56 protein-coding genes (2 of these 56 running past the window's edge) are annotated in these 55825 nt (G+C 61.3%); 31 read left to right on the plus strand and 25 right to left on the minus strand.

What is annotated here, in order from left to right; all coding sequences use genetic code 11:
• Positions 1-494, minus strand: the 5' portion of a protein-coding gene (locus ACXAG8_RS09795) for an SDR family NAD(P)-dependent oxidoreductase (RefSeq protein ID WP_475223681.1). It extends 262 nt beyond the left edge of the window; the window shows 494 of its 756 coding nt (coding positions 1-494); it begins with the start codon at positions 492-494; the stop codon falls past the left edge of the window.
• 106 nt (positions 495-600) lie between these two features.
• Here ACXAG8_RS09795 and ACXAG8_RS09800 point away from each other — a divergent pair, with 106 nt between their 5' ends.
• From ACXAG8_RS09800 to ACXAG8_RS09820, 5 genes are all read left to right on the plus strand, one after another.
• The gene (locus ACXAG8_RS09800; RefSeq protein ID WP_475223682.1) at positions 601-1173 is read left to right on the plus strand and encodes a TetR/AcrR family transcriptional regulator; all 573 of its coding nucleotides are present in this window, start codon (positions 601-603) and stop codon (positions 1171-1173) included.
• A gap of 75 nt (positions 1174-1248) precedes the next feature.
• Positions 1249-1971: a competence/damage-inducible protein A gene (locus tag ACXAG8_RS09805; RefSeq protein ID WP_475223683.1), complete on the plus strand. Its 723-nt coding sequence runs from the start codon at positions 1249-1251 to the stop codon at positions 1969-1971.
• Complete coding sequence (locus tag ACXAG8_RS09810) at positions 1968-2678, plus strand: GNAT family N-acetyltransferase (protein ID WP_475223684.1); 711 nt, start codon at positions 1968-1970, stop codon at positions 2676-2678. Before ACXAG8_RS09805 ends, ACXAG8_RS09810 begins: the two co-directional genes overlap by 4 nt.
• A gap of 16 nt (positions 2679-2694) precedes the next feature.
• On the plus strand, positions 2695-3267 hold the full coding sequence (locus ACXAG8_RS09815; protein ID WP_475223685.1) for a peroxidase-related enzyme: 573 nt from the start codon (positions 2695-2697) through the stop codon (positions 3265-3267).
• Positions 3264-4166, plus strand: a complete 903-nt coding sequence (locus tag ACXAG8_RS09820; protein ID WP_475223686.1) for an OmpA family protein — start codon at positions 3264-3266, stop codon at positions 4164-4166. The genes ACXAG8_RS09815 and ACXAG8_RS09820 overlap by 4 nt, the downstream gene beginning before the upstream one ends.
• Positions 4167-4234: 68 nt before the next feature.
• Here the strand turns inward: ACXAG8_RS09820 and ACXAG8_RS09825 are convergent, their stop codons facing one another.
• Positions 4235-5140, minus strand: coding sequence for a LysR family transcriptional regulator (locus tag ACXAG8_RS09825; protein ID WP_475223687.1), 906 nt, complete (start codon positions 5138-5140; stop codon positions 4235-4237).
• A gap of 226 nt (positions 5141-5366) precedes the next feature.
• On the opposite strand from ACXAG8_RS09825, the gene ACXAG8_RS09830 reads away from it, so the two are divergent.
• The gene (locus ACXAG8_RS09830; protein WP_475223688.1) at positions 5367-5807 is read left to right on the plus strand and encodes a DUF4399 domain-containing protein; all 441 of its coding nucleotides are present in this window, start codon (positions 5367-5369) and stop codon (positions 5805-5807) included.
• A gap of 3 nt (positions 5808-5810) precedes the next feature.
• Here ACXAG8_RS09830 and ACXAG8_RS09835 read toward each other — a convergent pair whose 3' ends face one another.
• Positions 5811-6491 carry an ArsR/SmtB family transcription factor gene (locus ACXAG8_RS09835; RefSeq protein WP_475223689.1) on the minus strand — a complete coding sequence of 227 codons (681 nt, stop codon included), beginning with the start codon at positions 6489-6491 and terminating at the stop codon, positions 5811-5813.
• 73 nt (positions 6492-6564) lie between these two features.
• Between ACXAG8_RS09835 and ACXAG8_RS09840 the strand changes: the two genes are divergently transcribed.
• From ACXAG8_RS09840 to ACXAG8_RS09850, 3 genes are all read left to right on the plus strand, one after another.
• Positions 6565-6888, plus strand: a complete 324-nt coding sequence (locus tag ACXAG8_RS09840; RefSeq protein ID WP_475223690.1) for an NIPSNAP family protein — start codon at positions 6565-6567, stop codon at positions 6886-6888.
• The gene (locus ACXAG8_RS09845) at positions 6885-7229 is read left to right on the plus strand and encodes an antibiotic biosynthesis monooxygenase family protein (RefSeq protein WP_475223691.1); all 345 of its coding nucleotides are present in this window, start codon (positions 6885-6887) and stop codon (positions 7227-7229) included. Before ACXAG8_RS09840 ends, ACXAG8_RS09845 begins: the two co-directional genes overlap by 4 nt.
• Positions 7230-7292: 63 nt before the next feature.
• Positions 7293-7901 carry a LysE family translocator gene (locus ACXAG8_RS09850; RefSeq protein WP_475223692.1) on the plus strand — a complete coding sequence of 203 codons (609 nt, stop codon included), beginning with the start codon at positions 7293-7295 and terminating at the stop codon, positions 7899-7901.
• A gap of 18 nt (positions 7902-7919) precedes the next feature.
• On the opposite strand, the gene ACXAG8_RS09855 is transcribed toward ACXAG8_RS09850, so the two are convergent.
• A complete protein-coding gene (locus ACXAG8_RS09855; protein ID WP_475223693.1) occupies positions 7920-9947 on the minus strand; it encodes an FAD-dependent oxidoreductase in 2028 nt (675 codons plus the stop codon).
• Between the two features lie 136 nt (positions 9948-10083).
• On the opposite strand from ACXAG8_RS09855, the gene ACXAG8_RS09860 reads away from it, so the two are divergent.
• On the plus strand, positions 10084-10569 hold the full coding sequence (locus ACXAG8_RS09860) for an RNA pyrophosphohydrolase (protein ID WP_475223694.1): 486 nt from the start codon (positions 10084-10086) through the stop codon (positions 10567-10569).
• Between the two features lie 52 nt (positions 10570-10621).
• Here the strand turns inward: ACXAG8_RS09860 and ACXAG8_RS09865 are convergent, their stop codons facing one another.
• The 3 genes from ACXAG8_RS09865 to nth form a co-directional block, all read right to left on the minus strand.
• Entirely contained in the window at positions 10622-11164 is a 543-nt protein-coding gene (locus tag ACXAG8_RS09865; RefSeq protein ID WP_475223695.1) for a hypothetical protein, read from the minus strand.
• Positions 11165-11273: 109 nt separating this feature from the next.
• Positions 11274-12263, minus strand: coding sequence for an adenosine kinase (locus ACXAG8_RS09870; protein WP_475223696.1), 990 nt, complete (start codon positions 12261-12263; stop codon positions 11274-11276).
• Complete coding sequence (gene nth, locus ACXAG8_RS09875; protein WP_475223697.1) at positions 12260-12904, minus strand: endonuclease III; 645 nt, start codon at positions 12902-12904, stop codon at positions 12260-12262. The genes ACXAG8_RS09870 and nth overlap by 4 nt, the downstream gene beginning before the upstream one ends.
• A 121-nt stretch (positions 12905-13025) precedes the next feature.
• Between nth and ACXAG8_RS09880 the strand changes: the two genes are divergently transcribed.
• On the plus strand, positions 13026-13877 hold the full coding sequence (locus tag ACXAG8_RS09880; protein ID WP_475223698.1) for a methylated-DNA--[protein]-cysteine S-methyltransferase: 852 nt from the start codon (positions 13026-13028) through the stop codon (positions 13875-13877).
• Positions 13878-14057: 180 nt separating this feature from the next.
• Positions 14058-14492 carry a glyoxalase superfamily protein gene (locus ACXAG8_RS09885; RefSeq protein WP_475223699.1) on the plus strand — a complete coding sequence of 145 codons (435 nt, stop codon included), beginning with the start codon at positions 14058-14060 and terminating at the stop codon, positions 14490-14492.
• Positions 14493-14549: 57 nt separating this feature from the next.
• Here the strand turns inward: ACXAG8_RS09885 and ACXAG8_RS09890 are convergent, their stop codons facing one another.
• A complete protein-coding gene (locus ACXAG8_RS09890) occupies positions 14550-15989 on the minus strand; it encodes an aldehyde dehydrogenase family protein (protein WP_475223700.1) in 1440 nt (479 codons plus the stop codon).
• 234 nt (positions 15990-16223) lie between these two features.
• Between ACXAG8_RS09890 and ACXAG8_RS09895 the strand changes: the two genes are divergently transcribed.
• Positions 16224-16874: a peroxiredoxin gene (locus tag ACXAG8_RS09895; protein WP_475223701.1), complete on the plus strand. Its 651-nt coding sequence runs from the start codon at positions 16224-16226 to the stop codon at positions 16872-16874.
• A 75-nt stretch (positions 16875-16949) separates the two neighbouring features.
• On the opposite strand, the gene ACXAG8_RS09900 is transcribed toward ACXAG8_RS09895, so the two are convergent.
• From ACXAG8_RS09900 to ACXAG8_RS09915, 4 genes are all read right to left on the minus strand, one after another.
• On the minus strand, positions 16950-17681 hold the full coding sequence (locus ACXAG8_RS09900) for a glycosyltransferase family 25 protein (protein ID WP_475223702.1): 732 nt from the start codon (positions 17679-17681) through the stop codon (positions 16950-16952).
• A gap of 129 nt (positions 17682-17810) precedes the next feature.
• Positions 17811-18812: a Hint domain-containing protein gene (locus tag ACXAG8_RS09905; RefSeq protein WP_475223703.1), complete on the minus strand. Its 1002-nt coding sequence runs from the start codon at positions 18810-18812 to the stop codon at positions 17811-17813.
• A gap of 178 nt (positions 18813-18990) precedes the next feature.
• Complete coding sequence (gene pnp, locus ACXAG8_RS09910) at positions 18991-21141, minus strand: polyribonucleotide nucleotidyltransferase (protein WP_475223704.1); 2151 nt, start codon at positions 21139-21141, stop codon at positions 18991-18993.
• 177 nt (positions 21142-21318) lie between these two features.
• A complete protein-coding gene (locus tag ACXAG8_RS09915; RefSeq protein WP_475223705.1) occupies positions 21319-22221 on the minus strand; it encodes a LysR family transcriptional regulator in 903 nt (300 codons plus the stop codon).
• A 123-nt stretch (positions 22222-22344) separates the two neighbouring features.
• Here ACXAG8_RS09915 and ACXAG8_RS09920 point away from each other — a divergent pair, with 123 nt between their 5' ends.
• Entirely contained in the window at positions 22345-23910 is a 1566-nt protein-coding gene (locus tag ACXAG8_RS09920; RefSeq protein WP_475223706.1) for an arylsulfatase, read from the plus strand.
• A 252-nt stretch (positions 23911-24162) separates the two neighbouring features.
• Positions 24163-25764: a BCCT family transporter gene (locus tag ACXAG8_RS09925; RefSeq protein WP_475223707.1), complete on the plus strand. Its 1602-nt coding sequence runs from the start codon at positions 24163-24165 to the stop codon at positions 25762-25764.
• Between the two features lie 168 nt (positions 25765-25932).
• On the opposite strand, the gene ACXAG8_RS09930 is transcribed toward ACXAG8_RS09925, so the two are convergent.
• Positions 25933-26514: a helix-turn-helix domain-containing protein gene (locus tag ACXAG8_RS09930; protein ID WP_475223708.1), complete on the minus strand. Its 582-nt coding sequence runs from the start codon at positions 26512-26514 to the stop codon at positions 25933-25935.
• 168 nt (positions 26515-26682) lie between these two features.
• Here ACXAG8_RS09930 and ACXAG8_RS09935 point away from each other — a divergent pair, with 168 nt between their 5' ends.
• Complete coding sequence (locus ACXAG8_RS09935; protein ID WP_475223709.1) at positions 26683-27207, plus strand: fasciclin domain-containing protein; 525 nt, start codon at positions 26683-26685, stop codon at positions 27205-27207.
• 124 nt (positions 27208-27331) lie between these two features.
• On the opposite strand, the gene ACXAG8_RS09940 is transcribed toward ACXAG8_RS09935, so the two are convergent.
• From ACXAG8_RS09940 to rbfA, 7 genes are all read right to left on the minus strand, one after another.
• Positions 27332-28798, minus strand: coding sequence for a uracil-xanthine permease family protein (locus tag ACXAG8_RS09940; protein ID WP_475223710.1), 1467 nt, complete (start codon positions 28796-28798; stop codon positions 27332-27334).
• 373 nt (positions 28799-29171) lie between these two features.
• Positions 29172-29441, minus strand: coding sequence for a 30S ribosomal protein S15 (gene rpsO, locus ACXAG8_RS09945; RefSeq protein ID WP_475224149.1), 270 nt, complete (start codon positions 29439-29441; stop codon positions 29172-29174).
• Between the two features lie 146 nt (positions 29442-29587).
• Positions 29588-30637 (minus strand): calcium-binding protein, encoded by a 1050-nt coding sequence (locus ACXAG8_RS09950; RefSeq protein WP_475223711.1) that lies wholly within the window; start codon positions 30635-30637, stop codon positions 29588-29590.
• A 94-nt stretch (positions 30638-30731) separates the two neighbouring features.
• The gene (locus tag ACXAG8_RS09955) at positions 30732-31235 is read right to left on the minus strand and encodes a DUF1643 domain-containing protein (RefSeq protein WP_475223712.1); all 504 of its coding nucleotides are present in this window, start codon (positions 31233-31235) and stop codon (positions 30732-30734) included.
• A 21-nt stretch (positions 31236-31256) separates the two neighbouring features.
• A complete protein-coding gene (gene truB / locus ACXAG8_RS09960; protein ID WP_475223713.1) occupies positions 31257-32162 on the minus strand; it encodes a tRNA pseudouridine(55) synthase TruB in 906 nt (301 codons plus the stop codon).
• A gap of 54 nt (positions 32163-32216) precedes the next feature.
• Positions 32217-32960, minus strand: a complete 744-nt coding sequence (locus ACXAG8_RS09965) for a phosphodiester glycosidase family protein (protein ID WP_475223714.1) — start codon at positions 32958-32960, stop codon at positions 32217-32219.
• Positions 32957-33352, minus strand: a complete 396-nt coding sequence (gene rbfA / locus ACXAG8_RS09970; protein ID WP_475223715.1) for a 30S ribosome-binding factor RbfA — start codon at positions 33350-33352, stop codon at positions 32957-32959. The genes ACXAG8_RS09965 and rbfA overlap by 4 nt, the downstream gene beginning before the upstream one ends.
• A gap of 102 nt (positions 33353-33454) precedes the next feature.
• On the opposite strand from rbfA, the gene dapB reads away from it, so the two are divergent.
• A complete protein-coding gene (gene dapB, locus ACXAG8_RS09975; RefSeq protein ID WP_475223716.1) occupies positions 33455-34264 on the plus strand; it encodes a 4-hydroxy-tetrahydrodipicolinate reductase in 810 nt (269 codons plus the stop codon).
• 35 nt (positions 34265-34299) lie between these two features.
• On the opposite strand, the gene ACXAG8_RS09980 is transcribed toward dapB, so the two are convergent.
• Positions 34300-34482: a DUF1674 domain-containing protein gene (locus tag ACXAG8_RS09980; protein ID WP_475223717.1), complete on the minus strand. Its 183-nt coding sequence runs from the start codon at positions 34480-34482 to the stop codon at positions 34300-34302.
• Positions 34483-34571: 89 nt separating this feature from the next.
• Here ACXAG8_RS09980 and ACXAG8_RS09985 point away from each other — a divergent pair, with 89 nt between their 5' ends.
• From ACXAG8_RS09985 to ACXAG8_RS10015, 7 genes are all read left to right on the plus strand, one after another.
• Positions 34572-35831 carry an RsmB/NOP family class I SAM-dependent RNA methyltransferase gene (locus ACXAG8_RS09985; RefSeq protein WP_475223718.1) on the plus strand — a complete coding sequence of 420 codons (1260 nt, stop codon included), beginning with the start codon at positions 34572-34574 and terminating at the stop codon, positions 35829-35831.
• Between the two features lie 88 nt (positions 35832-35919).
• On the plus strand, positions 35920-37659 hold the full coding sequence (locus ACXAG8_RS09990; RefSeq protein ID WP_475223719.1) for a heparinase II/III family protein: 1740 nt from the start codon (positions 35920-35922) through the stop codon (positions 37657-37659).
• Between the two features lie 22 nt (positions 37660-37681).
• Positions 37682-39271, plus strand: a complete 1590-nt coding sequence (purH, locus tag ACXAG8_RS09995; RefSeq protein WP_475223720.1) for a bifunctional phosphoribosylaminoimidazolecarboxamide formyltransferase/IMP cyclohydrolase — start codon at positions 37682-37684, stop codon at positions 39269-39271.
• Entirely contained in the window at positions 39271-39747 is a 477-nt protein-coding gene (lspA, locus tag ACXAG8_RS10000; RefSeq protein WP_475223721.1) for a signal peptidase II, read from the plus strand. The genes purH and lspA overlap by 1 nt, the downstream gene beginning before the upstream one ends.
• Positions 39748-39797: 50 nt before the next feature.
• Complete coding sequence (locus ACXAG8_RS10005) at positions 39798-40313, plus strand: DUF3035 domain-containing protein (RefSeq protein WP_475223722.1); 516 nt, start codon at positions 39798-39800, stop codon at positions 40311-40313.
• Positions 40314-40393: 80 nt separating this feature from the next.
• A complete protein-coding gene (locus ACXAG8_RS10010) occupies positions 40394-41734 on the plus strand; it encodes a M16 family metallopeptidase (protein ID WP_475223723.1) in 1341 nt (446 codons plus the stop codon).
• Positions 41731-43035: a M16 family metallopeptidase gene (locus ACXAG8_RS10015; RefSeq protein ID WP_475223724.1), complete on the plus strand. Its 1305-nt coding sequence runs from the start codon at positions 41731-41733 to the stop codon at positions 43033-43035. The genes ACXAG8_RS10010 and ACXAG8_RS10015 overlap by 4 nt, the downstream gene beginning before the upstream one ends.
• Positions 43036-43038: 3 nt before the next feature.
• Here the strand turns inward: ACXAG8_RS10015 and ACXAG8_RS10020 are convergent, their stop codons facing one another.
• From ACXAG8_RS10020 to deoC, 4 genes are all read right to left on the minus strand, one after another.
• The gene (locus ACXAG8_RS10020; protein WP_475223725.1) at positions 43039-43773 is read right to left on the minus strand and encodes a cyclic nucleotide-binding domain-containing protein; all 735 of its coding nucleotides are present in this window, start codon (positions 43771-43773) and stop codon (positions 43039-43041) included.
• 87 nt (positions 43774-43860) lie between these two features.
• Positions 43861-44676, minus strand: coding sequence for an SDR family oxidoreductase (locus tag ACXAG8_RS10025; protein ID WP_475223726.1), 816 nt, complete (start codon positions 44674-44676; stop codon positions 43861-43863).
• Between the two features lie 24 nt (positions 44677-44700).
• Positions 44701-47034 carry an aldehyde dehydrogenase family protein gene (locus ACXAG8_RS10030; RefSeq protein ID WP_475223727.1) on the minus strand — a complete coding sequence of 778 codons (2334 nt, stop codon included), beginning with the start codon at positions 47032-47034 and terminating at the stop codon, positions 44701-44703.
• 48 nt (positions 47035-47082) lie between these two features.
• Positions 47083-48081 (minus strand): deoxyribose-phosphate aldolase, encoded by a 999-nt coding sequence (gene deoC, locus ACXAG8_RS10035; protein WP_475223728.1) that lies wholly within the window; start codon positions 48079-48081, stop codon positions 47083-47085.
• A 199-nt stretch (positions 48082-48280) separates the two neighbouring features.
• Between deoC and ACXAG8_RS10040 the strand changes: the two genes are divergently transcribed.
• The 7 genes from ACXAG8_RS10040 to ACXAG8_RS10070 form a co-directional block, all read left to right on the plus strand.
• Positions 48281-49234 carry a metal ABC transporter solute-binding protein, Zn/Mn family gene (locus ACXAG8_RS10040; RefSeq protein WP_475223729.1) on the plus strand — a complete coding sequence of 318 codons (954 nt, stop codon included), beginning with the start codon at positions 48281-48283 and terminating at the stop codon, positions 49232-49234.
• Positions 49235-49238: 4 nt separating this feature from the next.
• The gene (locus ACXAG8_RS10045; protein WP_475223730.1) at positions 49239-50042 is read left to right on the plus strand and encodes a metal ABC transporter ATP-binding protein; all 804 of its coding nucleotides are present in this window, start codon (positions 49239-49241) and stop codon (positions 50040-50042) included.
• Between the two features lie 2 nt (positions 50043-50044).
• Positions 50045-51250 carry a metal ABC transporter permease gene (locus ACXAG8_RS10050; RefSeq protein WP_475223731.1) on the plus strand — a complete coding sequence of 402 codons (1206 nt, stop codon included), beginning with the start codon at positions 50045-50047 and terminating at the stop codon, positions 51248-51250.
• Entirely contained in the window at positions 51247-52176 is a 930-nt protein-coding gene (locus tag ACXAG8_RS10055; RefSeq protein WP_475223732.1) for a metal ABC transporter permease, read from the plus strand. Before ACXAG8_RS10050 ends, ACXAG8_RS10055 begins: the two co-directional genes overlap by 4 nt.
• A gap of 283 nt (positions 52177-52459) precedes the next feature.
• Entirely contained in the window at positions 52460-54325 is a 1866-nt protein-coding gene (gene mutL / locus ACXAG8_RS10060; RefSeq protein WP_475223733.1) for a DNA mismatch repair endonuclease MutL, read from the plus strand.
• A gap of 52 nt (positions 54326-54377) precedes the next feature.
• Entirely contained in the window at positions 54378-55607 is a 1230-nt protein-coding gene (locus tag ACXAG8_RS10065) for a DNA recombination protein RmuC (RefSeq protein WP_475223734.1), read from the plus strand.
• A gap of 50 nt (positions 55608-55657) precedes the next feature.
• Positions 55658-55825, plus strand: the 5' end (the start) of a protein-coding gene (locus tag ACXAG8_RS10070; RefSeq protein ID WP_475223735.1) for an adenylate/guanylate cyclase domain-containing protein. 1164 nt of this gene lie beyond the right edge of the window; only the first 168 of its 1332 coding nucleotides appear in the window; the start codon lies at positions 55658-55660; its stop codon lies off the right edge, out of view.

Below are 55825 nucleotides of genomic sequence, written 5' to 3' on the forward strand. Positions count from 1 at the left end.
GCCAGGTGTTGCGTCAGGCTGTGAATGCCCGCCTTGGCCATGGAATAGGCCGAGGACGGCGTCGCCCGAACGGCCTGTTTGGCCCACATAGAGCCTATGTTGACAATATTTCCGCCCCCGTTTGCCTTCATGTTTTCGGCCACGGCCTGGGTGATGAAGAACGTCGCACGGTTCAGCCCCATGTACCGGTCATAGTCTTCGGCCCCATGTTCCAAAAAGGGTTTGGGCGCAAAGATGCCGGCCGCATTGACCAGCCCCTGAATATGCCCGCTGTCTGCGCGTATCCAATCGGTCAGCGCGGCGACTTGCGCGCTGTCCTGAAGGTCGGTTTGCCGGGTTTCGGCAGCCTGGCCCAGTTCAGCCCTGGCTGCATCCAGCTTGTCGCCCGTTGATCCGACCAGGGTAACATGCCCGCCCTGAGCCACGATCTTGCGGGCGGTGGCCAGCCCCATGCCGCTGGATCCGCCGATGATGAGTGTTGTTTGGTTTGTCATGTCTTTTTCCTTACCTACTGATAGATAGGCATATTGGACTGGGAAATTCCAAATCAAGCCCCTATCTGAAGGTAGATAGAAATTCTTGTTCACGGATGCGTGACCCATGACGACGAACCACGAACCCACGGCACAGAAAGAATATTCGGAAACCGCCAGCCGAATTCTGGATGTGGCGGAACGCATGGCCCGGCAAGGCGGCTATAACGCGTTCAGCTTTCGCGATATCGCCAACGAAATCGGCATTAAATCGGCCAGCATCCATTACCACTTTCCCACCAAAGAGACCCTGGCCGCAGCCCTTGTCGAGCGTTATACGGACCGGTTTCTTCGCGCGCTGGGACAGCCGGACGACGCCGAGCCGGATCAGATGCTGAACCGGTATATAGACGCGTGCCGATCCGCGATCGTCGCGCAGGACCTGATGTGCCTATGTGGTATGTTCGGGGCTGAAATTGCGCGGTTGCCCTTGCCCGTCGCGGACCGGACCGGTGTGTTCTTTGACCGCAACATTGCCTGGCTGAGGGCCGTCTTCGAAAAGGCCGGGGCCGCTGACCCCCATGCGCGGGCTGCCCAGACCCTTGCCGCGCTCGAAGGTGCGATGATCCTGGCCCGGACCCTGGGGAATGTCGATCTGTTTGACACGGTCGCGGCGGGCGTAACCCGCGAATTCCGCTGACAGTCTCTAATCAGGCCTTGCAGGCACAAGTGGCGCGGGTATCTTGCCGGTGCTCCCACGATGAAAGGACGGATCATGTCTAATCCAACCGCTGCGATGCTTGTGATCGGGGACGAAATCCTGTCGGGGCGTACACGCGACGCCAATATGCATTTTCTCGCGCAAGAGCTGACAAAGTTTGGGGTCGACCTGAAAGAAGTGCGCGTCGTCAGCGACGAGGCCCCTGCCATCGAAAGCGCGGTCAGGGCGTTGTCGGACGATTTCGACCATGTCTTTACCAGCGGTGGAATAGGCCCGACCCATGACGATATCACCGCAGATTGCATTGCTCGTGCGTTCGGGGCGCATATCGATGTCCGGGCAGACGCGCGGGCGCTGCTTGAGGCGCATTACGAAAAGTCCGGAAAGGAACTGAACGAGGCCCGGTTGCGGATGGCGCGCATCCCGGACCCGGCAACTCTGATCGACAACCCGGTATCGACCGCGCCGGGGTTCACCATCGAAAACGTCCATGTGATGGCCGGCGTGCCTTCGGTGTTTCAGGCGATGGTCGCCAGTGTCCTGCCAACGCTCACCGGCGGACGCCCCTTGTTGTCGCAAACGCTGCGCGTCGACCGGGGCGAAGGGGATATCGCCGCGACGCTGTCGGCGCTGGCCGAAGAATTCGCCGATCTGTCCATCGGTTGCTATCCATTCCAGATCAACGGCGTGTTCGGCGCAAACGTGGTCGTGCGCGGCACCGAAGGGGCCCGCATCGACGCGGCCATGACCAGATTGGCGCGGGCGCTTGAGGAATGAATGTTCATTGGCCCGACGTGGTAGACGGCACTTGGCCAGCTGCCAGCTATGAAACAATTGGGCCGTTTATGGTGCGCCAGGGCCTGGGCGGCGGGTCGCGTGTCTCGGCGGCAACTCGCGTCGGTGATGTGACCGCAACCGATATCGAGGTCGCCGAAGCGGCCATGCTGGCCATGGGCCAAAAACGCATATTTTGCCTGCGACCGGGCGATGAGGCGCTGGATGCCGCGTTGGAGCAGCGAGAGTATGACATTCTGGACCCGGTCAATATCTTTGCCTGCCCGGCGGCGGTGCTGACAGATAAGCCGGTTCCGCCGGTCACCGCCTTTGCCATTTGGGAGCCGCTGGCGATCATGCGCGAAATCTGGGCGAAAGGCGGTATCGGGCCTGAGCGTCTGGCGGTGATGGATCGGGCTGCCGGGCCAAAGACCGGGTTGCTGATCCGGCGTTCCGATCAACCTGCCGGCGTGGCCTTTGTGGCAATCCACCAGGGTATCGCGATGGTGCATGCGCTGGAAATCCTCCCGGATCACCGCCGCAAGGGGCTGGGCCAATGGGCCATGCGCGCCGCGGCCTTTTGGGCGCTGGACAATGGCGCGCAGACCCTTAGCGTTATTTGCACCAAGGCCAATCAGGGCGCCAACGGCCTGTACAACGCGTTGGGGATGCAAAATGTCGGCGGGTATCACTACCGCCATCGCGTCTGAAGGGAGAGAGACAATCGTGACCGATCAGGACAAGCCCACCGCGCTGGATCTGCCCATGGTGGACCCGCTGCCCCCCGAGACCCAGAAATATTTCGACATCTGCGTTGAAAAGCTGGGCATGATCCCGAACGTGCTGAAGGCCAACGCGTTCGACATCGACAAGCTGAACACCTTTACAGCGATGTATAACGACCTGATGCTGGCCGATAGCGGCCTGACCAAGCTGGAACGCGAAATGATTGCCGTGGTCGTTTCGTCGATCAACAAATGCTTTTACTGCCTTGTCGCCCATGGCGCGGCTGTCCGGCAGCTGTCGGGTGATCCGCAATTGGGCGAAATGCTGGTGATGAACTACCGCGTCGCGCCGCTGGATACGCGACAACGAGCAATGTTGGATTTCGCGGCAAAGATGACCACCGCCAGCGCCGAAATCGAAGAACCGGACCGCCAGGCCCTGCGCGATGCGGGGTTTTCGGACCGCGATATCTGGGACATCGCCAACGTGGCCGGGTTTTTCAACATGTCCAACCGCGTTGCCAGCGCGACGGCCATGGTCCCGAACCCGGAATATCACGCGCAACACCGATGATCCGTACGCTTGCCCTGCTGATCATGACCCTTTGCGGTCCTGCGGTCGCGCAGGACCTGACCCTGCCCGCCGGGTCGCGCCTGGTAAGCGAGCGGACCAGTGCATTGGACAGCTATGATCTTCCGGTTGGTGTCTTTGCTGACGGCACAATACCGGTGCGCCAGGTCGAAGGGCGCGTCGAACGGTTCACCTGGCGCATGCAGGTCGGGGCAAGCACGACCTTGCAGATCATGGCGCCGATGCGCGAACAGATCGAGGCGCAGGGCTACGAAATCCTGTTTCAGTGCGAAGCGCGCGCCTGTGGCGGCTTTGACTTCCGGTACGGGACCGAGGTCGTGCCAACGCCGGATATGTATGTCGCCATCAATGACTATCGGTTCCTGTCTGCCCAACGCGGCACGGATGTGCTGAGCCTGCTGGTCAGCCGCAATGCGCCGGACGGGTGGGTTCAACTGATCCGGGTGACATCGGACCTGTCCGCGCCTGCGCTGACACCGACGGCCCGACCCCCCGAGCCCGGCAGCGATGCGCTGATTTCGACCCTGGTGCAGGACGGGCACGTCACCCTGAGGGATCTCAGCTTTCAGACCGGCGAGGTGGCGCTTGGCCCCGGACCTTTCCCGTCATTGACCCGGCTGGCAGCCTATCTGGCCGCCAATCCGGGAACCCGGCTGGCTTTAGTTGGCCATACCGATGATACCGGTGATCTGCAGACCAATATTGCCGTCAGCACCCGGCGCGCCGAGGCCGTTCGCACCCGGCTGATCGACGCCCATGGCGTCGCGCCGGACCGGATCGAGGCGAAAGGCGTGGGTTACCTGGCGCCGATTACGTCAAATGCGACAGCGCAGGGCCGCGACCTGAACCGCCGGGTCGCGGCGGTATTGCTGGTCAATTAAACTCCGGTGCCCGGGAAAAAAAGACCCGCATCAGGTGATGCGGGCCGTCCAGTTTCCACGGGGAGAATTCACCAGTCCATCGGACCTTTTTCAGCAAAGGAATCGACGAGAAAATCAATGAAGGCCCGGACCTTGGGCTGGGTAAACCGGCCCGGCGGGTAAACCGCGTATACGCCCTGAACCTCGTCAGGCAGTGAGGGCATGGCGTCGACCACCTCGCCCGATTTCAACGCATCCGCATACAGATAGCTGGGCAGATAGGCGATCCCCAGCCCTGAGATGGCGGCGTTCAGCAGCGACTGCCCGTCATTCACGCTGAGCCATCCGGCGGTGCGGACCTGCCGTTTTTCGCCCGAAGGCGCGGTCAGTTTCCAGACATTGCCCGAAGATTGGCTGGAATAGTGCAGCAGCTTGTGTTCATTCAGGTCGTCGATCTTCAGGGGGCGGCCGAATTTTTCGACATAGCTGGGCGCGGCCACCATGCGCTTGACCGTTTCGGTCAGCTTGCGGGCGCGCAATGTGCTGTCTTCAAGTTCGCCGATGCGAACGGCGACGTCGAACCCTTCCGAGATCAGCTCAACATATCGGTTGTTCAGCACCATGTTCACGGTGATGTCGGGGAAGGCCGACAGGAAATCCGACAGGACCGGCGACAAGTGGTTCACGCCAAAATCGGTCGCCACGCTGATACGCAACAGCCCCGACGGTGCTGATTGCATCGACGTGACCAGCGCATCGGCCTCACCTGCATCGTTCAGGACGCGGCGCGCGCGGTCATAATAGGCCAGACCGATCTCGGTCGGTGAAACGCGACGGGTCGTGCGGTTCAGCAGGCGCGCACCCAATCGTGCCTCAAGGCTCGACACGTGTTTTGACACGGCCGATTTGGAAATGCCCATCTTCTTGGCCGCATCGGTAAAGCCGCCCTGGTCCACCACATTGGCGAAGGCCTCCATTTCGGTCAGTCGGTCCATACTTCTACCCCAGGTCTTGGTTCTTTGCCTGACATTGGCCGCCAATCTGGGCGGAAACGGGGCATACATGGGATAATATCAGGGATTTGAATCGGATCGTTTGCTGTACGGAAACGCGGAAACAGTGGTTTCCAAATGGCCACGGGCCTGTTTCTGCCGGGTTTTTCCCGTGATTGGCCGACCATGTTATGCTCAGAATGGCAAGATTGTGACCAAGGAGGAAATTATGAAAACGTTTTTTGCCGCCGCCGCCCTTAGCCTGATTGCGTCTGTCGCAATGGCCGGGGGTGAAACGCCTGCCAGCCCCGATGCAAAAGTGTATTTCGTGAATCTGGCGGATGGCGATACGGTTCAATCGCCCGTTACTGTCGTGTTTGGCCTCAGCGGTATGGGCGTTGCCCCGGCTGGAACGGAAAAGGAAAATACGGGCCACCATCACCTTTTGATCGACCGCCCGCCGCTGGGGCAGGGCGCTGATGGCGCGGATGAGCTGGCCTATGGCATCCCGGCGGATGACAATCACCTGCATTTCGGTGGCGGCCAGACCGAGGTAACGCTGGACCTTGCGCCGGGGGCGCACACGCTGCAACTGGTATTGGGGGATGCAGGCCACGTTCCGCATGCCACGCCGGTTGTTTCCGACGTCATAACAATCACGGTCGAATGACGGTCAGACTCTGAACTGCTCGGCAAACTGCGCGGCGCCAATACGGGTGAACCTGATAACGCGGCTGTCGGGTTTGCGCGCCAGCCAGCCGATCTGTTCCATCCGCGCCAGCATCGCGCGGCCCAGCTTGCCGGCCAGGTGCGTTTCCCGCTCGCTCCAGTCCAGGCAGGGTCGGCACAGCGGGGCGCGGCTTTTGTTCAGGGCGGCAAGATCAATGCCAAATCCGGTGCAGAACCGGGCCCCGGATTCGGTCAAGGCGACCGTGTCATCAGTCACGGTCACGAACCCCTTGGCGCGCATGGCGGTGAACAACTGCACGCCCTTGCTGCCGGCCAGGTGGTTATAGCAGACCCGCGCATCCCGCATTTCGGCGTCATTTGGGCCAGTGCGTGTGCGCAGGTGCCCACGCCTTGCGGCCAGACCCATCAGGTTTTCCAACGCAAGTGCCACGTCTTCGCCAGACAGCCCGTAATATTTGTGGCGCCCCTGTCCGCGGACACGGACCAATCCGCCATCCAGCAGTTTTCTCAGATGGGAACTGGCGGTTTGCGGGCTGATGCCAGCCTCGCGCGCAAGTTCTCCGGCGGTCAGCGCCTTGCCCGACATCAGCGCCGACAGCATGTTCGCGCGCGCAGGGTCACCGATCAGTGCTGCGATCTGTGCGATATCCGGTCCGTCTTTCATAGTTCGATCATAGTCGAAACATGAGCGTCATCCAAGAGGGTATTCTGAACCCCGTACCCAACCGGAGGCCACCATGCTGACCTGTATCATCCGCTACCAGATCGACCCGACAAGGAAAGACCAGTTTCAAACCTATGCGCGCAATTGGGGGCAGGCGATCCCGCGCTGCGGCGCCGACCTGATCGGTTACTACGCCCCGCACGAAGGGTCTTCGACGCTGGCCTATGGCATCTACGACATTCCCAATCTGGCCGAATACGAAGCCTATCGTGCTCGTCTGGCAGTCGACCCGCTGGGTCAGCAGAACTATGCCTTTGCCCAAAAGGAACGCTTTATCCTGCGCGAGGACCGGACCTGGCTCAAACGCGTGTCCACACCGAAGGGAGAGACCGCATGATCGCAGTCATTTTTGAGGTCGAACCAGCCGAAGGCGAAACCCAGACCTATCTGGACATCGCGGCCGACCTGAGGCCGCTGCTGGACCAGATCGACGGCTTTATCTCGGTCGAGCGGTTTCAAAGCCTGGCCTCGCCCGGCAAATACTTGTCGCTGTCCTTTTGGCGGGGCGAGGCGGCGGTGGCGGAATGGCGTGGCATGACCCAACATCGCGGGGCGCAATCGCGCGGACGAGCGGGATTGTTTCAGGGTTACCGCCTGCGGGTGGCTACCGTGTCTCGCGATTATGGTCTGACCGACCGGGATCAGGTGCCGGAAGACCTGCGCAAACCGAGGCGTTGAAACCCGCGCCTTTACTTGCCGTCAAATCTGGGAAAGCATGTGACGGAATTGAAAGGGTTGCCGATGTCTTTGGAATTCATTCTGACCTCGCTGATCGTGGTCTTGTTGCCCGGCACCGGCGTTATCTATACGCTGGCCGTCGGGCTTGGCCGCGGCTTTCGCGCCAGCACGGCGGCGGCGATCGGCTGCACGCTGGGAATTGTCCCGGCGGCCGTGGCCAGCATCATCGGGCTTGCGGCCCTGCTGCACACAAGTGCACTGGCGTTTCAGGTGCTCAAATACCTTGGCGTCCTGTACCTGTTTTATATGGCATGGGGCATCGTGCGGGACGGTGGCGCGATGGAGCTCAGCACCGATAAATCCGCGGCAGGCTACCGCAAAACCGTGGTCACCGGCATCCTGATCAATGTGCTCAATCCAAAGCTGTCGCTGTTCTTTCTGGCCTTCCTGCCGCAATTTCTGCCCGCCGGTACGGCAAATGCCAGTGCCCAGTTGATCATGCTTGCGCTTGTCTTCATGGCGATGACGCTGGTTGTCTTTGTCGCCTATGGGGCCTGTGCAGCCCTGGCGCGCGACTATGTCATCCGGCGCCCCTCTGTCATGGCGTGGATCAGGCGCTGCTTTGCGACAGCTTTTGGTGCGTTGGGCGTCAAGCTGGCCCTGGCGGATTAGACCGACAGGGCCTTTGGCTCACAGCTCTGCCGCCAACCGGGTGCCCTGGTTGATGGCGCGCTTGGCGTCCAGCTCGGCGGCCACATCCGCACCGCCGATCACATGACACCCGATCCCACGTTCGATCAGCGTGTCGGCCAGTGACCGTTCCGAGACCTGACCGGAACACAGAACAATCGTATCGGCGGCGATGACGGTTGGGTCCGCGCGGTCCTCGCCAAAGCTGACATGCAGGCCGTCATCGTCGATGCGTTCGTAATTCACGCCGCCCACGAAATTGACATCCTTCATCTTCAGCGTGGCGCGGTGAATCCAGCCGGTTGTCTTGCCCAGCCCCTTGCCATGCGCCTGTTTCTTGCGTTGCAGCAACGTGACCTGCCGCTTTGGCGCCGCAGGCTGAGGCCCTTCGGGGGCAAGGCCCGATCGATGCTCTGCGGGGTCGGTCACGCCCCATTCCTTCATCCATAGGGGCAGATCGATGGTCGGGCTGTGGCCGTCTTCCAGCAGGAATTCCGACACGTCAAAGCCAATACCGCCCGCGCCGATTACCGCGGCGGATTTCCCGACCTCGGCCTTGTCGCGCAGCACGTCGATATAGCTGATCACATTGTCGCGGTCCTGCCCCGGAATCTGCGGGTCGCGCGGGGTGACGCCGGTGGCGATGACAACCTCGTCAAAGCCGACAAGATCATCCGCTGATACGTCGCAGTTCAACTCGACCCGAACACCCAGGTCCGCAATCATCGTGCGGTACCAGTCGACCAGCCCCCAGAACTCCTCTTTCCCCGGAACCTGCTTTGCCATGTTCAACTGCCCGCCAATCTCGGCGGCGCGGTCGAACAGGGTCACGTCATGGCCGCGCTGGGCGGCGGTCATGGCGGTGGACAGACCCGCCGGGCCCGCGCCCACGATGGCAACCTTTTTCGCCGCATCCGCCTTGGTGATGACCAATTCGGTCTCGTGGCAGGCGCGCGGATTGACCAGGCACGAGGTCAGCTTGCCGCTGAACGTGTGGTCCAGGCAGGCCTGGTTGCAGGCGATGCAGGGCGCGATCTGCGCGGATTGACCGGCGATGGCCTTGTTCACGAAATCCGCATCGGCCAGCATGGGCCGGGCCAGCGACACCATGTCGGCGCAACCGGTCGACAGGACCTCTTCGGCGACCTCGGGCGAGTTGATCCGGTTCGAGGTGATCACCGGGATGCCCACCTTGCCCATCAATTTCTTGGTTACCCATGCAAAGGCCGCGCGCGGAACGCTGGTGGCAATCGTCGGAATCCGCGCCTCATGCCAGCCGATGCCGGTGTTGATGATCGTGGCTCCGGCCTGTTCGATGCGCTGCGCCAGTTCGACAACCTCGTCATGGGTGGAACCGTTGGGGATCAGGTCAATCATCGACAGGCGATAGATGATGATGAAATCGGTGCCCACGGCCTCACGCGTGCGGCGCACCACTTCGATTGGCAGGCGCATCCGGTTTTCATAAGACCCGCCCCAGCGGTCAGTGCGCTTGTTGGTGTGGGTGACCAGGAACTGGTTCAGGAAATACCCCTCGGACCCCATGATCTCGACCCCGTCATAGCCCGCTTTTTGGGCCAGAACTGCCGCGTTGACGATATCGCTGATCTGCTTCTTGATCCCGTCTTCATCCAGCTCATTCGGCGGAAAGGGCGAGATCGGAGATTTCACCGGGCTGGGTGCCACGCATTTCGGCCCATAAGCATAGCGCCCCGCATGCAGGATCTGCATGGCGATCTTGCCGCCCGCCTCATGCACGCGCCGGGTGACGATTGCGTGGTTCGTGACCTCTTTGTCGTTGGTCATCATCGACGCGCCGGGCAGAACCGAGCCTTCGAGGTTTGGACCAATCCCGCCCGTCACCATCAGCGCCACACCGCCGCGGGCACGATCGGCATAGAACTCGGCCACCCGGTTCCAGTCGCCGGTTTCCTCAAGCCCTGTGTGCATCGAACCCATAAGCACGCGGTTTTTCAGCGTGGTAAAGCCCAGGTCCAGCGGGGCCAGCATGTTTGGGTACGCAGTCATGGCGAACTCTCCCTCCCGAAATACGAGGGTTAGATTGACGTGAACGTAAAGCTTGTCACGCGAAACCTAACGTCACCCCCTTTGCGGACCTGACGGTGCTTGTTACAGGTGGACCGAACAACCCATGAGGCCGCGCATGACCCCCGAAGAAATCGCCAAACTGCCCTATCGCCCCTGTGTCGGGCTGATGCTGATGAATGCGCAGGGCCAGATTTTCGTCGGCCAGCGCAACGACCGCCACAAGGATGCCTGGCAGATGCCGCAGGGCGGCGTGGACAAGGGCGAAGACCCCCGCGATGCGGCGCTGCGCGAACTGTGGGAAGAAACCGGCGTCACCGCCGATCTGGTTGAGATCATCGCCGAGACCGAAGGCTGGCTGCCCTATGACCTGCCTCACGACATCGTGCCGAAGATCTGGAAAGGCCGTTATCGCGGGCAGGAGCAGAAATGGTACCTGATGCGGTTTCTGGGGAAGGACGAGCAGATCAACATCGAAACCGATCATCCCGAGTTCACCCGGTGGAAATGGCAGGAGCCAGCCCGGCTGATCGAAGAGATCGTGCCGTTCAAGCGGGATGTTTACATGAAAGTGGTGGAGGCGTTTGGGGCGTATTTGGGGTGAGGGCTGTTTGTCTGCTTCGAGCCCAAACTTACAAGCTACGCAAACTGTTCCTTCACCAGAACACCGTAAGTTTTGCCATATGCGCTCGAAACATTTCTAAGGCATCAATTGGTAAGATTGCTCCATCTTCGAGCAATATCTTGGTTCGGATTAATTCAGGGCCAAACTCTCTTTCATGGTAAAAGAACACGATTTCGATCTCCCGCCGACTTGCAATGTCTTGCTCAGAGACAAATCCTGATAAAGCGTCTCCGCGCATACGTGTTGAACTTGTCTTCAGGCATCGACCGGTGCCGCTTACCACTAATTCTGCACAAAATATCTTACGTTCTGAAAGATACCTTTCGCTCAAACTTCCATAGTGTTCAAACCTATAAGGCGTGATGGCTTCCAAGATAGCTGTGACCGGAGAAGCGCATTCTAAGCAGGTGTACTTGATAAATGCTTCATTGAACTCGGCAGACCAGATTCCCTCTTTTTCAAGGTTGGCGATGAGGTATGACCCGTCAAGGCGACCAAAGCGAGTGCCTTCTGCAAAGCTTGTCTGTGCAAACAAAATTGTGGCGATAGCCATCAAGTGAGTAAGAAGTTTCAATGGCCATCCTGCATTCAAAGTTACTTTTGCTTACTGGGTTTATGGCGTAAATAAAAAAGTCTGGCTCGAAGCTATTCAACGGCAACTTTGTCCCGCAAAACGGCCCCCTTCAAACCAGCCCCTCTTCCCGCAGCAACTCGACCATATTCGCCTCGGGGCGGGGTCCGATATGGCTGATCACCTCGCGGGCGCAGACATTGCCCATGCGGGCGCAGGTCTCGTAATCGCGACCCGTGGCCATGCCGAACAGGAAACCGGCGGCGAACTGGTCGCCGGCGCCGGTGGCATCCACAGGCACGACCTTTTGCACGGGTACGTCGATGCGGGCCTCGCCGTTCAGCACCGTCACCCCGTCGCCGGACCGGGTGCAGACGACCAGAGGGCAGATCTCAGCCGTTTTCGCCAGCGCTTCCTCAAGATCGTCGGTTTCGAACAGCGATTTGATCTCGGCTTCGTTGCCGATGACGAAATCCAGCTCATGCTCGATCAGCAGCAGGAAGTCGGACCGGTGCCGTTCGACGCAGAACGGGTCGGAGATGGCGATGCCGGTCTTGCCGCCGCCCTTGTGGCAGTCGCGCGCGGCCTCAAGAAACGCGGCCTTGCCCTTTTCCTTGTCGAACAAATAGCCTTCAAGGAACATGATCTGGCTGTTGCCCGCCACGTCGCTGGATACGTCTTTCGAGGACAGCTCGGACGAGATGCCCAGATAGGTGTTCATCGACCGCTCGCCATCGGGCGACACAAAGATCATCGAGCGCGAGGTCGGCAGTTCGCCGCCCGCGACCGGAGGGTTGACGAAATCGACCCCGTCTTCGTTCATTGCATCGGCATAGAAGCGTCCCAGCGCGTCGTCATGGACGCGCCCGATGAAAGCGGCCTCAAGCCCCAGCGCGCCAGCCCCCGCGATGGTGTTGGCGACCGAACCGCCCGGCGTCTGCACGCGGCTTTCCATCGCGCCATACAGCACCTCGCCCCGGTCGCGTTCGATCAGTTGCATGATGCCCTTTTCGATCCCCATCAGTTCAAGGAAATTGTCATCGGCCTGGGAAATCACGTCCACAACGGCATTTCCGATGCCGACAAGCTGGTAGGTTTTCATTGGGTTTTGTCCTCGAATTGACAGAGATCGCGGATGATGCAGGTGGGGCATTGCGGCTTGCGCGCCTTGCAATGATAGCGGCCGTGCAGAATCAGCCAGTGATGCGCATGCAGCTGAAAATCGACCGGAATGTTGTCTTCGATGGCGCGTTCAACTGCGTCCACATGTTTGCCCGGGCAGATGCCGGTGCGGTTGCCGACGCGAAAGATATGCGTGTCCACCGCCTGCGCCGGATACCGCCACCACATGTTCAGAACAACATTGGCGGTCTTGCGCCCGACACCGGGCAGCGATTGCAGCGCGGCGCGGGAATTGGGCACTTCGCCGCCATAGTCGTCAACCAGAATGCGGCTGAGTTTGATGACGTTCTTGGCCTTCTGGCGAAACAGGCCGATGGTCTTGATATGTTCGATCAGACCCTCTTCGCCCAGATCCAGCATCTTTTGCGGCGTATCGGCGATCTGGAACAGCGCGCGCGTGGCCTTGTTGACCCCCGCATCGGTGGCTTGCGCCGACAGCGCCACCGCGACGACCAGGGTGTAGACGTTCACATGATCCAGCTCACCCTTGGGATCGGGGTCGGCGTCCTGGAAACGCGTAAAGATCTCGCGGATCGTGTGGTAATCAAGTTGCTTTGCCATCCGCGCCTTAATGCCGCCCGTTGGTCAGTGACACAAGCCCAAAGCCAATGCGCAAGTTTCGGGTCGCCCTGGCCGCGGCCGAGCGGCTAAGATCGGAGCAGTTGAGCAAGAGGTGCACGCCATGAATGTCCAGACCCGTGAAGGCGGCTATCACTATAACGTCATGCGCCGGGCGATCGAGTTGATCGACCAGGGCGGTGAAACCCTCAGCCTTGAGGAACTGGCCCGCCAGATGGATATGAGCCCCGCGCATTTTCAGCGCCTGTTCTCACGCTGGACCGGCGTGTCGCCCAAGCGGTATCAGCAATACCTGACATTGGGCCACGCCAAGGCGTTGCTGCGCGAACGGTTCACGACGCTTGAGACCGCGCATAATGTCGGCCTCTCGGGCAGCGGGCGCCTGCACGATCTGTTCCTGAAATGGGAATCCATGAGCCCCGGTGAATACGCCCGCAGGGGCGCGGGCCTGACGATTTTTTGGGGCTGGTTCGAAAGCCCCTTTGGCCCGGCACTGGTCATGGGTACGGACAAGGGCATCTGTGGCATCGCCTTCGGCGCCGAAACCGGCGAGGAAGAGGCGATGGAGGACATGCTGTCGCGATGGCCGCAGGCCGCGTTCGTAGAAGACCCGATGCGCCTGCATCCTTGGGTTTTGAGCGCTTTTGGCGCAGCGGGTGGCCGTTTGGAGCCGACGCCATTGTATCTGATCGGCTCGCCCCTGCAGATCAAGGTCTGGGAGGCGCTGATGCATATCCCCTCGGGGCAGGTCACCACCTATTCCGAGATTGCACAGCGCGTGGGGTCACCGCAGGCGGTGCGGGCGGTGGGCACGGCGGTGGGCCGAAACCCGGTCAGCTGGCTGATCCCCTGTCACCGGGCGCTGCGCAAATCGGGGGGCTTGGGTGGTTATCACTGGGGGCTGCCCGTCAAGCGCGCCATGCTGGCCTTTGAGGCGGCACAGGCCGATGCCTGATTGACAGCGGGGTTTTGGCCTGCCAAAAGGCGCCGCAGGTTCGGGTCCCCTGCCGCTCGCGGTCATTTGGCCAAGGTGAAACCCGGTTCAGAAGAAACATCTGTTGCCCTTTCCCGGCGCGCGGATGGCAATGCGAGCCCCGTCCTGATCATGCGCCCGTTTTTGGAAACGAGGCAAGAAATGGAAAATTCGGAAACGATCCCTTCGATCGACGAACTGAAGGCGCAGGCGAAACGTCTGCGCGAGAAACTGCGCGGCAGCGGTGTTTCGCTGTCCCACGGCGAAGCGTTGGAAATGATTGCGCATCAATTCGGCGCCCGAGACTGGAATACGCTGTATGCCAGTGTCGGCAACCGGATGCGTCTGCGGGTTGGCGACAGGGTTGCCGGACACTATCTGGGTCAGCCGTTTACGGCGGAAATTCGCGGTATGACCGTTCTGGGGGATGGCGCGCGGCGTCGCGTCACGCTTCAGTTCGATCAGCCCGTTGATGTGGTCCGGTTCGACAGCTTTTCGTCCTTTCGCCAGCGCGTCAGCGGCGAAATCGGATGGGACGGGCGGTCGCCCCGGAAAACATCGGATGGCGAACCGCAGCTTGTGGTCCGGCCGGCCTAGGAAAAAGGGCGAGGCACGCGATGTGCCTCGCCCTAAACACTTGAAAAGGTCGTCTTGTTATTCGGCAGCCCAGCCGCCGACGGCCTTGACCTCAAGGAAATCCTCAAGCCCCCAGACGCCGCCTTCGCGCCCGTTGCCCGATTGCTTCATGCCGCCAAAGGGCGAACCGGCGCTGCGCGATTGCCCGTTCATCTCGACCATGCCCGACCGCAACACGCGCGCCATGCGGTTGGCGCGGGCACCGTCCTGTGTCTGGACATAATTGGTCAGCCCATAGGGCGTGTCATTGGCGATTTCGACGGCCTCTTCCTCGGTATCAAAGGGGATCATGGTCAGGACCGGGCCAAAGATTTCCTCGCGCGCGATGGTCATCTGGTTGTTGGCATCGGCAAACACAGTGGGGCGGACATAGAAACCCTTGTTCAGCCCCTCGGGACGCCCGGTGCCACCGGCCACGAGGCGCGCGCCTTCGTCGATGCCTTTCTGGATCAGGTCCTGAATCTTGGTCCACTGCACCTCGTTCACGACCGGGCCGATATGGCGGCCTTCTTGCGACGCGGGCCCGACCGAGACCTTGTTCGCCACCTCGGCCGCCGTCGCCACCGCCTGATCGTAGATCGGGCGTTGCACCAGCATACGGCTGGGCGCGTTGCAGCTTTGGCCGGTGTTGTTCATCATGTGCAGCACACCGCGTTTGACGGCCTTTTCATCGGCATCGGCAAAGACAACATTCGCGCCCTTGCCGCCCAGTTCCAGATGCACTTTCTTGAGCGTCTCGGCGGCGTTCTTGGAAATTGCCGTGCCCGCGCGGGTTGAGCCGGTGAAGCTGACCATGTCGACATCCGGATGCGCCGAAAGCTGCGAGCCGACGCCCGCGCCGTCGCCGTTGACAAGGTTGAACACGCCGGGGGGGAATCCTGCCTCGTCCATCAATTCGGCAAAGATCATTGCGTTCAGCGGGCTTTGTTCCGACGGTTTCAGCACCATTGTGCAGCCCGCGATTGCCGCAGCGCCCACTTTCAGCGTGATCTGGTTCATCGGCCAGTTCCACGGCGTGATCAGCGCCGCCACGCCGACCGCTTCATAGATGATCCGGTCGTTGGGCGCGTGATCGCCCAGCGGGCGGTCGAACTGAAACGCCCGGGCAGCACGGATGAAGTTTTTCAGGTGCCATGTGCCGGCGCCGGATTGCTGGGTCCGTGCCATGTCGATCGGCGCGCCCATCTCTGTCGACATGGCCTGCGCCAGGTCTTCGGAACGTGCGGCATAGGCGTCGACCAGCTTTTCGACCAGCGCGATGCGGTCTTCGACCGGGGTCGCCATCCAGCCGGGCAGGGCGGCCTTGGCTGCGGCAACGGCGGCGTTCGTGTCCGCCTCGGAGCCCAGCGAAATGACCGCGCAGGGGTCTTCGGTCGAGGGGTCGATGACCTTGAAATCATGCGCTGATGACGGGGCGACCCATTTTCCGTTGATGTAGAAATCGCGTTTTTCGATCATGGTTCGTACTCTCCCGAACAGGAATCAATCGACCGGGCGGTCGGTTATCGGGGCCACTGTGTCACCGGTGTGCAGGTCGGGCAAGGGGCAGAATTTCGGGACAATATCCGCGGGACCGGTTGCCGGTCCTGGGTTTTGGGCACGGCAATCGGACGCAGGTGGTTTAACCTGAGCGCAAAGTGTTTAGGTTTACGGCAACCGAGTCGGTTTTCATGCAATGAGAGGAGATGCCCCATGGGTTTGCGCATCAACGATACCGTACCGAATTTCACCGCGGAAACGGACCAGGGGACGATCCAGTTCCACGATTGGATCGGCGACAGCTGGGCGATCCTGTTCTCGCACCCCAAGGATTTCACGCCGGTCTGCACCACCGAGTTTTCCGCCGTGGCGCAGTTGAATGACGAATGGGCGGCGCGCAACACCAAGGTGATCGGCGTGTCGGTCGACGGGGTCGAGGATCACAAGAAGTGGAAAAAGGACATCGAGGCCTATGGCAAGGCCAATCCCGGCTTTCCGATCATTGCCGATGACGGGCTGGCGGTTTCCAAGGCGTTCGACATGCTGCCCGCCGAAGCCTATCTGCCAGACGGCCGTACCCCGGCCGACAGCGCGACCGTGCGTTCGGTCTTTGTCATCGGGCCGGACAAGCAGTTGAAGCTGTCGATGACTTATCCGATGACCGTTGGCCGGAACTTTGCCGAGATCTTGCGGGCGCTGGATGGTTTGCAGATGTCGTCCAAGGGGGTTGCGACACCGGCGAACTGGGTGCCGGGTGAGGATGTGATCATCCCGCCGACCGTTTCGAACGAAGACGCCAAGGCGAAGTTTGGTGAGTTTGAAACGATTTTTCCGTATCTGCGCAAGACCAAGGCGCCGAGCTGAGACTGATCGGGTCACGGGGGGGGCTGTCTGCCCCCCAACCCCGCCGGGTGGCGGGGTTTCCCCCCGAGGATACTTTTAGCCAGATGAAGCAGGCGGGTGCTGTGGTTTCAGGTGCAGTTTCGCCCGATATGACGCGCGTTTGAATTCGCGGGTCAGCTTGTCTGTCAGCGGTGGTTTGGCCTGAATGGTCGAGCCGCCGATTTCCTGTGCGACTTCCTGGTTTCCGCTGCCCTGCAGTGCGTGAATTGGCTGATCCGTGAGCCAGTGCATTTGCAGGAAAGTGTCGACGGGCCGGTCGATCTGATCCGTTGCGGCCAGCAGGCGTGCGGCGGCGTTGCGACCGACGATTTGGCACACGCATTGCAGCCCGATGACCTTTGGCAGGATCAGGCGCAGCCCGTCCTGTTGGGCCAGTATTTGGGCGGGGGTTTCGCGCTGTTTGACCGGGATGCGGATATAGTGGTCTGCCGTTGCAATCGTTTCCAACATTTCCAGCGCCGCTGTCATCCGCCGGGTGTCGATCCTCAGGTCGTCTTCGGCGATGATGGCCAGGTCGATCTTTTCGTCGACGAGTTTGCGCCAGATACGCCGGTGGCTTTGAAAGACACCGATTTCGGCGGGGCGCAGGGCAAATGGGTAATGGGGGCGATGCAGGTTACCGGGGTGCAGTACCACGTCCGAGACCTGATCGGGGTCGCGGCCGTTTACCGCCTCGAACAGTTCTGCCTGCGGCAGGTCGCGGCAAAGCTGTTCGGCATTGGCGCGCCGCGCGGTACTGGCCGGCATATGAATGACAAAGGATCGCATGACATCCTTGCATAAAGCAGGCAGTCGGGCTGGGAAAGCGAAACCGGTCCGTTTCAGGCCGGGATTGGCCATCGGGGCAAGGTGGCCCCTTGCCAGGGAAATTCTGTTTTGTGGTCCGCCTTGCCGGGGTCAGTGACCGGCGGGCAGGGGGGTGTTGCCGTCGGGTGTGGACAGGTTGGCGCGCAGCATGTCCACCTCGTAGGGTTTCAGAACCGGCAGCGCGGTCTCACCATAGGCCCCGTTTCCCTGGAAAATCTCGGGAAACAGGGTGCGGAGTTCGCGTTGAACCGCAGGCGCCATTGCGCCAAGGGTGAAATCGCCGGGATAGAAGGATTCAGACCAGACGCCTTCGACATTCACCAATTCATGCTGGTCAAACAGGATGTGGATGTATTCGACATCCTGGTCAGGCGGCAGTTGTTCGATATCTGCCCCGTTCACCAGACCCTTGGCGGGGGCCAGCATCATGGGTGCAAAGTGGTGCAGTTCGATTTCGGCCGAGGCGACGGCAATCCGGTGTTGCGGGGATACCAGCAGGTCGCGGCTGGGGCGTTCGGGGCCCAGACCGCCTGCCTTGACGCGGACCGGACAGAACCGCGGGTCCTGTTTCAGTTCTGCGGCGGACAGGTTCCGGCGGCCGATCCAGCGGACCGGTTTGCTGCTGCCATCGCCGACAACAACCAGGTCGCCCGGATTCAATGTTTCGATCAGGCGGGGGCCGGTGGGGGTCAGGATCAACGACCCAGAGGTGAAACAGACAAAGGACGGCAGCGATTCGTATAGCGAAGGTTGTGCGCCGATGATCGAGTTATTTGTGTTTGCGATCGTGTCACCGACCGAAACATCGCCGGAGGTGACGATGATGTATTGCGGGTTGGAAAACTGAACGAGCGTAAAAGTGACGGGTTGGCCGCCGATATCGCCGGCATAGGTTTCGAAAGTCTGGAAATTGGTTGAATCCCCTTGGAAACCTGGCACACCGCTTACATCCAGCTGTTGGCCGCCATCAGCGTCCGGGTCTTCCAGCAAATTGTCATTGTCGATGACTTCGACCTGATAGCTGTTCAGGACCGTGACATTCGTGTTGCTAAGCGGGTCGCCGTTGATTTCGAGGATTGTAATGAATGACATGAGCGGGAACTGCCTGGTTGATACGAAACTGCTTGCCCCATCATACCCGCAGAAAGGGTGAATTTACAGGGGTTTCAGAAGGCGCCGGGTTTCAAAAGGGGTGACCGGTTCCTGCCACCTCACAAAAAAGGCCCCGGTCATTGACCGGGGCCTTTCATTTCCGAAAGCGGTGGCCGAATTAGTCGGCGCTTTCCTCTTTCTTTTCTTTTTTCTCGGGCACGATTTCTTCGCCGGTTTCCTGATCGACGACTTTCATCGACAGGCGGACCTTGCCACGATCGTCAAAGCCCAAGAGCTTGACCTTAACTTCCTGACCTTCCTTCAGAACGTCCGAGGGGTGGTTCAGGCGGCGGTTTTCGATCTGGGACACGTGGACCAGACCGTCGCGCTTGCCAAAGAAGTTCACGAAGGCGCCAAAGTCGACGATCTTGACCACTTTACCGGTATAGACCTGGCCCTCTTCCGGCTCGGCGACGATCGAGTGGATCATCTCATAGGCCTTCTTGATCGATTCACCATCGGGCGAGGCGATCTTGATCACGCCGTCGTCGTTGATGTCGACCTTGGCACCCGAAACCTCGACGATCTCGCGGATGACCTTACCGCCCGAGCCGATCACTTCGCGGATCTTGTCGGTCGGGATGTTCATGGTTTCGATGCGCGGGGCGTGGACCGAGAATTCGTTGGTCTCGGACAGGGCTTTGCCCATCTCAGCCAGGATGTGCATCCGGCCGTCCTTGGCCTGGGCCAGGGCTTTTTCCATGATCTCGGGCGTGATGCCCGCAACCTTGATGTCCATCTGCAGCGAGGTGATGCCGTTTTCGGTACCCGCAACCTTGAAGTCCATGTCGCCGAGGTGGTCTTCGTCACCCAGAATATCCGACAGGATGGCGTAATCGCCGTCATCTTCCAGGATCAGGCCCATGGCCACACCGGCAACCGGTGCTTTCAGCGGAACACCCGCATCCATCATCGACAGCGAACCGCCGCAGACCGACGCCATCGAGCTGGAGCCGTTGGATTCGGTGATCTCGGACACGATACGGATCGTGTAAGGGAAATCGGTCGCCGCAGGCAGAACCGCCTGCAGGGCGCGCCATGCCAGCTTGCCGTGGCCGATCTCACGACGGCCGGGGCCACCCACGCGGCCAACTTCACCAACCGAATAGGGAGGGAAGTTGTAATGCAGCAGGAAGTTCGATTTGAAGTTGCCATGCAGCGCGTCGATGAACTGTTCGTCGTCACCGGTGCCCAGCGTGGTCACGGCCAGCGCCTGTGTTTCACCACGGGTGAACAGGGCGGAACCGTGGGTCCGCGGCAGCATCGAGGTTTCTGCAACGATCGAACGGATATCGGTGGTCGACCGACCGTCGATCCGCTTGCCGCCCTTGACGACGTCGCCGCGCAGAATACCGGCTTCCAGCTTTTTCATTGCGGAACCGAGGTTGCCGTCTTCCAGCTGTTCTTCGGTCAGCGCTTCCTTGATCGCTTCGCGGGCCGCGGCAACAGCGGCGGTGCGCTCTTGCTTGTCGGTGATTGCGAAGGCGGCGCGCATTTGCTCTTCACCGGCGGCTTTGACGGCGGCGTACAGCTCGGAATAATCCGGCGCCTGGAAATCAAACGGCTCTTTTGCCGCTTCTTCGGCCAGGCTGATGATCAGGTCGATCACCGGCTGAATCTGCGCGTGCGCGAAGTTTACCGCGCCCAGCATTTCGGCCTCGGACAGTTCATAAGCCTCGGATTCCACCATCATCACGGCGTCTTTGGTACCGGCAACAACCAGATCCAGACGCTGTTCGGGGTTCAGGCGCAGGTCCTGCATGTCATCCACGGTCGGGTTCAGGACGTATTCACCGTCTTCGAAACCAACGCGGGCACCGGCGATCGGGCCCATGAACGGCGCGCCGGAAATGGTCAGCGCAGCGGATGCCGCGATCATTGCAACGATATCGGGATCATTGACCAGATCGTGGGACAGCACGGTGCACATGACCAGAACTTCGTTCTTGAAGCCGTCAACGAAAAGCGGGCGGATCGGACGGTCGATCAGACGCGCGGTCAGCGTTTCCTTTTCAGTCGGGCGCGCCTCGCGCTTGAAAAAGCCACCCGGAACCTTACCGGCGGCATAGTATTTTTCTTGGTAGTGTACGGTCAGCGGGAAAAAGTCCTGACCTGGTTTTTGCGCCCGTGCAAAGGTCACGTTTGCCATGACGCTGGTTTCGCCCAGCGTGGCAATCACGCTGCCGTCAGCCTGACGGGCAACCTTGCCGGATTCCAGTGTCAGCGTTTCTTCGCCCCACTGCATTGATTTCTTTGTTACATCAAACATATGCGTATCCTAGATGAGAGCACTCCCGCCCCTGCGGGTCTCCCGTTTTGCATGGCGGCCCCATTGCCGCCGACCCCATTTATCTTCCGTTCGAGTGCCGGGGTCAGGGCACAACGTCTCAGATACCGCGCGCATACATGAGAATGCGTGCAAAGGAAAGGGGAAGCGATTTCGGTTTCATTCCGACAGGTCCCGTAGCTTTTCCCAGAAAACCTGTGCCGCCGCGTGATGTTCGCCGGTGCTCCGCGCGGCACAGATGTTCCAGCGGATCTGGGGCGTCGCCTGGACAAAACCGATTTCACCGTCTGCGACGATATCGGCAAAGGTTTCCGGCATGCCGCCGACAACGAAAGTGCCGTCGTGCAGCAGGGTCGTCAGCAAGGCGTAATCATCGCTTTCAACCGTTGGCATGGCATCGACCTTTGCCGACGCTTCGGCGGTGCCGCCCAGGGCCTGTGCAATGGCGGCCCGCCAATGCTTGTGCAAATGCGGCGAAGCAAAGGGGTACGAAAACACGTCGTTCAGGCTGGGGCTTTCAAGGTTGTGCAGCGGGTGCGAAACATGGGCGGCAAATACAACGGCGCGTTTCTCGAACATCATCAGCTCGATATTCTCGGCCTCGGCAGTGTGGGTCAGGTCGCCGACATAAATGTCGATTGCGCCTTGTTCGAGCATGGCAATCGGGGCCTGGCGGGCGCTGACATCAATGCGGGCGCGCAAACCCGGATATTCGGCCTGTGCGGCGCGCAGCGCTGGGTAGATCAAGGTCCGGGGCGTCAGGGGACCGCACCCGACATGCACAACCTGATCGGTCTCAAGCCGAATTCGCGTGGCCAGATCGGCGCAGGCTGTCAGGTCAGATTGCAGCTTTTTCGCAACGGGCAGAAAAGCCTGGCCCTTGCGTGTCAGTGTGCTGTTGCCGCGCTGACGATTGAACAGCGTGAAACCAACCTGTTCTTCGGCCAGGGATATATAGCGCGACAGCGATGCGTTCGACACACCCATCCGCTTGGCAGCTTGCTGAAAGTTGGAGGTTTCCGCCAAAAGCATAAATGCAGACAGTGATTTTTCAGACAGCATCGGCGCCCCTTTGGTTTCAGGTTTTCGAGTTTTAATTCCAAAACCTGAAATGGTGAAGGCGCAAGTTGCGACAAGAACAAAACAAGGTCTAGGACCGGGTATCACAATCAGGAGTTTCAGCACGTGTTTCAGATCAGAGCGATTACAAGCGCCGTTGCCGTCTTGTGTGCGTCGGCATCGATTGGTTTGGCCGATACGGAAAAGCCCAATATTCTGGTCATCATGGCCGACGATGTCGGCTGGGCCAGCCTTGGCAGCTATCATCAGGGGGTCAAAAGCATCCAGACGCCGAATCTGGACCAGCTGGCCGCCCAGGGCGCGCGACTGACGGATTACTATGCGCAGCCCAGCTGTACGGCCGGGCGGTCGGCCTTTATCACCGGCCAGTTTCCGGTGCGTACCGGCATGCACACCGTTGGCTTGCCCGGCGACCCGGTCGGGCTCAGCGACGAAGACCCGACCATGGCCAATATGCTCAAATCCCTGGGTTATACCACGGGGCAATTCGGCAAGAACCATCTGGGCGACCTGAACAAGTTTCTGCCCACGGTCAAAGGCTTCGACGAATATTGGGGCTGGCTCTATCATCTCAACGCGATGGAATACACCTCTGACCCGGACTGGCCGGATGATCCCGAATTCACCGCCCAGTTCGGCCCGCGCAACATCATTCATTCCTTTGCCACTGATACGGTCGATGAAACCGTCGATCCGCGCTGGGGACCGGTGGGCAAGCAGCGGATCACCGATGACGGCCCCGCACCGCCAGAGCGCCAGAAAACCCTGGACGATGAGGTGACCGCCCACACGATCGACTTTATCGATCGGGCCGTGGACAGCGATACCCCGTTCTTTGTCTGGATGGCCCCGGCCCGCGCGCATGTCTGGACCCATCTCAGCCCGGAATACGAGGCGATGCTGGGTGACGGGCGCGGCCTGCAGGATGTGGTCATGAAGGAACTGGACGACAATGTCGGAAAGGTCGTGGCGCATCTGGACGAACTGGGGATCAGCGACAATACGATTGTTATCTTCACCTCGGATAACGGGCCCGAAACCATGACATGGCCGGACGGGGGCACCACGCCGTTCCACGGCGAAAAGGGCACCACCTGGGAGGGCGGGTTCCGCGTACCTGCCATCATCCGCTGGCCGGGCAAGATCGCCGAAGGCCAGGTTCTGAACGGCATCTTCGCCGGTATGGACTGGATGCCAACCCTTGTCGCCGCCGCAGGCGGATCGAATGACCTGCCGGCCGATCTGCTGGAGGGGTACGAAGGGTATCAGGTGCATCTGGATGGCTATAACCAGCTGTCCTACCTGACCGGCGAAACCCCAAGCAACCGCAAGGAAATCGTCTATTACGAAGGCACCGACCTGCAGGCCGTTCGCTATAACGACTGGAAGGCGCATTTTACCATTCAGGAAAAAGGCTGGGCTGGCCCCAAAGAGGAACTGAACGCGCCCTTGCTGTTCAACCTGCGCCGTGATCCCTATGAGAAGGCGGCCGAGGAATCCGGCATGTACACCCGCTGGATGGGCAACAAGATGTGGGCCTTTGGTCCTGCTGCCCGACTGGTCCAGGCGCATCTGACGACGTTCGCCGATTTCCCGCCCCGCGGGGCTGCGGTCAGCAACGAGGCCCATGTTCAGGAACAGGTCAGCACCGAAGGCGGCATGTCCCAATAGCCTGATACCTTGCAAAAAGACGCGGATTCCCCCTCGTCCGGAACGCCCGCCTTTTGGCAGGCGTTTCGCGATGAAGACCTCGGTAAACATTCCGACATGCGAATGCATTTGCGAAATTTTGCTGTCGGTGTAGCCTGTTACCATAAATCCTGCGGTCGAAATGACGGAAACGCGCCAAGGGGGTTCAACACTCTTTCCCGTCCTTCGGTCGAATACCTTGGCGTTTGTACCTGGCGAGCAGAGGGCAGTCGCATGACACAATCAAAGAAAATGCTGGATCCCGATCCGCGGATCTATGATTTCGAAACGGAATATGAGCTTGGGCAGGATAACGTCCGGCCCTTCGGTCTGGACATCCACAACCCGGTCTTTTTGATCTCGAGCATCCTGATCTTTGCTTTCGTGCTGATCGCACTGGCCAACCAGGAAGCTGCGGCCACGTTCTTTGGCTGGCTTCGGCCCTGGCTGACCAGCACGTTCGACTGGTTCCTGGTATTGTCGGTGGATGCAATCACCCTGTTTTGTCTGGTGCTGATCGTACTGCCGGTGGGAAAGGTGCGCATCGGCGGCAAGGATGCCAAGCCCGATTACTCTTACGCTGGCTGGATCGCGATGATGTTTGCGGCCGGTATCGGCATCGGCTTGCTGTTCTTCGGAGTGATGGAGCCGGTCTATTACAACTTTGCCGAAGACGGAAATGCACGCCCATTGGGCATCGACATCGCCGTGCCGGGGAATGAATATATCGGTATCGTCGGCACGATCCACCACTGGGGGCTGGAAGGCTGGGCGATCTACGCCGCCGTTGGTCTGAGCCTGGCGATCTTTGCCTATAACCTGGACCTGCCGCTGACCCTTCGGTCGGCCTTTTACCCGATCCTTGGTGAACGCGTCTGGGGCTGGTGGGGTCATATCATCGACACGCTGGCGGTGTTTGCCACGCTGTTCGGCCTTACGACCTCGCTTGGCCTTGGGGCACAGCAGGTCGCGGCCGGGCTGTACGAAGTCTTTGGCATCGAACCCAGCCCAACGGTCGTTGTGCTGCTGATCATCGGTATCACCATGATTGCGCTGGGCTCGGTCCTGATGGGGATGGATGCGGGCGTCAAGCGGCTGAGCGAGATCAACATGATCATGGCCGTTGGTCTGTTTGTCTTTGTGATCGCGGTCACCGGTTTCGGTGCGGCTATTGCGCGCTATTTCAGCGTGATGGGCGATTACGTGATGAAGCTGCCGGCCCTGTCGAACCCGTTTGGCCGTGAAGACACCAGCTATTTCCACGGCTGGACGACCTTTTACTGGGCCTGGTGGATTGCCTGGTCGCCCTTTGTCGGCATGTTCATTGCCCGCATTTCAAAGGGCCGCACCGTGCGCGAATTCATCATCTGCGCCCTGTTGGCGCCCACGGCGGTCTGTGCGCTGTGGATGTCGACCTTTGGCGGCGCGGCGATTGACATGCTGAACACAGGCGGTGCCGAAGGTGTTCGCGCCACGGTGATCGACAGCTATGCGCCCGAAGGCGCGCTGTTCGGGTTCCTCAAGGAACTTCCACTTTACAGTATCGTGGCCCCGATTGCGCTGGTTCTGATCGTGATCTTCTTTGTCACCTCGTCCGATTCCGGCTCGTTGGTGATCGACACGATCACCGCAGGCGGCAAGATGGACGCGCCGGTGGTTCAGCGCGTGTTCTGGTGTACGCTCGAAGGTCTGGTTGCCATCGCATTGCTGTTGGGCGGCGGCCTCAGCGCCCTGCAAGGCGCGGCGGTTTCAACCGGTATCCCGTTCACCCTGGTTGTTCTGATGATGTGCTACTGCCTGTGGCTGGCGCTGAAATCGGAAAAAGCAAAAATGTAAACGGTTTCGACCAATGGCCCAAACGCCCGTCAGTTGCGGGCGTTTGGGCGACAGCATTTCGCAGGACGTCCGATGCCGGGGCCGACTGTTTGGTTGCCCGGACACAACCCCGGGGGGCGTCAGGCACCCAAGCCGCGCAGGTGCACGCCGGATAAGGCCGCGTTACCCTTACCCCTTTGCAGCAACCACGATGGCGGTTGCCTTGTCCTCGCCGCTGCATTTGTAGGAATGCGGGTACTGAGACTCAAAGTACATTGAATCCCGTGCGCCCAGTTTGTGGGTCTTGTCGTGGATCGTGATCTCGATCTCTCCGGAAATGACATAAACCAGTTCGATGCCTGAATGTTCATGGGGATCCGTGCGGGATGTCCTGGGCAGGAACTCGGCCAAATAGGCGTCAACGGGGCGGTCATTTACGGGAAAGTCCAGGCTCTCGAAAAAGAAGCTCGGCATGGTTTCAGTCGTATTCGGCAGACGGATGCGCGCTTTTGCGCGAATGACCTCAAGCAGGGGTGCCTCGGATTCCTCAAAGAAATGTTCAAGCCCGACACCGAATACCAGCGCAATCCGCATCAACGTCGGCAATGTCGGGACCACCTGGCCCGTTTCGATCTTTGAAAGCATGCCCGCAGACAGCCCCGTGTGGGACCCAAGCTGCGTCAGGCCCAGCGACTTGCCCGTGCGCAACGCCCGAATCTTGGGGCCGATTCGGTAGTTCGCGAGGCCTTGTGACAGTGTTTCAGATAGCATTTTGCCCTCGACTGTTTCACTTCACTCAACTTTTCCGCCCGCATTTTCACAGGGTGAAAATGTTGTTCCCTCTTCTCATGTTTTCATTGAGGGAACATCTTTTTCATACCATGACAAGTGCATCGTTGCAATCTCGCGACATGAACCCGAAACGGAAAGGAACGCACTATGACCTTCAAAGTGGCTTCGATCAAAGAAATCGCACTTGTTCTGGGCATGGGGGTGGCTGCAACCGCATCCTCGGCAAACACGATCGTCGACATCGCGGCAGGCGATGAACGCTTTTCGACGCTGGTCGCCGCGGTAACGGCTGCGGGCCTTGCTGATACGCTTGCCGGACCTGGCCCCTTTACGGTGTTTGCGCCGGTCAATGACGCATTCGAGGCGCTGCCCGAGGGGACCGTTGAAACCCTGCTGAAGCCCGAGAACAAGGGCCAGCTAACCAACGTGTTGCTGTATCACGTCGACGACCGCAACCTGCCCGCAGCGGGCATTCCCAGCGGTTCGAACTATTTCAAGCCAGTTCTGGCCGAGGAACGTCTGTGCATCACCAAATCAGCCGATGGGGTGAAAATTGCGGATGGAACCGGTGGCATGGCCAATGTCATCATTGCGGATATTCAGGCCGATAACGGCGTCATTCACGTCATCGACAAGGTGCTTTTGCCCGGCACGCGGCCAGCTTGCCACTGATGGGACCCTTTGCCTGTGACGCGCCCCTGGATTGTCCGGGGGCGCGTTGTGCAAAGGGGGTGAGAGCCTGCGTCTGCCAAGCCTTCCAGTGATGATCAGAAGGCCCGGCATTTTGCATTGCGCCTTAGACGTGGTCATCCTTGACCAATTCGCCTTGACCATGCCCGGCCATGCCGCCCGAGACCTCTTCGGTGGCCTCATCCGCCAGTGTTTCCGGCAGAATAAGGTTCAGAAGAATGGCGATCAGGGCAGCCGGCAAAATCCCGGATGCGCCCAGAATCCGCAGCGTGTCGGGCAGGTGCTGCAGGGCGTTTGCCGAACCGGGCGCGACGTTCATGACCTCAAGCTGAAGGCCCAGCCCAATCGAAAGCGAGACCGCGAAGATCACCATGTTCCGGCGGTTCCAGACCACGTCGGACAGCATCGAAACCCCGGCGGCCACGACCATGCCGAACATGACGATGACCCCGCCGCCCAGCACCTCGATCGGGACGGTGCGGATGATACCGCCCACTTTGGGCACCAGGCCGCAGATGATCAGGAATATCGCACCGATGGTCACGACATGGCGGCTCATCACGCCGGTCATCGCGATCAGGCCGACATTCTGGCTGAAGGACGTGTTGGGAAACCCGCCGAAGACGCCAGCCAGGGCGGTGCCGAACCCGTCGGCAAATGTCGCGCCCTGGATTTCCTTGTCGGTTGCTTCACGCCCGGCGCCGCCCTTTGTTATCCCGGATACGTCGCCGACGGTTTCGACGGCGGATACGAATGCCATCAGGCAAAAGCCGATCACCGCTGCGATCGAAAATTCAAACCCGTATTTGAACGGCATTGGCAACGCAAAAGCGGCTGACCGTTCCCACGAGCCGGAGATCGCGGCGACCGGGAGTTTGCCCACCAATATGCAATAGACATACCCAACCAGAATGCCGATCAGAACCGCCGAGACCGACAGCATGCCGCGCGCAAAGAACTTGAGCCCGAGCGTTACGAACACGACAATCAGGGCCGGGGTCCAGCTGGACAACGAGCCATAGCTTTCAGCGCCCGACGCCTTGGCCGGGACACCACCGGCGGCATATTCGATGCCGACCTTCACCAAGGCCAGCCCGATCATGGTGACGACAAGGCCGGTGACCAGCGGCGGAAGGGCAAAACGGATCTTACCGATAACGGTTCCGAGAAGGGCATGAAACAGGCCGCCGATGACCACCCCTCCGAAAAGGGCGGCAAGCCCATCCACGCCTTTGCCGGCAACCAGCGGGATCATGATCGGAATAAAGGCAAATGACGTCCCCTGAACGATGGGCAGGGCCGCGCCGACCGGGCCAATTGTTATCGTTTGCAACAGGGTCGCGATGCCCGCAAACAGCATCGACATCTGGATCAGGTACAGCAATTCCGGAAAATCGGGGCTGTTGGACCCAAACCCGAAACCGGCCGCCCCGGCAACGATAATCGCAGGGGTCACGTTGGAAACGAACATCGCCAGTACATGCTGGATGCCAAGGGGAACGGCGCGATAGATGGCCGGGAAATAATTCGGATCTCGGAGCTGTTCCGGAGTTCCAATGGATGATGCGGTCATGAAATCTCTCCTGTCGATCCACTGTTGCAGACTTTGACCGGGCATTGGAAACCTCAGGCTGGACGTAAGGCCCCGCAGGTCGGGTTTTTCTGGGACCCGACCTAATTTTTGAGCATCAAACCAGCGCCTGTTCAAAGCTACCTATTGCTAGATCACAAAAGCGGCAGCGATTATCAAAAAAACTCAAAAGGTCTTTTGAAACTGCATCAATTCAGGAGGACGCCGCGTGAAACCCATTGCTGCGGGTCGCAGGGGGCAGGGCGGGAATTGGGGCTTTGGTATCGGCGGTGCGAAGGGTGCAAAATCTGCCCCGCCCAAAAAAACGCCCGCAGGACTGCGGGCGTTCAAACTGTGCAAAAAGCCTGTTCCGCGCTTAGCGGCGGATGCCCAGCTTTTTGATCAGGTCCTGATAGCGTGCTTCTTCCTTGCCCTTCAGGTAGTCCAGCAGCTTACGACGCTGGGCGACCATCTTCAGCAGACCGCGACGACCGTGGTTGTCTTTTTTGTGGGTCTTGAAGTGCTCGGTCAGGGTGTTGATGCGCGAGGTCAGGATGGCAACCTGGACTTCTGGCGAACCGGTGTCGCCGTCCTTGGTGCCGTATTCTTTCATGACGCGTGCTTTTTCAGCGGCAGTAATCGACATCGGGGTCTCCTTTGACAGGTTAGAGTTGATGGCGCAGGCCGGGATGTCGTCCAGCACAGGCCCATGGAGAAAACCGCACCGATTCCGATGCAGATGGGCGCGTATAGGCGCATTTTGGGCAAATGGCAAAGGGTATTTGCCGCGCGTCAGGCGGTGTTGAACCGCGTCAGTTCGTCTTCGGAAACAAGTTCGATGTCCGCCAGGGTGATACCGCCAGCGCCAAGCAATTGCGCAACGTTCTGGCCATTGATCAGGACGTTGGTCAGGCGTTCGTTTTCCGCATCCTGCTGCAGGTGGATATCCGGGTTCTCCTGCCCCTCCCACGAGATCAGCAGTTTGTCCTGACCGGGCTGAAAATCCATGACGGTTACGGCTTCGTCATCGGGGGCGGGGTCCAATAGGATTTCGTCCTGCCCGTCCCCGCCGGTTACGATATCGCCGCCATCGGCCAAAATCGTGTCATTCCCGGCGCCGCCATTCAGAAAGTCCGCTGCTGTCTGGCCATCGCCGTCGTCACCGCTCAGCACGTCGTTGCCATATCCGCCAAACATCACATCCTGGCCCGCGCCGCCCGACAGCCGGTCATTGCCGTATCCGCCATGCAGGGCGTCATCGCCTGCACCGCCCGACAACAGGTCTTGGCCTTGTCCGCCATACAGCCTGTCCGCGCCATCGCCGCCATTCAGGTGATCCTGACCGAAATGGCCATACAGCGCGTCCGCACCGGCGGCCCCGTCCAGCCGGTCATCGCCTGCTTCGCCGTGCAGAATGTCGTCGCCGCCATTGCCCGCCATATAATCCGCGCCGTCGCCGCCATACAGCACATCGTTCCCCGCGCCGCCCAAGATGCTGTCGTTTCCGCCATAGCCGTTGATCTGGTCATGCCCGTCCTGACCGGTCAACGCGTCCTGGCCATCGGTTCCGGCGATCACCTGGTTGCCGCCATGGTTGGACAAAACCGTCCCGGTTGAGGGATGCGCCTGGTCCTGAAAAGCCGGGGTTTCGGTGTCTTCGGCCGGGGTCAGAAGGTCGGGTTCGGTGTCACCTGCCGATTCTTCAGGGGCGGTATCGTTTTCTTGCATACCCTCGGTCACGTCCTCATCCGTGTCCTCGTCCGTATCCGTGTCGAAAACGTCGCTGATTGCGTAGGCCGCGCCCCCGACGGCTGCCAGGCTGAACAATCCGATAAGAAACATGTCACCTCTCCGCGGGGCGCAATGCCCCAAAGGAATTGTTCCATGAGTTCAACCGGTTGGTCAAAGGGTCCTTGAGTCCGTGGTTAACCTTTTGTCACCAGGATTCAGGTTGCTGGGTATAGGCGATGTACAGGGGGTGTTTGGGGTGCCCGGCCTTGGTCAGCCCCAGATGGTACAGCGGTTGACCTGTGCCGCGCAGCAAGGCCTCGACCGCTGGCCCTCGGTTCAGATGCGAGCCATGTGCCCCCCACGCCGCGATCACCTGATCGGCCCATTGCACGCCATCCAGAATGGCGGCGTCGTTCGCGGGCCCCACCGGATCAGCGGCGGCGCGCATCTTGCGCGGGTCGGTGTCGCGCCAGGCAAAGATGTTGGTCACCTGAAACGCGCCGAACCCCAAGGCCCGCGCGCGGCGTTCGCAGCGTTCCACCGTCGGGTCGTTCTGCACCTCGGTCGCGGTTGACGGGTTCAGCATCACAAACAGAGCCTTGCGCCCCGCCGGATCCCACACGCGGGTCAGGCTATAGCGGTATTTCTCGCAATCGGAATAGACGGCGGTCGAGGGCGCATCGCCCTTGGTATGCGTTCGGGTGATCATGCCCTTCGCCTAGCACAGGGCTCAGGTGACGAACACCCGGCTGGGATGCAGCTCGCCGGATTTGTAGATGCCCACCGCCACGGCCCTGCCGTCGAGCGAGGCCCAGGCCTCGTCCCCGTATTCGACGTCGCTGGCCAGCACCATGCCCGGATTGCCATTGCGCAGGCGGGTCGCGCCTTCGGGGGTGCATTTCAGTTCGGGCAGGTCCGACAGGCCGGTTTCCAGCGGGTGCAGATACTCGTCCAGTGCGGTGGTCTTGGCCATCTCGTCGATCTGTTCGATGGACAGCCCGTCCTCGGCCTCGAACGGGCCGGACCAGATGCGGCGCAGTTCCTTTACGTGGCCGTGGCAGCCCAGTGCCGCGCCCAGATCGCGCGCGATGGACCGCACATAGCCGCCCTTGCCACAGGTCATCTCCAGCACGACATGGTCGGCGTCGGGGCGGTCGACGAGGATCAGTTCCTCAACCCACAGGGGCCGGGCCGACAGCTCTACCTCCTCGCCATCGCGGGCCAGCTTATAGGCGCGTTGCCCGTCAATCTTCACGGCGGAAAACTTGGGTGGCACCTGCATGATGTCGCCCAGAAACGGGGCAAGCGCCTGTTTGATCTCGTCATCCGAGGGGCGCGCATCGCTTTGCGCAATCACCTCACCCTCGGCATCGTCGGTATTGGTGGCCTGTCCCAAACGCACGGTAAACGTATAGGCCTTGAGCGCGTCGGTGATGTAGGGAACGGTCTTGGTCGCCTCGCCCAGAGCCACGGCCAGGACACCGGTCGCCTCGGGGTCCAGGGTGCCCGCATGGCCCGCTTTCTTGGCGTCCATCGCCCAACGCACCTTGTTGACCACTGACGTCGAGGTCATGCCCGCGGGCTTGTCCACCACCAGCCAGCCCGAGATATCGCGGCCCTTGCGTTTGCGTCCCATCTTGCACCTTGCCTTTTGCTAAGGCGCGCGGCCTAGCCGATCGCGTGGAGGCTGTCAATTTGCGGGTATATCCTCGACCACGCCCACGATCGGGCCCAGCGAGAACCCGACATCAGACCGGTTGCTGGCGCGTTCATACATACGAGAGATATTGCCATCGAAGAACAGCGCGTTCGGGGTGCCCAGAACATCGCGAAACAAGCTGCCGAATTCGTGAAAGGTGACGTAGTCGTCCGAGATCGCGAATACCGCGCGCGTGCCGTCGGCGCTGGTGCCAACCCCGTTACGTACGTAATGCGAGGTCGAATCGGGCAGGAATCGCGGGTGCAGCTCGCCCCCGATCACCAGCATCGGGCCGGATTGGGTGGCAAACCGGCAGTCGGGGGCCTGATCAACATAATCGAGCGTTTCAAACACGTCCGCCCGTCCGTCGCGGATGCAGAATATGCCGTTGGGCAGCAGTCCGAAATTGCCCGGACCGGCGTTGGGTATCACGCGCATCTGCTCGTGCCCCTCTTCGACATAGTGCCCAACCGGCGAGCGGTCGTCGTGATACATGCCCGCATTCATCGCAAAGGCCAGACGCTTTCCGCCAGGGGCCAGCGCCTCGTTCACCGAGGAAAAGTGGCCCAGCAATTCGCCGTTTGCATCATTCAGAAACAGGCGCAGGTCTTCGTTGGCGGCATCCACCTTGCAGATGGTGTACCGCTTGTCCTCATGGGTCAGCTTTTCGCAGGTGACCGCAGAGGCTTGCGCCGCCCAAAGGGCCGCGCCCAAGATGGTCAATATGCGGATCACTCGTCCAGATCGCGGCGCACCGCGTCCTGATCGAACATGCGGCGGGTGTCGTCCAGACGGTCAAACGTGTCGTCCAGGCGGAATCGCAGATCGGGCGAGAATTTCAAACCGACTTTCTTGCCGACCGCGCGCCGCAACTCGCCCTTGTTGCGGGCCAGCAGCGCGATCACGTCCTCTTGCCCCTTGCCGCCCAAAGGCAGCACATAGGCGGTGGCGATCTTGAGATCGGGCGAGGTGCGGACCTCGCCTACGGTGATCGACATGCGGTTCAGGTCGGGGTCGTGGACATCGCCGCGCGCCAGAACCTCGGACAGGGTGCGGCGGATCAGTTCGCCGACACGCAGTTGTCGTTGGGACGGGCCGGGGCCATCGTGGAATTTGTTCTTTGCCATGACCCCGATCTAAGCGCAAAGCAGGGCTTTGCCAAGCGGGCGCGAACGGGGTAGGAGGCTTTGAGCCGACCATGGCCCAACCAATGCGAAAGGATCAGCGCAATGACCCATATTCCCGGGATTGTCATCACAGGGGCTTCGGGCCGTATGGGGCAGATGCTGATCAAGACCGTCACCGACAGCGATCAGGCGCGGCTGGTTGGTGTGGTCGAACGTGCGGGCCACGACTGGATCGGTCAGGATGTGGGCACGGCGATGGGCGGTCAGGCGCTGGGCGTTGCCGTCACCGACGATCCGCTTGAGGCGTTCGCGCAGGCGCAGGCGGTGATCGACTTCACCGCGCCCGAGGCAACGCTGGAATTCGCCGCCTTGGCCGCACAGGCGCGCTGTGTGCATGTGATCGGCACCACCGGCATGACCGACCAACAGATCGCCGCGCTGGAACCCGCCGCACGCCATGCGGTGATCGTGCGGGCCGGGAACATGAGCCTTGGTGTCAACCTGCTGGTGCAACTGACCAAAAAGGTCGCCGCCGCGCTGGATGAGGATTTCGACATCGAAGTGATCGAAGGCCACCATCACCACAAGGTCGATGCGCCCTCGGGCACCGCGCTGATGCTGGGTGAGGCCGCCGCCGAAGGCCGCGGGGTCAAGCTGGCGGATGTGGCCGACCGGGGCCGCGACGGGATCACCGGCGCGCGCAAGCGGGGCGACATCGGGTTCCACGCCATTCGCGGCGGCGACATCGTGGGCGAACATGACGTCCTGTTCGCCGCACCAGGAGAGCGCATCGTCCTGCGCCACCTGGCCACGGATCGCGCCATCTTTGCCCGCGGTGCGCTGAAGGCCGCGCTGTGGGGGCAGGGCAAATCGCCCGGTCAGTACGACATGGTGGATGTTCTGGGCCTGTGATGGCTTACCGGGTCTTTGTTGACCCGTCGCGATGATCAAAAGTCGATCGCGATTCCCTTCTTTTCCCAATCGCCATAGCGGGCAGGATCAGGACCGTCGCGACCGCCCAGTTCCTTGGGCGGCTCTTTCGCCTCGGCCTGCGCCTTGCGGCGACGCTCGGCGGCTTCGGCCAGGGCCCGCTGTGCGGCGGGGGGCAGGTCTTTGTGCTCGTCACTCATGACATCGGGTTCCTTTCCGTCCGTGCCCTTGATATACGCCCCCGTCCGCGCAAGGCAATGCGGGCACGGGTCACATCAGAGGCAATATCATGTCCGACAGCGCAACAGCAGCGCGGCGCAGCGCAATCTATCTGCTGGATCAGATTCTGGGCGAGGGGCGTTTGCTGCCCGAATGCCTGGCCGCAGGCGCACTGGATCGGCTGGGCCCCGAGGATCGCGCCCGGGCGCAACGCCTGACGGTCGAGACTTTGCGCGGGCTGGAACGCGCCGACCGGCTGCTTGACAATCACCTGCGCCAGACCCCGGCCCTGATGGTTCACAACGCCCTGAGACTGGGCACGGTCGAGCTGTGCAACGGCGAGGCGGCGCATGGCGTGGTCAACGCGATGGTCGAGATCATCGGGCGGTCGCGCAAGCATGGGCGGCTCAAGGGGTTGGTGAATGCGGTGTTGCGCAAGGTTGCCGCCGAAGGGCCGGATGCATGGCCAAAGATGCGAGTGCCACGCCTGCCTGCCTGGTTGCGCGACCCCCTGGTGGCCGCGTGGGGCGACCAGGCGGTGGCTGGGATGGAGCAGGCGCATTTCACTGGCGCGCCGCTTGATCTGACGCTGAAACCGGGATGCGAAGGGCCTGCGGGCAACCTGTTGCCGACCGGGTCGGTGCGGGTACAGGGCGCCGGGCAGGTCTCGGCCCTGCCGGGTTACACGGCCGGTGACTGGTGGGTTCAGGACGCGGCGGCGGCTTTGCCGGCGCGGGTTCTGGCCCCAAAGCCCGGCGAGGCGGTCCTTGACCTGTGTGCAGCCCCCGGCGGAAAGACGCTGCAACTGGCGGCGGCAGGGGCCGATGTGACGGCCGTTGATATCTCGGAAACCCGGTTGGCCAAGGTGCACGAGAATCTTGGCCGTACCGGATTGCAGGCGAAGGTGGTCGCGTCGGACGCGTTGGAGCTTGACGGCTTATATGACGCGATCCTGCTGGATGCGCCCTGTTCGGCCACGGGAACGATCCGGCGTCACCCCGATTTGCCCTTTGCCAAGGACGGATCAGAATTTGGCGCGCTGATCGAGCTGCAATCGCAGATGCTGGCCCATGCCTGGACCTTGCTCCGCCCCGGCGGGCGCCTTGTCTATTGCACCTGTTCGCTGTTGCCCGACGAAGGCGAGGTTCAGATCGAAGAGGCGGTGCAGCAGCACCCGGATATGCAGGTCGATCGTGCCGCCCTGAACGTGGCCGGTGTGGACACGGGCTGGATCACTTCCGAAGGGGGGCTGCGGCTGCGTCCCGATTTCTGGGCCGAGCATGGCGGCATGGATGGTTTTTACATCGCCTGCCTCAACAAATCGGCCTGAAGGCACGCTTTTCGATGACTTGACGATCGGGCCGGTCTATCATTTGGTCAAGCGCCAGCAGAGCGTTAGGGGCAGAGTAACGAGCGTCATGTCGAATTCGGACACCATGGCCATGCGATGGATGCGGTTTCAGAACCGCCTTTACGCGCGGCTGAGTCAACGCCGCAAGGCGGCGCGGGGCTTTGCCGGACAGCCCGAGCCGCGAACTGTGGGCTCTTTCGCGCGCGGGCGGCAACTGGTTGCGGGCAACCTTCTGTTCGCGGGGTTCCTGGTCGAGGCACAGGACACGGACCTGTGGGATGTTGCCGCGCCGAACGCGGCCTTTGACGATGAAAGGCACGGTTTTGCCTGGCTGGACGACCTGGCCGCGGTCGGCGATGCGCGCGCGCGGGAAAAGGCCCAGCGCTGGGTCTGGGGGTGGATCGAGGCCCATGGCAAGGGGCAGGGGCCGGGGTGGGCCCCGGACGTGACCGGCCGCCGTGTCCTGCGGTGGATCAATCACGCGCTGTTCCTGTTGCGCGGCGCCGACGAAACACGCAGCCAGATGTTTTTCCGCGCGCTTGCGCAGCAGACCTGGTTCCTGTCCAAGCGCTGGCAGGCGGCGACACCGGGCCTGCCCCGGTTCGAGGCGCTTGCCGGCCTGGTTCAGGCCGGGCTGGCGCTGGAAGGGCAGGAAGCCCTGTCAGACCCGGCACTGCGGGCGCTGGCACGGGAATGCGAACGCCAGATCGGTACTGAGGGTGGCATAGCCACCCGCAACCCCGAAGAGCTGCTTGAGGTCTTTACCCTGTTGACCTGGACATCCGCCGCCTTGCACCAGGTCGGGCGCGGCACGCCTGCTGCACAGACCGCGGCGATCAAGCGGATTGCCCCCACTTTGCGCAGCCTGCGGCACGCGGACGGGGCGTTGACGCGGTTCCACGGTGGCGGCCGCGGATTGGAGGGCCGGTTGGAGCAGGCACTGGCCCAAAGCGGGGTCAAACCGCAGCCCGCCAGCGGGCTGGCGATGGGCTATGCACGGCTTTCGGCGGCGCGCACCACCGTGATCGTCGATGCCAGCGCCCCACCCAAAGGTGCGGCGTCATATAACGCGCATGCCTCGACGCTGGCGTTTGAGCTTACATCGGGGCGCAGGCCGCTGATTGTCAATTGCGGGTCGGGCGACAGCTTTGGTCTGGAATGGCGTCGCGCCGGGCGCGCCACCCCGTCCCATTCGACGTTATGCGTCGAGGGCTATTCCAGCGCCCGCCTGTCGGCGCCCATCAGCGGAACCACGAACGAACCCCTGGTCGATGCGCCAAAGGAGGTTCCGGCCGAGTTCGAGAATATCGTTGAAGGGACGCGTTTCCTTGCCGGGCATGACGGATATGCGCGCGTGTTCGGCCTGACCCATGCGCGAACGCTTGAATTACGGTTCGACGGGCGCGACCTGACCGGCGAGGATATTCTGTTGACCGCCAACGACATGGCAAAGCGCCAGTTTGACCGCGCCGTCGATGCGACCGGCCTGTCCGGGGTCGGATTCGATATCCGTTTTCATCTGCATCCCGACGTGGATGCGGCCCTTGATTTGGGCGGCGCAGCGGTCTCGATGGCTCTGAAAAGCGGGGAGATCTGGGTGTTCCGCCATGACGGGGCGGGAAAATTGTCACTTGAACCAAGTGTTTACCTTGAAAGAGGCCGTTTGAAGCCCCGCGCGACAAAACAGATCGTTCTATCCGGGCGCGCAATAGAGTATGCGACGCGCATCCGGTGGACGCTCAGCAAGGCTCAGGATACAGCCTATGCCGTGCGCGACCTGCACCGGGACGAACCCGAATTCGACTGACGCCAAAAGGACCTTTGGACCCATGACCGACCTTCACCCCGTGCGCCGCGCGTTGCTTTCCGTTTCCGACAAGACCGGGCTGACCGAACTGGGAAAGGCGCTGGCCGAGCGCGGGGTCGAGCTGTTGTCGACCGGCGGAACCGCAAAGGCACTGCGTGATGCGGGGCTTGAGGTTCGAGACGTCAGCGAGATCACCGGTTTCCCCGAGATGATGGATGGTCGGGTCAAGACCCTGCACCCGATGGTACATGGCGGCCTTCTGGCGCTGCGCGACAATGACAGCCACGTCGCGGCAATGGATGAACATGGCATCGGTGCGATCGACCTACTGGTCGTGAACCTTTATCCGTTCGAGGCGACCGTGGCCAAGGGTGCCGACTATGACACCTGCATCGAGAATATTGATATCGGCGGCCCGGCGATGATCCGCGCGGCGTCCAAGAACCACGCCTTTGTCAACGTCGTTGTGGATGTTCAGGATTATGACGCGCTGCTGGCGGAACTGGCGGCCAATGACGGTCAGACCTCTTACGCGTTCCGTCAGGGTCTGGCGCAGACGGCCTATGCCCGCACCGCAGCCTATGATGCGGCCGTGTCGAACTGGATGGCCGATGCGCTTGCCGCGCAGGCCCCGCGCCGCCGTGCCTTTGCCGGAGAGCTGAAACAAACCCTGCGCTATGGCGAAAACAGCCACCAGCAGGCGGCGTTTTATACCGATGGCACTGGCCGTCCCGGCGTTGCCACCGCTGTTCAGCATCAGGGCAAAGAGCTGAGCTATAACAATATCAACGACACTGATGCCGCCTTTGAACTGGTTGCCGAGTTCGACCCGGCCGATACGTCGGCCTGCGCGATCATCAAACACGCCAATCCCTGCGGTGTCGCCACGGGTGCGACCTTGCTGGATGCTTACAAGGCGGCGTTTGACTGCGACCGTACATCGGCCTTTGGCGGGATCGTCGCCCTGAACCAGCCGCTGGATGCCGCAACCGCGCAGGAAATCACCGGCATCTTTACCGAGGTCGTCATTGCCCCCGGTGCCTCGGATGAGGCCAAGGCGATCTTTGCCGCCAAGAAAAACCTGCGCCTGCTGACCACCGAAGGTCTGCCGGACGTGACCGCCGGCGGCAAGACCGTGCGCCAGGTGGCCGGTGGCCTGCTGGTGCAGGACAAGGATAACGGCTTTGTCGGAATGGATGACCTGAAGGTTGTCACCAAGAAGGCCCCGACCGAGGAACAGATGCGCGACCTTCTGTTTGCCTGGAAAGTCGCCAAACACGTCAAGTCCAACGCCATCGTCTATGTCAAAGACGGCGCGACCGTCGGTGTCGGCGCGGGCCAGATGAGCCGGGTCGATTCGGCGTTGATCGCCGCGAAAAAGGCAGAACGCATGGCCGATGTACTGGGCCTGCCGCAGCCTCTGACCATCGGGTCGGCGGTGGCTTCGGACGCGTTTTTCCCCTTTCCTGACGGCCTGATGGAAGCGGCGCAGGCCGGTGCGACCTGCGTGATCCAGCCGGGCGGTTCGATGCGCGATGAGGAGGTGATCGCGGCTGCGGACGAGGCGGGTCTTGCCATGGTCTTTACCGGTATGCGGCATTTCCGTCACTGATGCGGTATCGGCTGCTATTCCTGGCCGGGCTGGCCGCGTTTCTGGTCGATCAGGTCAGCAAGTACCTGGTCGTCCATGTCATGCGCGTGGCCGAACAGCCGGGCGGTATCGACATCCTGCCGCCGCTGGTCGTGTTTAAGTATGGCGAAAACCGGGGCATCAACTTTGGCCTCCTGCAAGGCAATACCGAGGCCGCACGGTGGGTGTTGATCGCGGTGTCTGTTGCCATTTGCATCGGCGTCCTTGTCTGGCTGCGCCGCACGACGCCGACCGCATTCATGTTGTTTTGCGGCGGGCTTTTGATCGGTGGCGCGCTTGGCAATGTCATCGACCGGCTGCTTTATGGATATGTGCTTGATTTTCTGAACATGTCCTGTTGCGGCATCGATAATCCGTTTGTTTTCAACCTTGCGGATGTGTTCATCTTTGCCGGGGCGTTGGGGCTGGTGCTGTTCGATGGCAAAAAGCACTCGTGACGCGCCCGGCGATATGCGATAAAAGCGCCTGAAACAGGCTGGAGACACCCATGCGGATGCCGCGTTCCATCATTGCTTTGACATTCGTGGTTGCGGCTGCGGGGTGTTCCGATATCGGGCTGCGCAATCTTGAACCGCCCGGACCCGGCCCGGACGAGTTCTCGGTACTGCCGGTCAAGCCTTTGACGCAGCCCCAGGATTATGCGTTCCTGCCTGCCCCGACACCCGGTGGCGCAAATCTGACGGATCCCAACCCGATCGCCGATGCGGTTGTTGCCCTGGGCGGCAATTCGACGGCCCTGAATCCCAATGCGGCCGTTCCGTCCTCGGATGCGGCGCTTGTGACGGCGTCCAGCCGCTATGGCGTGCCGTCCAATACCCGCCAGGTCGTCGCGCAGGAGGATGCGGAATACCGCAAGCGCCAGGGCCGCTGGACACGGTTGCGCCTGTTCCCGGTGGACCGTTACGCACAGGCCTACAGCCGCCAGGCAATCGACCCCTATCAGCAGACCGAAGCCTTTCGGCGTCAGGGGTACGAAACACCATCCTCGCCGCCGGATGAATAATTCTTAACTTTCCGTCATTTCCCTTGAAGATGCCGGGTGCCGCCGTAGTTTGGACACAGAAACGATACGGAGGATGCCCCATGGTTCGGGCACTGGCGTTGACGGCCGCCCTGATGGCCGCGACCCCGCTTTTGGCAGAAGACGGGCACGAGGCCGTCACGACCTTTACGCTGGACAACGGAATGGATGTCGTGGTGGTCGAAGATCATCGCGCCCCGGTGGTCCAGCATATGGTCTGGTACCGGGCCGGGTCGGCGGACGAACCGATCGGATCGTCGGGCGTGGCCCATTTCCTTGAGCATTTGCTGTTCAAGGGCACCGATACCCTCGCGCCGGGAGAGCTGTCGGCGACCGTCGCCGCCAATGGCGGGAACGACAACGCGTTCACCTCTTATGACTATACCGCGTATTTTCAGCGTGTCGCGGCGGACCGCCTTGCATTGATGATGCAGATGGAATCCGACCGGATGCGCAACCTGCGCCTGACGGAAAAAGACATCGCGACCGAGCGGGACGTCATTCTGGAAGAACGCAACCAGCGCACCGAAAACAACCCGCGCGCCCTGTTCGGCGAACAGATGAGCGCGGCGCAATACCTCAACCACCGCTACGGCGTTCCGGTCATCGGCTGGATGCATGAAATGGAAACGCTGGACATGGACGACGCCCTGTCCTTTTACCAGACGCATTACGCGCCCAATAACGCGATCCTCGTGGTGACAGGCGATGTCGACCCCGCCGAGGTCCGCGACCTGGCCGAAGAATATTACGGCGTGCTTCCCGCCAATGAGAACCTGCCGGAACGTGTCCGTTCACAAGAGCCGCCGCAAACCGCCGCACGCCGGCTGACCTTCAAGGACCCGCGCGTGGCGCAGCCTTATGTTCAACGCAGCTATCTGGCACCGGAACGGGACCCCGGCGCCCAGGAGAAAGCCGCCGCGCTGTTTCTGCTGGCCGAGCTTTTGGGGGGCAGCACCACCTCCTACATGAACGAGAAACTTCAGCTTGAACAGGAATTGGCGGTCTATGCCGGTGCGTTTTATCGCGGTGTATCGCTGGATGACACGACCTTTGATCTGATCGTCGTTCCCACTCAGGGCGTTTCGCTGCAAGAGGCCGAAGATGCCATGGACCAGACGGTTGCCGACTTTGTTGCCGAAGGCGTGAACCCCGACGATCTGGAGCGGATCAAGATGCAACTCAGGGCATCCCAGGTCTATGCGCGCGACAATGTCGACGGGATCGGCAACCGCTATGGCCGCGCCCTGACCAGCGGCCTGACCGTCCAGGATGTGCAGGCTTGGCCCGACATACTGCAAGCGGTGACCGCGGATGAAATCATCGCGGCCGCCCGCGAGGTTCTGCAGCCCGAAACCTCGGTCACGGGCTGGTTGATGCGCGACGATGAGGTGACGCAATGAAGACCCTTTTCGCAACCTTGATCGCCTGCGTTCTGGCGCTGCCGGCATGGGCCGAGATTGATATCCAGGAAGTGACCTCGGAAAGCGGGATCAAGGCGTGGCTGGTCGAAGATCATTCGATCCCCTTTACCGCGCTTGAACTTCGGTTCCGGGGCGGCACCTCGCTGGATGATCCCGACAGCCGCGGCGCGGTTTACCTGATGAGCGGGCTGATCGAAGAAGGGGCCGGGGACATGGATGCCCGCACCTATGCGCGCGAACTGGAATCGCTGGCGGCGTCGATCGGGTACAATGCGGGCGACGACACGGTGTCGATCTCGGCGCAGTTTCTGACCGAAAACCGCGAGGCGGTTGTCGATCTGCTGCGGACAACGATCCACGAGCCGCGCTTTGACCCGGACGCGATCGAACGGGTAAAGGGCCAGATATTGTCGGGTCTGAAATCGGACCAGACCGACCCCAATGACATCGCAAGCCAGAGTTTTTCGGCAATGGCCTATGGCGACCATCCCTATGGCAGCGACGGCAAGGGCACGATCGAAAGCGTTTCGGCCCTGACACGGGATGACGTGACGCGCGCCTATGACGGAGTGTTTGCACTGGACCGGCTGTATGTGGCCGCCGTGGGCGACATCACCTCGGAAGAGTTGGGTGCATTGCTGGACAGCCTGCTTGCCGACCTTCCGGAAACGGGCAAGGCGATTCCGGGCAAGGCCCGCGTCGATATCCCCGGCGGCATTACCGTGGTCGATTTTGACACCCCGCAATCGGTGGCCCTGTTTGCCCAGAAAGGGATCGATCGGGATGACCCCGATTTCTTTGCGGCCTATATCCTGAACCACATCCTGGGCGGGGGCGGTTTCGAAAGCCGTCTGATGCAGGAGGTGCGCGAAAAACGCGGGCTGACCTATGGGGTCTATTCCTATCTTGTGCCCAAGGATCTGGCCTCGGTCTATCTGGGGTCGGTGTCATCGGCCAATGACCGCATCGCCGAAGCCATCGAGGTAATCCGCGCCGAATGGGCGCGCGCAGCGGCCGAAGGGGTCACCCAGAAAGAACTGGACGACGCCAAGACCTATCTGACCGGTGCCTATCCGCTGCGGTTTGATGGCAATGGCCAGATTGCCGGGATCATGGTCGGGATGCAGATGCAGGGCCTGCCGATCGACTATATCGCGACCCGCAATGACAAGGTGAATGCCGTTACGCTGGACGATGTGAACCGTGTCGCCGCCGAATTGCTGAACCCTGAGGGCCTGCATTTCACCGTGGTGGGCAAGCCGGTGGGCCTGGACGGCTGACGTTCAGGCCGCCATGGCGGTGGCGGCGCGGGCTTTGACCGTGTGGGTGTTGCTGCTGAGCAGTTTTTGACGCGCATGCCTGAAATGCGCGGCCTTGAGCGCATCGTCAATCTGCCGGTTGCGCCGCAAAAGGCGGGCAAGGCGCTGGCCATCGAAGACCAGACAGGTTGTCGGCTCGACCGCGCGAACCGTGGCGGTTGCCGGCAATCCGATGCCAAAAGTCAATTCTCCGAGGATTTGATCGGGGCCACATTGGTTGATCAACTGGCCGTTCTTCAGGACCGTTGTGCGGCCCGACAGAACATAGGCAAGATAGTCGCTGGTGATGTCCTCTTCGATCAGCACCTCGCCGGGTTCATAGGTGGTCAGCCTTGCCGTGTTCAACAGCTTGCGCGCGTGGTGGGGTTTGAGCGTTTCAAGGTAATTGGCAACGAACTGCTTTTCACATTCGGAAAACCGCACTAGGTGGCGCGAAAAATATCCGCGCAACAGGCCCATGACCGAGATCAGGATATAAGCCATCTGAATGATCGAGCCCGCAAGATTGAACTCTTCTGCCATGCTGATCAGCACGCAACTGGCGGCGATGATGACGAGCAGCGGATACAGAACACCCGACCCGCGAACGACGCCCATCTGCAGCAAAAAGTAATTGAGGATGTACAGCCCCGCGCCAAATACGCCGATCATCACGATCAGCTGTGCCATGTCCGTCACGTCCGTCGGAATTGTCAGCATTTCCCGGCCCACCCTGGCAATTTGATGGGCCCTCATAAGCGAGCGGGTCACGGGCTGTATATGAACAGCTTCACAGGTTATCCGGGTTCATGATTGTGCCTTGGCCTGCGCGCGCAGCATCTGCCCCATCATCTGCCCGAACTTGCCTGACCCGCGTTGATAAAGCGCCCCGTCCACGGCCAGGACAGTTCCGCTGATGTAACTTGCCAGATCCGAACTCAGGAACAGGCAGGCATTCGCCACGTCCTGCGGTTGGCCCCAGCGCCCAAGCGGCACGTCCTTGCGCAACGCCTCGCCTGCATCAGCAGTGGGGGCAAGCCGCCTGGCGCCTTCGGTGCCTTCGATAAAGCCGGGGACAACCGAATTGACGCGGATGCCCTCAACCCCCCATTCCATGGACAGCGTGCGCGTGATCTGATCGACGCCCGCCTTGGCCGCGCAGACATGGGCCTGCCCCTCATATGGCAAATAGGATTGCGGGGCCGAGATGTTGATGATGCTGGCGCCGGGGCGTTTCAGAAACGGATAGGCCCCTTTCATCACATGGATCGTCCCCATCAGGTCGATATCGATCACCGTCTTGAACGCATTGACCGACATTTCAGCGGCCAGCGCCGGAAAATTGCCCGCCGCGCCCGAAACCAGAACGTCGAAGTCACCAAACGCCTGATGAAACTGTTTCAGCCCTGCGGCCACGGCCTCGGCGTCGCGCACATCAAAGGCCGCTCCGATGGCGTCCTGCGCGCCCGCTTCTTTCAGCGCCGCGACCGTATCGTCCACCTTGTCCTGTGATCGGCTGGCGACGGCCAGCTTGGCCCCCGAGGCCGCAAAAGCCTCGGCAATGCCCCGGTTGATACCGCTGGTGCCGCCAATGACGATGACGGTTTGTCCTGAAAAATCCATAAGGGCCTCCCTTGGCGGGTGGCCCTATTCGCCATAGGGCACCCAGATGTTCTTAACCTCTGTCGCAGCCTGCAGGAAGCGGCGCGATTGGTCCACGCTCCAGTCAAATGCCGTCGCGTTATTGACCCAGCTCCGTTTCAGGTTCCCGGCTGATGCGGCCTCGATCTCTGCCGACAGATCGGTGGACGAGAACGACCAGACCGCATCCACGTTCAAATGCGCCGCCAGCGGCTTTGCCAGTTCCGCATGGCTGCCCGTCAGGATGTTGACCACACCCGCAGGCACGTCCGAGGTTTCCAGGACCTGATAGAAATCCGTCGCCGCCAACGGATACGGCTCGGATGCCGCCAAAACCACCCGGTTGCCCATGGCAATCGCCGGGGCCATGACCGAGACCAGACCCAGCAGAGGTGCCTCATCCGCGCAAAGCGCACCGATCACGCCGACCGGTTCCTTCATGGCAATGGCCACGCCCCGGATCGGAACGCCATGTACCTGACCGTCATATTTGTCGGCCCAGGCCGCGGCAGAGAACAGACGCTGGATCGCGGCGTCGACCTCTTTCGCGCCGCCTTTCTTGCCGGTCATGGCATCTATGCGGGCGGCGAATTCACCGGCGCGGGCCGAGAGGTTTTCGCCAACGTAATACAGGATCTGCGCCCGTAGGTGGCCGGTGGTCTTGGACCAACCCTTGGCGCCCGCTGCGGCCTCAACCGCGTTGCGAACGTCCTTGCGGTTGGCAAGGCCCACATGGCCCAGCAGGCCGGATTTGCCCCAGACGGGTTTGGAATAGCCGCCATCGGGCCGCGCCTGCTTGCCACCGACATACATCTTGGCGGTGCGGTCGATAGGGTCGACAGGGGCACCTTCGCCCATGACCGGTTCGACCTTGCCAAGCGTCTTGGCCTTGCCCTTGGGCCTGGTATAGGCGACCAGCCCTTCCCAACCCCCTTCGCGGCCAAAGCCGCTTTCGCGCACGCCGCCAAAGCCTGCGGCCGCGTCAAACAGGTTGGTGGCATTCACCCAGACCACGCCCGCAACCAGCTTGGGCGCGATATCCAGCGCCAGGTTCACATTCTCGGTCCAGACCGTCGCCGCCAGCCCATAGCGCGTGTTGTTGGCCAGCTCGACCGCCTCGGCCGGCGTGCGGAAGGTCGAGGAGACCAGAACCGGTCCAAAGATCTCTTCCTGCATCAGCGGGTCCGAGGTCTCGAGCCCCGAGATCAGCGTCGGCGGGTAGTAACAGCCGTTTTCCGGCAGTTCGCTGGCGGCCTGATGCACATGTCCGACGGTGTTGCTGTCGACCATGCTCTGGATGGTCTGCAACTGGACCGGGTCCACAACCGCGCCCACGTCAATGCACTTGTCCAGCGGATTACCTATGCGCAGATTATCCATCCGGGCACGCAGCTTGGCGTGGAACCGGTCGGCAATGCCCTCCTGCACCAGCAGGCGTGAACCGGCACAGCAAACCTGACCCTGATTGAACCAGATCGCATCAACCAGACCCTCGATCGCTGAATCGATATCGGCATCGTCAAAGACGATATAGGCGGATTTCCCGCCCAGCTCCAAAGTCAGTTCCTTGCCCGACCCGGCGGTCGCCTCGCGAATGCGGCGCCCCACGGCGGTCGAGCCGGTAAAGGCAATCTTGTCCACGTCCGAGGCGACGATCATCTCACCCACCGCACCGTCACCGGTGACAATGTTGACCACACCCCGTGGCAGCCCGGCCTGCGTGCAGATATCGGCAAACAGCAACGCCGTCAGCGAGGTATACTCAGCCGGTTTCAGAATCACCGTGTTGCCCATCGCCAACGCAGGCGCAATCTTCCATGCCAGCATCAGCAGCGGAAAGTTCCACGGAACAATCTGCCCGCAGACACCCAGCGCCTGGGCGTCGGGCAACTCGCTCTCCATCAACTGAGCCATGCCCGCGTGATAATAGAAATGCCGCTGCGCCAGCGGTATGTCGATATCGCGGGACTCTCGGATCGGCTTGCCGTTGTCCAGGCTCTCCAGCACGGCAAACAGGCGGGCGTGTTTCTGCAACAGCCGCGCAATGGCATAAAGATATCGCGCACGGGCCGCGCCACCCATCCCCGCCCATCCCAACTGCGCCTTGCGGGCGGCGGCAACGGCCGCGTCCACATCGGCCTGATTGGCTTGCGTCAGCTTGGCCAGCACCTCGCCCGTCGCCGGGTTGCGGCTGTCAAACCCCTTGCCGGGCTTGGTGAACGCACCATCGATATAGTGGCCAAACGTGTCACCCTGATCGACCAGCCAGGCCAGCGCCTCGGCTGCACTTTCGGGGGCCGGGCCGTAATCCATGGTCTCGAAAATCTCTTTGACTGTCATAGCTTCATCTTTTCCCAAATACTCACTGTCCAGACATCGCGGGTGTGCTCACCCCATCGGATGCCTGTAACCAGCCGAGTATGCCCCGGTGACATAATGTTCCAACTGCCGCTCGATATCGCCCAACAGGGATGACGCGCCAAAGCGGAACAGGTCGGGCTCCAACCAGCGGTCGCCCAGCTCGTCCTTGATCAGCGACAGGTACACCAGCGCATCCTTGGCCTTGGAAATTCCGCCCGCGGGCTTGTACCCCACCCGGTACCCGGTGCGGTCATAATAGTCGCGGATCGCCCGGATCATCACCAGCGACACGGGCAGGGTGGCGTTGACGCTTTCCTTCCCGGTCGAGGTCTTTATGAAATCGGCGCCCGCCATCATGCACACGACCGAGGCGCGGGCGACATTGCGCAGGCTGCCCAGTTCTCCGGTCGCCAGAATGGCTTTGACATGGGCATCGCCGCAAGCTGCGCGAAAGGCTTTCATCTCGTCAAACAAAGCCTGCCAATCGCCCGACAGCACATGGCGGCGCGAGATCACGATGTCGATCTCATCGGCACCGGCCTTCACGCTTTCCTCGATCTCGGCCACGCGCAGGTGAAACGGGGACAGACCCGCGGGAAACCCGGTGGAAACCGCGGCGACGGGTATGCCCGTGCCTTTCAGTGCCGCAACGGCCGTTTCGATCATGTCATGGTAAACGCAGACGGCCCCGGTGGTGATCGGTGGCATGTCCAAAGCCTGCAATACAGCCGGTGCAACCGGCTGCCGGGCCTTGGCGCACAGGCGCCGCACACGGCCGACCGTATCATCGCCGGACAGGGTGGTCAGGTCGATCATCGTGATCGCCTTCAACAGCCACGCGGCCTGATATTCTTTTTTCACCGAACGTCGCCCGGGCAAGGTCGCGGCGCGGCGTTCAATGGCCGAAGTATTGGCCTGCACGGCGCGGACCCAGTCCAGATCAAGCTCCATCCCCGGGTTCCGGGGCTCGGTGACCTGCGGCAGATGCGGCGTGCGCACGGGGCTTTCTGAGCTCTGCGTATCCATCTTTACGTCCTTTGGGAGGTTCGCGCCAAAGTCGCACGGGACGGGCCCAAATGGAAGGCATGTGAGGGCCGCGCGGCAAATAATTTGACCATTTGGACAAAAAATCCGAGATTATTTGCGAATAAGTCGCAATAGCGTTGACTTAGTTGCGAATGGTTCGCATATTCATTCTCAGGTACACCCTGAATCGAGGTCCCCGATGATTCGTCGCAGCCTTCTGGCAGCAATTGCTTTTGCCACGACGCTTGTTACTGCCGCCTGGGCGGATGCGCCGCTAAAGGTCGTCGCAACCACCGGGATGATCGCGGACGCCGCGCGGCAGATCGGCGGTGAAATGGTCGAGGTCCGTGGCCTGATGGGGCCGGGGGTCGATCCCCACGCCTATCGCCAGACCCGCAGCGACATCGTTGCGATGACGCGGGCGGACCTGGTGCTATGGCACGGCCTGTACCTGGAAGCGCAGATGCAAGATTTCTTTGGCGACCTTGGCCGCAAACGCACCGTCGTTGCGGTGGCAGATGGCCTCGACAAGGCCAAGCTGCGCGCCCATGACGATTACGCGGACAAGTTCGACCCGCATGTCTGGATGAGCCCGGCGCTGTGGAAAGATGTCGTGGTCGAGGTGCAGAACGCCTTGATCGCCGCCCGCCCCGATGCGGCCGAGGATTTCACCCGCAATACACAGGCCTTTCTGGCCGAAATCGACCGTTTGGACGCCTATGCCCAAAAGGTTCTGGCTGGGGTGCCGGACAACAACCGTGTCCTGGTCACCGCCCATGATGCCTTTGGCTATTTCGGGGCGGAATTCGGGTATGAGGTCCTGGGCATCCAGGGCATCTCGACCCAGTCCGAGGCCGGTCTGAACCGGATTGGCGCCTTGGTTGACACCATGGTGGACCGGCAATTGACCGCCGTGTTCGTTGAAAGCTCGGTCTCTGACCGCTCGATGCGGGCACTGATCGAAGGCGCTGCGGCCAAAGGGCATGATGTGGGTGTTGGCGGTGAACTCTATTCCGACGCCATGGGCGAACCCGGCACCTATGAGGGCACCTATGTCGGGATGCTGGATCACAACATCACCGTGATCGCCGGTGCTTTGGGTGCGGATGTGCCTGCGCGCGGCCTGAACGGCAAATTGTCGGCGGGGTTCTGAACACATGCTTGAGCTTGCCGCCGTACAGGGCGTTTCCATCCCGACACCTGACACCCAAGACAGCCCGCTGGCCATCCGCGGACTGACCGTGTCCTATGGTCAGAAACCGGCGGTGTTTTCGGTCGACATGACCGTTCAGCCGGGCGCCATGACCGCAATCATCGGACCCAACGGAGCGGGCAAATCGACCCTTCTCAAGGCGGCGCTGGGCATTGTGCCGATGGTGTCGGGTCAGGTGACCGTTTACGGCAAACCGCTGACGGAACAACGCGCGCGGGTTGCCTATGTGCCGCAGCGCGCCAGCGTGGATTGGGATTTTCCCACCCGCGTCATTGATGTTGTGCTGATGGGGTTGTCCCGGCAACTTGGTTTGCTGGGGCGTATCCGCGCACGGCACATGGCGCGCGCGGCGGATTGCCTGCGTCAGGTCGGCATGCAGGATTTTGCGGATCGTCAGATCGGGCAGCTCTCGGGTGGGCAGCAACAGCGCGTTTTCCTGGCGCGTGCGCTGGCTCAGGATGCAGACCTTTATCTGCTGGACGAGCCGTTTGCCGGGGTGGACGCGGCCACGGAAAGGGCCATCATCACGGTTCTGAAATCGTTGAAGGATGCCGGAAAGACCGTCGTGGTCGTGCATCATGACCTGGCGACGGTCACAGATTACTTCGATCACGTCTACCTGATCAACACCCGCAAAGTGGCCGAAGGCCCGGTTGCACAGGCCTTTACGGCCGAAAGCCTGCAGGCCGCCTATGGCGGTCGTCTGGCCACCGCTCAGATCGATCAGATTTCCCACGCGCTGGGTTAACCATGGTCTGGGATGCCCTGACCCTGCAACTTGGTTACAACGCGACGCTGGTTGCCATTGGCGCGACCCTTCTGGGCGTGTCTGCCGGGGTCACGGGGACCTTCCTGTTCCTGCGCAAGCGCGCGCTGGTCAGCGACGCGATCAGCCACGCGACCCTGCCGGGTGTCTGCCTGGCCTTCATGGTCCTGGTGGCCCTGGGCGGCGATGGCCGCAACCTGCCCGGATTGCTTTTGGGGTCGGCCGTATCGGCCTGGGTGGGGCTTTTGTGCATGAACTGGCTGACCCGCCGCACCCGCCTGGCCGAAGATGCCGCGATCGGCGCGGTCTTGTCGGTGTTCTTCGGGTTCGGGATCGTGTTGCTGACGATCATTCAGACAATGGGCGCGGGGCGGCAAGCCGGGCTCGAAGGTTTTTTGCTTGGGTCGACTGCGGGGATGCTGTGGTCGGATGCGTTTGTCATAGCGCTTGGCGGCGCTGCGACCCTGGGCCTGGTGCTGGTTCTGCGCCGCCCGATGACATTGGTGGCCTTTGACCCCGAATATGCGGCCGCGCGGGGCCTGCCGGTGCACCGGATCGACCTTGCCATGATGGGGCTGGTCATGGCGGTGACCGTGGTCGGCCTGAAAATCGTCGGCCTGATCCTGATTGTCGCCTTGCTGATCATTCCCGCCGTAACCGCGCGCTTTTGGGCCGAGCGATCCGAACGTGTCGTGTTGCTGGCCGGGATGTCCGGCGGTTTGGCCGGATACCTGGGTGCGGCGCTGTCTGCCTCGGCGCCGAACCTGCCCACGGGGCCGATCATCGTGCTGGTCAGTTTCGGCTTTTTCGCGGTGTCGCTGCTGTTTGCGCCCGCGCGCGGTGTTCTGGCGGCCGTGCTGCGTCACCTGAGATTCCAGCGGCGCGTGCATATCCGACAAGGCCTGTTGGCCCTGGCACAGGGGCAGACGATCTATGAACCGTTGACCTTGCGTCTGTTGCGGCGGGCCGGTGTCGTGCGGGCCGATGGCGTGGCGACCGAAACCGGCAAGGCGCGTGCGGCAAAAGCGCTGCGCGATGAAAAGCGGTGGCAGGTGGTACGCGCGGACCTGGCGCATGAGGCAACCGCAGCGCTGTATGACGGGTTGCGCGATATCGAAACGGTGCTGACCCGCGACCAGATCGCCGATGTCGACAGCCGCATCGGTGGCCCGCAAGAGGTGCAGCCATGAACGGTGAAGAATTCGTCCCATTGTCGCTGACGCCGCTGTTGATCGGGATCTTCGCCGCAATCGCCTGCGCGCTGCCCGGCAACTTTCTGGTGCTGCGCAAGCAGGCGTTGATCGGTGACGCCATCAGCCATGTGGTCCTGCCCGGGATCGTGGTGGCCTTTCTGCTGACCGGTGCGATCTCGACCTGGCCCATGATGCTGGGCGCCGCCGGCGCGGCCGTGGTCGCGGTGGTGATGATCGAAGCCATCCGCCGCCTGGGCCAAATCGAGACCGGTGCTGCGATGGGGGTCGTCTTTACCACCATGTTTGCCGCAGGAGTTTTGTTGCTGGAACAAACCGATACGTCCTCGGTCCATCTGGACGTCGAACATGCGCTGTATGGCAATCTGGAAAGTCTGATCTGGCTGGATGCGACAGGGTGGTCATCGCTGACCAATCCGCAGGCGCTGGCTGGGCTGCCGCCCGAATTGCCGCGTATCGCGCTGACCTTGGCCGGGGTGGTCCTGTTTACCTGGCTGCTTTGGCGGCCTCTGAAGATTTCGACCTTTGACGAAGGCTTTGCCAGGACCATCGGGATCCGCACCGGTGCCTTGGGTATGGCGCTGGTGATCGCCGCCGCCATCGCGGCGGTCGCGGCCTTTGACGCGGTGGGGTCGATCATCGTGATCGCCATGTTCATCTGCCCGCCCTCGGCGGCCCGGATGATGACCAACCGGCTTGAGATGCAAGTCGGCTGGAGCATAATATTCGCGGCCTTTTCGGCCATCTCGGGTTACGTTCTGGCCGGATACGGACCGCTATGGCTGGGTGGGACCGATGCGGTCAGCGCCGCGGGCATGATTGCCACGATGTCAGGCCTGGTCCTGGCTGTCGCGGCCCGTTTCGGCCCCTGTCGCACCCGCGCCGGCGCGCCCGTATCAGGCTGATCCGGCGCAAACCCGCCACCGGCCTTCGCCTGCAATCGGCCAAACTTTGCCCACTTCGCGCGGACCCGGATTATGTGAAGAAAAATTTGTCATTTTATGGTAAAACTTGTTCAATTGTTAACCGACTGACCACCACTCGCTCGTGATCGTCCGGGCAGTCGCGCCGCCAAAGGCTAACCACACGTCTTTGCCATTAGCGATTGTTCGGACGCCCCCTCGACCCTTCGGACCCAAGGCTGAATCCTGTGGCAGAATCGCGGCAGGTTGTGCTAGGTCTAGCGGTATGGCGCAGGCAAACCCCAATATCAGCGAAAATTCTGGCGTGATCCGTCAGCTCGACGATGCAGCAATCAACCGGATTGCGGCAGGCGAAGTGGTGGAACGCCCGGCCTCGGCCGTCAAGGAATTGGTCGAAAACGCGATTGATGCGGGGGCGACGCGGGTGTCCGTCGACATAGCAGACGGGGGAAAGACGCTGATTCGCGTCACCGATGATGGCTGTGGAATCGCACCGCAGGATTTGCCGCTTGCGCTGTCCCGGCATGCGACGTCGAAGATCGACGGATCGGATCTGTTGAACATACACACCTTCGGTTTTCGGGGCGAGGCGCTGCCATCGCTGGGGGCCGTCGGGCGCCTGACCATTACCAGCCGGGCAAAAGGGTCCGAGGCCGCGTCGATCCATGTTGCGGGCGGTCGGGCCGAGGCGGTCAAACCTGCCGCCCTGCGCGCGGGAACGGTCGTGGAACTGCGTGACCTGTTCTTTGCGACGCCTGCGCGGTTAAAGTTCATGCGCACCGACCGGGCCGAGGCGCAGGCCATCTCTGATACGGTCAAACGTCTGGCCATGGCGGAACCGGCGGTCACATTTACCTTGCGCGATGTCTCGGGCGGTGGCGAAGGGCGCGTGACCTTCCGCGCCGATCGCGAAAACGGCGACCTGTTTGATGCCCTGCACGCCCGGCTTGCGCGTGTGATCGGGCGCGAGTTTGCCGAAAACGCTTTGCAGATAGATGCTACGCGCGAAGGAATTCGCCTTTACGGCTATGCGGCCCTGCCGACCTATTCGCGCGGAGCTGCGGTGGCACAGTACCTGTTCGTCAATGGACGCCCGGTGCGCGACAAGATGCTGACCGGTGCATTGCGGGCGGCCTATTTCGATTTTCTCAGCCGGGACCGCCACCCGGCGGCGGCGCTGTTTCTGGATTGCGACCCGACCCTGGTGGACGTGAACGTGCATCCTGCAAAGTCCGAGGTGCGGTTTCGCGATCCGGGCGTGGCGCGCGGATTGATCGTTTCGGCTTTGCGGCATGCCCTGGCCGAGGCCGGGCACAGGGCGTCTTCGACCGTTGCCAACGCGACTTTGGGCGCGATGCGGCCCGAGGCGCCTCAGCCCACCTCTGGGCGGGTCTATCAGATGGATCGCCCGTCGTCTGCCGCGCGGCAGGCAGCCTTTCGGGCGCAGTCGCCGGGGTTTTCCGAACTGTCCGACAGCTATAGCGGCCATGTGGTCGCGCCGGTTGCCACGGCAGAGCCTGTGCCGCAGGAGGTCCCGTCTGGTGCCGCCAGCTTGCCCTTGGGCGCGGCGCGCGGTCAGGTGCACGAAAACTATATCATCGCGCAGACCGCGGACGGGATGGTGATCGTGGATCAGCATGCCGCGCATGAACGGCTGGTCTACGAAAAACTCAAACGCCAGATGGCCGAGAACGGTGTCGCCGCGCAGGCTTTGCTGATCCCCGAGATCGTCGAACTGTCCGAAGGCGATTGCGCGCGACTTATGGGGGTGGCCGATGACCTCTCGCGCCTTGGTTTGACGCTGGAGCCTTTCGGCGGAGGGGCAATTGCCGTGCGCGAAACCCCGGCCCTTTTGGGCGAGGTCGATGCTCGCGCCATGATCCTGGACATCCTCGATGAACTGTCCGACCAGGGCGAAACCCATTTGGTTCAGGCCCGGATCGAGGCGATCCTCAGCCGCGTTGCCTGCCACGGTTCGATCCGGTCTGGCCGCTGGATGCGGGCCGAGGAAATGAATGCCCTGCTGCGCGAGATGGAGGCCACGCCCCATTCCGGTCAGTGCAATCACGGGCGGCCGACTTACGTGGAACTGAAACTGACCGATATCGAACGCCTGTTCGGGCGCAGTTGATCCCGCTGCTGGTGCGGGGTATGAAGAATAAAACAAGAACACCCGAGGCAACATGATCGAGATTGCAGGCACCCAATATGCAATAGACGACCCCGTGATCCTGATTGGCGGGGGTGTTGTTGTTCTGATCCTTCTGCTGTTGTTCCTGTCGCTACGGGCATCTCAACGGTCCGCCCGGATGGCGGAACCTCTGGCGCGCCAGATGGCGCATCTGGGGCAACATGTGCAGGCTTTGGGCCAGGGGCAGGAGCAATTGCGCGGCGGGTTGCAGCATGTCTCGGACACGCAGGCCAATGCGCAGGTGCAGGTGATCCAGACAGTTGAATCGCGCCTGTCCTCGGTCCAGCAGCAGATGAATGACCGGCTGGCGGATAACGCGATGAAATCGGCGCGTGCCTTGGCCGAGATGCAGGAACGAATGAAGGAATCGCTGCACGGGTCTTCGAAACAGACCGCGACGTCACTGACCCAGTTGCAGGAACGGCTTTCGGCCATCGACAAGGCGCAGGACAATATCACCAAGCTTTCGGGCGACGTGCTGACGCTGCAGGATATCCTGTCGAACAAACAGACCCGAGGCGCGTTTGGGGAAATTCAGCTGAACGATATTGTGTCCAAGGCGCTGCCCTCGGACAGTTTCAAGCTTCAGGCGACGTTGTCGAACGGACGCCGGGCGGATTGTCTGATTCACCTGCCGAACCCTCCGGGGCCCATCGTGATCGACAGCAAGTTCCCGTTGGAGGCTTATGAGGCGCTGATCGGGTCGGGCAATGATGCCGAGTTGAAGGCGGCGGTGCAGATGTTCCGCAGCACGGTGCGCAAACATATCAACGATATCGCCGAGAAATACATTCTGGACGGTGAAACCGCCGATGGCGCGCTGATGTTCCTGCCCTCCGAGGCGGTCTATGCCGAGTTGCACGCCAAGTTCCCGGAACTGGTGCAAGAGAGTTTCAGCAAACGCGTCTGGATCGTATCGCCCACTACCTGCATGGCAACGCTGAACACGATGCGCGCGATCCTCAAGGATGCGCGGATGCGTGAACAGGCCGGTGCAATCCGCAAAGAACTGGGATTGCTGCACAAGGATGTCGAACGGCTGGGCGACCGGGTTGCCAATCTGGACCGCCATTTCGGACAGGCGGCCAAGGATATCTCGGACATCAAGATCAGCGCAGACAAGGCCGGGCGCCGGGCACAGCGGCTGGACAATTTCGATTTCGAGGAACTGGCCCCCGACAACCAGCCGGGTGTGGTTCCATTGGCCCGAACCGAAGGGTAAGGTGACCGGACCCCTTTGGCGAATGCCTGGTGCAAGGTTCTGACAGCAAGATGAATGACCCTGTTCAAACGCCGGAACTGACCAGGCTGCTTGAAAAGGCAGAACAGGACGCCGAGCGGATTGTCGGCCTGCTGCGCATGCTGGTCGCCGCAGGGCTGGGTTTTTTCTTTTTGATGACGGTGCAACCCAGCACACGCGAGGTTCCGGTCGTGCTCGAA

The sequence above is a fragment of the Ruegeria sp. ABD4_443 genome, from assembly GCF_056160865.1.

Excerpts from the sequence above, each read along its gene's own strand:
- ACXAG8_RS09800 (WP_475223682.1), top strand. The coding sequence starts at position 601 with ATGACGACGAACCACGAACCCACGGCACAGAAAGAATATTCGGAAACC.
- ACXAG8_RS09805 (WP_475223683.1), top strand. The coding sequence starts at position 1,249 with ATGTCTAATCCAACCGCTGCGATGCTTGTGATCGGGGACGAAATCCTG.
- ACXAG8_RS09810 (WP_475223684.1), top strand. The coding sequence starts at position 1,968 with ATGAATGTTCATTGGCCCGACGTGGTAGACGGCACTTGGCCAGCTGCC.
- ACXAG8_RS09820 (WP_475223686.1), top strand. The coding sequence starts at position 3,264 with ATGATCCGTACGCTTGCCCTGCTGATCATGACCCTTTGCGGTCCTGCG.
- ACXAG8_RS09825 (WP_475223687.1), bottom strand. The coding sequence starts at position 5,140 with ATGGACCGACTGACCGAAATGGAGGCCTTCGCCAATGTGGTGGACCAG.
- ACXAG8_RS09830 (WP_475223688.1), top strand. The coding sequence starts at position 5,367 with ATGAAAACGTTTTTTGCCGCCGCCGCCCTTAGCCTGATTGCGTCTGTC.
- ACXAG8_RS09835 (WP_475223689.1), bottom strand. The coding sequence starts at position 6,491 with ATGAAAGACGGACCGGATATCGCACAGATCGCAGCACTGATCGGTGAC.
- ACXAG8_RS09840 (WP_475223690.1), top strand. The coding sequence starts at position 6,565 with ATGCTGACCTGTATCATCCGCTACCAGATCGACCCGACAAGGAAAGAC.
- ACXAG8_RS09845 (WP_475223691.1), top strand. The coding sequence starts at position 6,885 with ATGATCGCAGTCATTTTTGAGGTCGAACCAGCCGAAGGCGAAACCCAG.
- ACXAG8_RS09850 (WP_475223692.1), top strand. The coding sequence starts at position 7,293 with ATGTCTTTGGAATTCATTCTGACCTCGCTGATCGTGGTCTTGTTGCCC.
- ACXAG8_RS09855 (WP_475223693.1), bottom strand. The coding sequence starts at position 9,947 with ATGACTGCGTACCCAAACATGCTGGCCCCGCTGGACCTGGGCTTTACC.
- ACXAG8_RS09860 (WP_475223694.1), top strand. The coding sequence starts at position 10,084 with ATGACCCCCGAAGAAATCGCCAAACTGCCCTATCGCCCCTGTGTCGGG.
- ACXAG8_RS09870 (WP_475223696.1), bottom strand. The coding sequence starts at position 12,263 with ATGAAAACCTACCAGCTTGTCGGCATCGGAAATGCCGTTGTGGACGTG.
- nth (WP_475223697.1), bottom strand. The coding sequence starts at position 12,904 with ATGGCAAAGCAACTTGATTACCACACGATCCGCGAGATCTTTACGCGT.
- ACXAG8_RS09880 (WP_475223698.1), top strand. The coding sequence starts at position 13,026 with ATGAATGTCCAGACCCGTGAAGGCGGCTATCACTATAACGTCATGCGC.
- ACXAG8_RS09885 (WP_475223699.1), top strand. The coding sequence starts at position 14,058 with ATGGAAAATTCGGAAACGATCCCTTCGATCGACGAACTGAAGGCGCAG.
- ACXAG8_RS09890 (WP_475223700.1), bottom strand. The coding sequence starts at position 15,989 with ATGATCGAAAAACGCGATTTCTACATCAACGGAAAATGGGTCGCCCCG.
- ACXAG8_RS09895 (WP_475223701.1), top strand. The coding sequence starts at position 16,224 with ATGGGTTTGCGCATCAACGATACCGTACCGAATTTCACCGCGGAAACG.
- ACXAG8_RS09900 (WP_475223702.1), bottom strand. The coding sequence starts at position 17,681 with ATGCGATCCTTTGTCATTCATATGCCGGCCAGTACCGCGCGGCGCGCC.
- ACXAG8_RS09905 (WP_475223703.1), bottom strand. The coding sequence starts at position 18,812 with ATGTCATTCATTACAATCCTCGAAATCAACGGCGACCCGCTTAGCAAC.
- pnp (WP_475223704.1), bottom strand. The coding sequence starts at position 21,141 with ATGTTTGATGTAACAAAGAAATCAATGCAGTGGGGCGAAGAAACGCTG.
- ACXAG8_RS09915 (WP_475223705.1), bottom strand. The coding sequence starts at position 22,221 with ATGCTGTCTGAAAAATCACTGTCTGCATTTATGCTTTTGGCGGAAACC.
- ACXAG8_RS09925 (WP_475223707.1), top strand. The coding sequence starts at position 24,163 with ATGACACAATCAAAGAAAATGCTGGATCCCGATCCGCGGATCTATGAT.
- ACXAG8_RS09930 (WP_475223708.1), bottom strand. The coding sequence starts at position 26,514 with ATGCTATCTGAAACACTGTCACAAGGCCTCGCGAACTACCGAATCGGC.
- ACXAG8_RS09935 (WP_475223709.1), top strand. The coding sequence starts at position 26,683 with ATGACCTTCAAAGTGGCTTCGATCAAAGAAATCGCACTTGTTCTGGGC.
- ACXAG8_RS09940 (WP_475223710.1), bottom strand. The coding sequence starts at position 28,798 with ATGACCGCATCATCCATTGGAACTCCGGAACAGCTCCGAGATCCGAAT.
- rpsO (WP_475224149.1), bottom strand. The coding sequence starts at position 29,441 with ATGTCGATTACTGCCGCTGAAAAAGCACGCGTCATGAAAGAATACGGC.
- ACXAG8_RS09950 (WP_475223711.1), bottom strand. The coding sequence starts at position 30,637 with ATGTTTCTTATCGGATTGTTCAGCCTGGCAGCCGTCGGGGGCGCGGCC.
- ACXAG8_RS09955 (WP_475223712.1), bottom strand. The coding sequence starts at position 31,235 with ATGATCACCCGAACGCATACCAAGGGCGATGCGCCCTCGACCGCCGTC.
- truB (WP_475223713.1), bottom strand. The coding sequence starts at position 32,162 with ATGGGACGCAAACGCAAGGGCCGCGATATCTCGGGCTGGCTGGTGGTG.
- rbfA (WP_475223715.1), bottom strand. The coding sequence starts at position 33,352 with ATGGCAAAGAACAAATTCCACGATGGCCCCGGCCCGTCCCAACGACAA.
- dapB (WP_475223716.1), top strand. The coding sequence starts at position 33,455 with ATGACCCATATTCCCGGGATTGTCATCACAGGGGCTTCGGGCCGTATG.
- ACXAG8_RS09980 (WP_475223717.1), bottom strand. The coding sequence starts at position 34,482 with ATGAGTGACGAGCACAAAGACCTGCCCCCCGCCGCACAGCGGGCCCTG.
- ACXAG8_RS09985 (WP_475223718.1), top strand. The coding sequence starts at position 34,572 with ATGTCCGACAGCGCAACAGCAGCGCGGCGCAGCGCAATCTATCTGCTG.
- ACXAG8_RS09990 (WP_475223719.1), top strand. The coding sequence starts at position 35,920 with ATGTCGAATTCGGACACCATGGCCATGCGATGGATGCGGTTTCAGAAC.
- purH (WP_475223720.1), top strand. The coding sequence starts at position 37,682 with ATGACCGACCTTCACCCCGTGCGCCGCGCGTTGCTTTCCGTTTCCGAC.
- lspA (WP_475223721.1), top strand. The coding sequence starts at position 39,271 with ATGCGGTATCGGCTGCTATTCCTGGCCGGGCTGGCCGCGTTTCTGGTC.
- ACXAG8_RS10005 (WP_475223722.1), top strand. The coding sequence starts at position 39,798 with ATGCGGATGCCGCGTTCCATCATTGCTTTGACATTCGTGGTTGCGGCT.
- ACXAG8_RS10010 (WP_475223723.1), top strand. The coding sequence starts at position 40,394 with ATGGTTCGGGCACTGGCGTTGACGGCCGCCCTGATGGCCGCGACCCCG.
- ACXAG8_RS10015 (WP_475223724.1), top strand. The coding sequence starts at position 41,731 with ATGAAGACCCTTTTCGCAACCTTGATCGCCTGCGTTCTGGCGCTGCCG.
- ACXAG8_RS10020 (WP_475223725.1), bottom strand. The coding sequence starts at position 43,773 with ATGCTGACAATTCCGACGGACGTGACGGACATGGCACAGCTGATCGTG.
- ACXAG8_RS10025 (WP_475223726.1), bottom strand. The coding sequence starts at position 44,676 with ATGGATTTTTCAGGACAAACCGTCATCGTCATTGGCGGCACCAGCGGT.
- ACXAG8_RS10030 (WP_475223727.1), bottom strand. The coding sequence starts at position 47,034 with ATGACAGTCAAAGAGATTTTCGAGACCATGGATTACGGCCCGGCCCCC.
- deoC (WP_475223728.1), bottom strand. The coding sequence starts at position 48,081 with ATGGATACGCAGAGCTCAGAAAGCCCCGTGCGCACGCCGCATCTGCCG.
- ACXAG8_RS10040 (WP_475223729.1), top strand. The coding sequence starts at position 48,281 with ATGATTCGTCGCAGCCTTCTGGCAGCAATTGCTTTTGCCACGACGCTT.
- ACXAG8_RS10045 (WP_475223730.1), top strand. The coding sequence starts at position 49,239 with ATGCTTGAGCTTGCCGCCGTACAGGGCGTTTCCATCCCGACACCTGAC.
- ACXAG8_RS10050 (WP_475223731.1), top strand. The coding sequence starts at position 50,045 with ATGGTCTGGGATGCCCTGACCCTGCAACTTGGTTACAACGCGACGCTG.
- ACXAG8_RS10055 (WP_475223732.1), top strand. The coding sequence starts at position 51,247 with ATGAACGGTGAAGAATTCGTCCCATTGTCGCTGACGCCGCTGTTGATC.
- mutL (WP_475223733.1), top strand. The coding sequence starts at position 52,460 with ATGGCGCAGGCAAACCCCAATATCAGCGAAAATTCTGGCGTGATCCGT.
- ACXAG8_RS10065 (WP_475223734.1), top strand. The coding sequence starts at position 54,378 with ATGATCGAGATTGCAGGCACCCAATATGCAATAGACGACCCCGTGATC.